51 protein-coding genes, 2 pseudogenes and 1 riboswitch (1 of these 54 running past the window's edge) are annotated in these 57551 nt (G+C 63.4%); of the genes and pseudogenes, 40 read left to right on the top strand and 13 right to left on the bottom strand.

Going from position 1 to position 57551, the window contains the following annotated elements:
* From M6689_RS10895 to M6689_RS10940, 10 genes are all read right to left on the bottom strand, one after another.
* The coding region (locus M6689_RS10895) for a DUF3880 domain-containing protein (protein WP_298271447.1) at positions 1–1342 on the bottom strand (1342 nt) is incomplete at its 3' end.
* A 120-nt stretch (positions 1343–1462) separates the two neighbouring features.
* Positions 1463–7126 (bottom strand): glycosyltransferase, encoded by a 5664-nt coding sequence (locus M6689_RS10900; RefSeq protein WP_298271449.1) that lies wholly within the window; start codon positions 7124–7126, stop codon positions 1463–1465.
* 216 nt (positions 7127–7342) lie between these two features.
* On the bottom strand, positions 7343–9454 hold the full coding sequence (locus tag M6689_RS10905) for a glycosyltransferase (RefSeq protein ID WP_298271453.1): 2112 nt from the start codon (positions 9452–9454) through the stop codon (positions 7343–7345).
* A 30-nt stretch (positions 9455–9484) separates the two neighbouring features.
* Positions 9485–10699, bottom strand: coding sequence for a DegT/DnrJ/EryC1/StrS aminotransferase family protein (locus tag M6689_RS10910; RefSeq protein WP_298271456.1), 1215 nt, complete (start codon positions 10697–10699; stop codon positions 9485–9487).
* A gap of 27 nt (positions 10700–10726) precedes the next feature.
* Positions 10727–12205, bottom strand: a complete 1479-nt coding sequence (locus M6689_RS10915) for a radical SAM protein (protein WP_298271459.1) — start codon at positions 12203–12205, stop codon at positions 10727–10729.
* Positions 12202–13137, bottom strand: coding sequence for a transketolase C-terminal domain-containing protein (locus M6689_RS10920; protein WP_298271463.1), 936 nt, complete (start codon positions 13135–13137; stop codon positions 12202–12204). The genes M6689_RS10915 and M6689_RS10920 overlap by 4 nt, the downstream gene beginning before the upstream one ends.
* A gap of 17 nt (positions 13138–13154) precedes the next feature.
* Entirely contained in the window at positions 13155–13982 is an 828-nt protein-coding gene (locus M6689_RS10925; protein WP_298271465.1) for a transketolase, read from the bottom strand.
* Between the two features lie 3 nt (positions 13983–13985).
* Positions 13986–15119: a kinase gene (locus M6689_RS10930; RefSeq protein ID WP_298271467.1), complete on the bottom strand. Its 1134-nt coding sequence runs from the start codon at positions 15117–15119 to the stop codon at positions 13986–13988.
* Positions 15116–15865: a nucleotidyltransferase family protein gene (locus M6689_RS10935; RefSeq protein ID WP_298271469.1), complete on the bottom strand. Its 750-nt coding sequence runs from the start codon at positions 15863–15865 to the stop codon at positions 15116–15118. Before M6689_RS10935 ends, M6689_RS10930 begins: the two co-directional genes overlap by 4 nt.
* Positions 15866–15868: 3 nt before the next feature.
* Complete coding sequence (locus M6689_RS10940) at positions 15869–16810, bottom strand: NAD(P)-dependent oxidoreductase (RefSeq protein WP_298271471.1); 942 nt, start codon at positions 16808–16810, stop codon at positions 15869–15871.
* Between the two features lie 217 nt (positions 16811–17027).
* Between M6689_RS10940 and M6689_RS10945 the strand changes: the two genes are divergently transcribed.
* Positions 17028–17399 (top strand): flagellar protein FlaG, encoded by a 372-nt coding sequence (locus M6689_RS10945; RefSeq protein ID WP_298271473.1) that lies wholly within the window; start codon positions 17028–17030, stop codon positions 17397–17399.
* Between the two features lie 161 nt (positions 17400–17560).
* Here M6689_RS10945 and M6689_RS10950 read toward each other — a convergent pair whose 3' ends face one another.
* Positions 17561–18415 carry an HDOD domain-containing protein gene (locus tag M6689_RS10950; RefSeq protein WP_298271475.1) on the bottom strand — a complete coding sequence of 285 codons (855 nt, stop codon included), beginning with the start codon at positions 18413–18415 and terminating at the stop codon, positions 17561–17563.
* A 139-nt stretch (positions 18416–18554) separates the two neighbouring features.
* On the opposite strand from M6689_RS10950, the gene yihA reads away from it, so the two are divergent.
* The 24 genes and pseudogenes from yihA to cobD all read left to right on the top strand — a co-directional run bounded on the left by yihA (position 18555) and on the right by cobD (position 40888).
* A complete protein-coding gene (gene yihA, locus M6689_RS10955) occupies positions 18555–19154 on the top strand; it encodes a ribosome biogenesis GTP-binding protein YihA/YsxC (protein WP_298271477.1) in 600 nt (199 codons plus the stop codon).
* Positions 19155–19259: 105 nt separating this feature from the next.
* Positions 19260–19494: riboswitch (cobalamin riboswitch) on the top strand.
* Between the two features lie 91 nt (positions 19495–19585).
* On the top strand, positions 19586–20104 hold the full coding sequence (gene cobU / locus M6689_RS10960; protein ID WP_298271479.1) for a bifunctional adenosylcobinamide kinase/adenosylcobinamide-phosphate guanylyltransferase: 519 nt from the start codon (positions 19586–19588) through the stop codon (positions 20102–20104).
* Positions 20105–20191: 87 nt separating this feature from the next.
* A complete protein-coding gene (gene cobT, locus M6689_RS10965; protein ID WP_298271481.1) occupies positions 20192–21250 on the top strand; it encodes a nicotinate-nucleotide--dimethylbenzimidazole phosphoribosyltransferase in 1059 nt (352 codons plus the stop codon).
* Between the two features lie 84 nt (positions 21251–21334).
* The gene (cobS, locus tag M6689_RS10970; RefSeq protein ID WP_298271483.1) at positions 21335–22084 is read left to right on the top strand and encodes an adenosylcobinamide-GDP ribazoletransferase; all 750 of its coding nucleotides are present in this window, start codon (positions 21335–21337) and stop codon (positions 22082–22084) included.
* Entirely contained in the window at positions 22081–22689 is a 609-nt protein-coding gene (gene cobC, locus M6689_RS10975) for an alpha-ribazole phosphatase (RefSeq protein ID WP_298271485.1), read from the top strand. Before cobS ends, cobC begins: the two co-directional genes overlap by 4 nt.
* A 4-nt stretch (positions 22690–22693) precedes the next feature.
* The gene (locus tag M6689_RS10980) at positions 22694–24121 is read left to right on the top strand and encodes a cobyrinate a,c-diamide synthase (RefSeq protein WP_298271488.1); all 1428 of its coding nucleotides are present in this window, start codon (positions 22694–22696) and stop codon (positions 24119–24121) included.
* Positions 24118–25425 (top strand): phosphomethylpyrimidine synthase ThiC, encoded by a 1308-nt coding sequence (gene thiC / locus M6689_RS10985; protein ID WP_298271491.1) that lies wholly within the window; start codon positions 24118–24120, stop codon positions 25423–25425. Before M6689_RS10980 ends, thiC begins: the two co-directional genes overlap by 4 nt.
* 181 nt (positions 25426–25606) lie before the next feature.
* Positions 25607–26638 (top strand): energy-coupling factor ABC transporter permease, encoded by a 1032-nt coding sequence (locus tag M6689_RS10990; protein ID WP_298271493.1) that lies wholly within the window; start codon positions 25607–25609, stop codon positions 26636–26638.
* Between the two features lie 143 nt (positions 26639–26781).
* Entirely contained in the window at positions 26782–27306 is a 525-nt protein-coding gene (locus M6689_RS10995; protein ID WP_298271496.1) for a hypothetical protein, read from the top strand.
* A 24-nt stretch (positions 27307–27330) separates the two neighbouring features.
* On the top strand, positions 27331–28083 hold the full coding sequence (gene cbiQ, locus M6689_RS11000) for a cobalt ECF transporter T component CbiQ (protein ID WP_298271499.1): 753 nt from the start codon (positions 27331–27333) through the stop codon (positions 28081–28083).
* Positions 28083–28922: an ATP-binding cassette domain-containing protein gene (locus M6689_RS11005; RefSeq protein ID WP_298271631.1), complete on the top strand. Its 840-nt coding sequence runs from the start codon at positions 28083–28085 to the stop codon at positions 28920–28922. Before cbiQ ends, M6689_RS11005 begins: the two co-directional genes overlap by 1 nt.
* A 1-nt stretch (position 28923) precedes the next feature.
* Positions 28924–29307, top strand: a complete 384-nt coding sequence (locus M6689_RS11010; RefSeq protein ID WP_298271502.1) for a CbiX/SirB N-terminal domain-containing protein — start codon at positions 28924–28926, stop codon at positions 29305–29307.
* Complete coding sequence (locus M6689_RS11015) at positions 29307–29954, top strand: precorrin-8X methylmutase (RefSeq protein ID WP_298271505.1); 648 nt, start codon at positions 29307–29309, stop codon at positions 29952–29954. Before M6689_RS11010 ends, M6689_RS11015 begins: the two co-directional genes overlap by 1 nt.
* Positions 29951–30493 (top strand): pyridoxamine 5'-phosphate oxidase family protein, encoded by a 543-nt coding sequence (locus M6689_RS11020; RefSeq protein WP_298271508.1) that lies wholly within the window; start codon positions 29951–29953, stop codon positions 30491–30493. Before M6689_RS11015 ends, M6689_RS11020 begins: the two co-directional genes overlap by 4 nt.
* A gap of 2 nt (positions 30494–30495) precedes the next feature.
* Positions 30496–31608 carry a cobalt-precorrin-5B (C(1))-methyltransferase gene (locus M6689_RS11025; protein ID WP_298271510.1) on the top strand — a complete coding sequence of 371 codons (1113 nt, stop codon included), beginning with the start codon at positions 30496–30498 and terminating at the stop codon, positions 31606–31608.
* A 39-nt stretch (positions 31609–31647) separates the two neighbouring features.
* A complete protein-coding gene (gene cbiE, locus M6689_RS11030; protein WP_298271513.1) occupies positions 31648–32865 on the top strand; it encodes a precorrin-6y C5,15-methyltransferase (decarboxylating) subunit CbiE in 1218 nt (405 codons plus the stop codon).
* On the top strand, positions 32865–33566 hold the full coding sequence (cobI, locus tag M6689_RS11035) for a precorrin-2 C(20)-methyltransferase (protein ID WP_298271515.1): 702 nt from the start codon (positions 32865–32867) through the stop codon (positions 33564–33566). Before cbiE ends, cobI begins: the two co-directional genes overlap by 1 nt.
* A gap of 23 nt (positions 33567–33589) precedes the next feature.
* Positions 33590–33911: pseudogene (locus tag M6689_RS11040) on the top strand (BglII/BstYI family type II restriction endonuclease); the annotation flags it as partial.
* Entirely contained in the window at positions 33912–34577 is a 666-nt protein-coding gene (locus tag M6689_RS11045; protein ID WP_298271519.1) for an MT-A70 family methyltransferase, read from the top strand.
* 27 nt (positions 34578–34604) lie between these two features.
* Positions 34605–35426 (top strand): precorrin-4 C(11)-methyltransferase, encoded by an 822-nt coding sequence (gene cobM / locus M6689_RS11050; protein ID WP_298271522.1) that lies wholly within the window; start codon positions 34605–34607, stop codon positions 35424–35426.
* A gap of 36 nt (positions 35427–35462) precedes the next feature.
* Positions 35463–36518 carry a cobalt-precorrin 5A hydrolase gene (locus tag M6689_RS11055; RefSeq protein WP_298271525.1) on the top strand — a complete coding sequence of 352 codons (1056 nt, stop codon included), beginning with the start codon at positions 35463–35465 and terminating at the stop codon, positions 36516–36518.
* A 16-nt stretch (positions 36519–36534) separates the two neighbouring features.
* Entirely contained in the window at positions 36535–38859 is a 2325-nt protein-coding gene (locus M6689_RS11060) for a cobyric acid synthase (RefSeq protein ID WP_298271528.1), read from the top strand.
* Complete coding sequence (gene cbiB, locus M6689_RS11065) at positions 38856–39809, top strand: adenosylcobinamide-phosphate synthase CbiB (protein ID WP_298271531.1); 954 nt, start codon at positions 38856–38858, stop codon at positions 39807–39809. The genes M6689_RS11060 and cbiB overlap by 4 nt, the downstream gene beginning before the upstream one ends.
* Complete coding sequence (gene cobD / locus M6689_RS11070; protein WP_298271533.1) at positions 39806–40888, top strand: threonine-phosphate decarboxylase CobD; 1083 nt, start codon at positions 39806–39808, stop codon at positions 40886–40888. Before cbiB ends, cobD begins: the two co-directional genes overlap by 4 nt.
* A gap of 13 nt (positions 40889–40901) precedes the next feature.
* Here the strand turns inward: cobD and M6689_RS11075 are convergent, their stop codons facing one another.
* Positions 40902–42245 carry a hypothetical protein gene (locus M6689_RS11075; protein WP_298271537.1) on the bottom strand — a complete coding sequence of 448 codons (1344 nt, stop codon included), beginning with the start codon at positions 42243–42245 and terminating at the stop codon, positions 40902–40904.
* A gap of 206 nt (positions 42246–42451) precedes the next feature.
* Here M6689_RS11075 and M6689_RS11080 point away from each other — a divergent pair, with 206 nt between their 5' ends.
* The 4 genes from M6689_RS11080 to M6689_RS11095 all read left to right on the top strand — a co-directional run bounded on the left by M6689_RS11080 (position 42452) and on the right by M6689_RS11095 (position 45503).
* Positions 42452–42877, top strand: a complete 426-nt coding sequence (locus M6689_RS11080; protein WP_298271539.1) for a Fur family transcriptional regulator — start codon at positions 42452–42454, stop codon at positions 42875–42877.
* Complete coding sequence (locus M6689_RS11085; protein ID WP_298271542.1) at positions 42874–43809, top strand: metal ABC transporter substrate-binding protein; 936 nt, start codon at positions 42874–42876, stop codon at positions 43807–43809. Before M6689_RS11080 ends, M6689_RS11085 begins: the two co-directional genes overlap by 4 nt.
* On the top strand, positions 43800–44552 hold the full coding sequence (locus M6689_RS11090) for an ABC transporter ATP-binding protein (RefSeq protein WP_298271544.1): 753 nt from the start codon (positions 43800–43802) through the stop codon (positions 44550–44552). The genes M6689_RS11085 and M6689_RS11090 overlap by 10 nt, the downstream gene beginning before the upstream one ends.
* A gap of 132 nt (positions 44553–44684) precedes the next feature.
* Positions 44685–45503, top strand: coding sequence for a metal ABC transporter permease (locus M6689_RS11095; RefSeq protein WP_298271547.1), 819 nt, complete (start codon positions 44685–44687; stop codon positions 45501–45503).
* A 52-nt stretch (positions 45504–45555) separates the two neighbouring features.
* On the opposite strand, the gene M6689_RS11100 is transcribed toward M6689_RS11095, so the two are convergent.
* Entirely contained in the window at positions 45556–45978 is a 423-nt protein-coding gene (locus tag M6689_RS11100) for a glycine zipper 2TM domain-containing protein (RefSeq protein ID WP_298271549.1), read from the bottom strand.
* Between the two features lie 208 nt (positions 45979–46186).
* On the opposite strand from M6689_RS11100, the gene nikR reads away from it, so the two are divergent.
* The 11 genes and pseudogenes from nikR to M6689_RS11150 all read left to right on the top strand — a co-directional run.
* Positions 46187–46606: a nickel-responsive transcriptional regulator NikR gene (nikR, locus tag M6689_RS11105; protein WP_298271552.1), complete on the top strand. Its 420-nt coding sequence runs from the start codon at positions 46187–46189 to the stop codon at positions 46604–46606.
* 40 nt (positions 46607–46646) lie between these two features.
* Positions 46647–47135, top strand: coding sequence for a 2-amino-4-hydroxy-6-hydroxymethyldihydropteridine diphosphokinase (folK, locus tag M6689_RS11110; RefSeq protein WP_298271555.1), 489 nt, complete (start codon positions 46647–46649; stop codon positions 47133–47135).
* Between the two features lie 9 nt (positions 47136–47144).
* Positions 47145–47396 carry a transcriptional regulator gene (locus tag M6689_RS11115; RefSeq protein ID WP_298271557.1) on the top strand — a complete coding sequence of 84 codons (252 nt, stop codon included), beginning with the start codon at positions 47145–47147 and terminating at the stop codon, positions 47394–47396.
* 54 nt (positions 47397–47450) lie between these two features.
* On the top strand, positions 47451–48095 hold the full coding sequence (gene fsa, locus M6689_RS11120) for a fructose-6-phosphate aldolase (protein ID WP_298271559.1): 645 nt from the start codon (positions 47451–47453) through the stop codon (positions 48093–48095).
* Positions 48096–48244: 149 nt separating this feature from the next.
* Positions 48245–50779 (top strand): DEAD/DEAH box helicase family protein, encoded by a 2535-nt coding sequence (locus tag M6689_RS11125; protein ID WP_298271561.1) that lies wholly within the window; start codon positions 48245–48247, stop codon positions 50777–50779.
* A 121-nt stretch (positions 50780–50900) separates the two neighbouring features.
* Positions 50901–51569 (top strand): four helix bundle suffix domain-containing protein, encoded by a 669-nt coding sequence (locus M6689_RS11130; RefSeq protein ID WP_298271564.1) that lies wholly within the window; start codon positions 50901–50903, stop codon positions 51567–51569.
* A gap of 8 nt (positions 51570–51577) precedes the next feature.
* Positions 51578–54097: pseudogene (locus M6689_RS11135) on the top strand (N-6 DNA methylase).
* Positions 54094–54996 (top strand): ABC-three component system protein, encoded by a 903-nt coding sequence (locus M6689_RS11140; protein ID WP_298271570.1) that lies wholly within the window; start codon positions 54094–54096, stop codon positions 54994–54996. Before M6689_RS11135 ends, M6689_RS11140 begins: the two are co-directional and overlap by 4 nt.
* Positions 54993–55241 (top strand): ABC-three component system middle component 6, encoded by a 249-nt coding sequence (locus M6689_RS16305; protein WP_366949745.1) that lies wholly within the window; start codon positions 54993–54995, stop codon positions 55239–55241. Before M6689_RS11140 ends, M6689_RS16305 begins: the two co-directional genes overlap by 4 nt.
* On the top strand, positions 55238–56959 hold the full coding sequence (locus M6689_RS11145; RefSeq protein ID WP_298271573.1) for an ABC-three component system protein: 1722 nt from the start codon (positions 55238–55240) through the stop codon (positions 56957–56959). The genes M6689_RS16305 and M6689_RS11145 overlap by 4 nt, the downstream gene beginning before the upstream one ends.
* Positions 56960–57130: 171 nt before the next feature.
* A protein-coding gene (locus M6689_RS11150; RefSeq protein ID WP_298271575.1) for an AAA family ATPase crosses the window boundary here: on the top strand, positions 57131–57551 show its start. 1292 nt of this gene lie beyond the right edge of the window; only the first 421 of its 1713 coding nucleotides appear in the window; its start codon is at positions 57131–57133; the stop codon falls past the right edge of the window.

Below are 57551 nucleotides of genomic sequence, written 5' to 3' on the forward strand. Positions count from 1 at the left end.
AGGCGCCGCAGGCGGCGATCTCGAAGGCGCGGGGGTTGACGAAGTCGCCGTCCGGGACCACCCCGTCGCAGGTGGTGGAGGAATGGAGGTTCAGGTTTACCGGCGAGGCGTTGAAGATTTTGACGCAGGTCTCGGTGTCGATCCGGGCCCCCCGCCGCTGGAGCCAGGGAGTGAGCGGCGAGACGAGGGGCCAGTCGCTCCCCCAGATCTTGAACGGATAGTCGGTGAGACCCTTGAAGAAGACCTGCCGGTTGAAGTAGCCGGCGCCGACGAAGGAGAGGGCGCTGCCGAACTCCTCCCGTTCGGCTTTCGAGAGCTCCAGCGGCCGGTGGACGTCGGGGGCGGCGCAGGTGGGAAGGTAGGAGTAACGGGTGACGCCGATCTTCGCCAGCTCGGCGGCGAAGTTTTCCTTCTGGATCCCGAAGAACCACGAAGAGGCCGGCGCCGACTCGCGCCAGTACGGGAGGACCCGGTAATCCTCCACGAACCAGAAGGCGGTGGGGATGCCGCGGGCTTCCAGCCGCTGCATCGTCTCCGGCATGATCGGCGCCTGGGCCAGAGCCAGGACCATGTCGGGCCGCACTTCCCGCGCCCTGATCTCCACCGCCTGGGAGAGGAGGTTGGCAAGGCCGGTGTTGAAGGCCCGGCGGCTCTGGTTGTAGCGGAACCCCTTGGCGAACTCCATCCCCGGGGCGAGGGCCTCGCTGGCGAAGGGGATCACCTCGTGCCCCAGGGCCCGGAGCGCCCGGGCGCAGTGGTGGGCCGCCGGGAGCGAGCCGCCGTAGATCGGATTCACCAGGAGGATGCGGAGCCCCCCCCGGGCAGCGAGCCCCAGCCCTTCGGCGTACCGTCCGAGGCGCCCGAGGGAGTCGGTCACCCGCGCCGCCCCGGGATGGACCGCCACGTTTCCCTTGAGGAGCCGGTCGTGCCGGCGGCGGAGCACATCCTCCGGAACGCCGGCCATGAACGAAAACCGCTCGATCGTCGGGGTGAGGTCGGAGTGGCTGAAGGCCGCGCGGATCATCGCCGGATCGTCCTCGATGACCGTGCCGCCAAACCCCTGTGCCGCCAGGGCCGCCAGGTGGTGCCCCAGGCCGAAGCCCACCACGGTGAGGGGCTCCGCGGGGGCGAACCGCTCCGCCTGTTGCCGTGCCCATTCCCCGGCCTCGCGGGCCGGGTTATAGGGAGAATGGATGCAGATATCCCCGACCCGTGCGGTCACACCCCCCTGGCGGGCCGGCTCCACCACGATGCGGTCGCCGGGCTCCGCCGCCTCCACCAGGGCGGCGAGGTCGGGATCGCGGCGACGGAGGGCCGCTATGTTGCGTTCAAAATTGGTCATGGGGGTTCTGTCGCTTTTGTGTCCCCTCACCCCCGTCCCCTCTCCCGGAGGGCGAGGGGGGGATAAACCCTCTCTTTGGGGAGAGGGTGGCCGTCAGGCCGGGTGAGGGAGATTAGGTTCTCATGCCGCCATGGATTCCTGTATCCGTTCGCTGAGTTCTCTCCCTCCCTCGTAGCCGGGGGCGAAGAGAAGCACCTTCTCGATGCTCTCCAGGGCCTCGTCGTGCCGGCCTGCCTTGAACTGGACGCCGGCGAGGGTGTAGAGCATGTCGAGGTCGGCCGGGTGGTACATAAGGTAACCGGCAAGGCGCGGCAGTGCCTCTTCGAACCTCTCCGTGGCATAGGCGAGTTTCACGAGCTCGTGGAGGGCCGTGAGGTTCTCCCGGTCGGCGTCCAGGGCGCGGGCGAAACAGCTGAATGCGTCTACCGGCTTGCCCTGCATGTTCCGGACCATGCCGAGGCCGCAGAAGGCACGGGCATTGTCCGGATCGGCCTTGAGCGCCCGGTTGAACCACGTGACCGCCTTTACCTGTTTCCCCTGCATGAGGCTCACCACGCCGAGACCGACCAGGGCCTTGGGGTCACCTTCGTCTTCCCGCAGGGCGTCCTGGTAAGAGGCAGCCGCCTCGTCGAGCCGGCCCAGGTTTGCCAGGCAATCACCCATATCGGCCAACACGGAGCGCTCCCCTTCAGATACCATGCGGGAGAAGGCCGCCAGCGCTTCCTCGTACTTCCCCTCTTCCTTGAGCCCCTGGGGGTCACTCACCGGTTGGTGCTTTCCCGTTCCCGAGTCCCGAGTCCCGAGTCCCGTTTTCCCCAGCTTCGTCAGAAGTTCGGGCGCCCCTTCGTACCGGGGCGAAAGTGCCAGAAGGCGCTCCACCGCATCGCGGGCCTTCGCCGGCTCGTTCGCCATGTAGAGGAGGCCGGCGTATGAGAAGAGGATGTCGGTGTCCCCCGGATGGTACATGAGATAGGTCTCCAGGTGCCCCGCCGCCTCCTGGAAGCGGTTCAGGGCGTAGGCGAGCTTCACCATCTCGTGGAGGGCAGTGAGGTTCTCCGAGTCGGCATCGAGGGCTCGGGTGAAGAGGTCGAACGCCTCCCCGGGGCGCTCCTGTCCGCCGCGTACGAGGCCGAGGCCACAGAGCGCCTTCGGGTTCGCCGGTTCCTCCCGGAGCGCCCGGGTGAAGGCGGCCGCGGCTTCGGGGAGTTTTCCGGTCAATAATCTGACAATTCCGATCCCCAGATGGGCACGGGCGTCGCCCGGGGCGTGGGCCAGCGCCTCCCCGTAGAGCGCGATGGCGTCGTCGTGCTTTTCCATGGCCGCCAGGCAGTCTCCCGCCTCCACGAGAACGGAGCGGTCCCCGCGAGCCAGAATTTTGGACAGTATTTCCAGCGCCTCGGCGAAACGCCCCTCCCCCTTGAGGGCAAGGACGGCCTCCCGCTCGGGGGGCGGTACGCATGACGCGGGGGGCGGCTGCACCGGCGCGGCGGGGCGGGACGGTTCCGGCGCCATCTGCAGCGGGAAGATCCGGAGCCGGCCGTCGGCCGTCCGCTCGGTCCCGAACCCTTCGGCCCGGTAGAGGTCGGCATCGTCGCGCCGCATCTTCCCCTCCCAGCGGGCGAGAAAGCGGCGGATGTTCGGTTCGTCGTGACTTTTCCGCCCCTCACTCGTCTCCTCGAAGTGGATCAGGACGCTCTCGGGGGTGTAGAGGACGCGCCGCCCCCGCTCCCCGGCCCGCAGGCAGAAATCCACGTCCTCGAAGCCGTTCACGTACCCCTCGTCGAAGCCGCCGAGCTCGGCGAAGAGCTCCCGCTTCACCAGCAGGCAGGCGGCGGTGACGCACTGCATGAACCGCTTTCTGCTGACCGCCGGCGCCGTGGTCGGGAAGCCGTTGAAGATGTGGTAGCCGATGGAGTGCTCGTTGAAGGCGACCCCGGCGTGCTGGATGCGGCCGTTGGGGTAGAGGAGTTTCGCCCCCACGATGTCGGCGCCGTCCTCCTCGACGCCGCGGATCAGCGCATCGAGCCATCCCGGGTGGGGGATGGTGTCGTTGTTCAAAAAGACCAGGTAACGTCCCCGGGCAATCCGCCCTCCCTGGTTGCACCCCTTGGCGAAACCGAGGTTTCTCAGGTTGGTGACGATGGTCACCTCCCCCGAGAGGGTCCGGAGGTACGCGGCGGTTCCGTCCGAGGAGGCGTTGTCCACGAGGATCACCTCGTAATTCAGGGACTGCTCGGTGTTGAGCGCCAGCGCCTCCAGGCACTGCCTCGTGTACTCCACCTTGTTATAGAGGGGGATGATGATGGAGACCCGGGGCGCAGCCTCAGTCGGCGCGGCGCACGGGGCGAACGGTTGCGGTGAGATGGTCATCTCCTGCTCCTTGGCGGTAGTTTCGGTGCGGCCGGCCACCCGGCGCCAGACGTCGAGGAAGAGGCGGCCGCGGCTCTTCAGGGTGTAGTTGCCGAGGACCTCGGTGCGGGCCGCCGTGGCGATGGCGTGGCGGCGGTCGGGATCGTCGATCAGGCTTTCCAGGGCGGCCACCCAGGCGTCTGCGTCGTAGCCGGCGACCAGCAGTCCCGTCTCTCCCTCCCGCACGCAGGAACGGTAGGGAGGGAGGGAGGCGAAGATGCCGGCAATGCCGCAGGCCGAGTATTCCAGCCACTTGATGTTGCTCTTGCAGCGGTTGAAGCGGTTGTCGGCCAGGGGGACGAGGCCGATGTCGATCCCGGCCTTCCGGACCGCCCGGGCGTAGTTTTCGTACCCCGGCTCGAAGGTGATGGCGGAAAAGCCGGGGAGCCCCTTGATCCGTTCCGTGTCGCACCCCATGAAGCGGAAGGCGACCCGGCTGCCGTACTTCGCCGCGATCCGCTCCAGCACCTCCTCCATGAGCGCCAGGTCGGCCCGGTGGTCGGGGGTGCCGGCGTAACCGATCACCACCGGCGCGCCGGCGGGCTTTGCGGGGAGCGGCGCCGTCCAGAGCCGGTCGTCCAGGAGGTTGGGGAGGACGTGGAGCTGCCGGTGGTGCGGGGCGAAGGCCCGCTTCATCTCCTCGGTGGAGACGGTGACGGCGGCGCTCTTCGAGATCAGGTCGAAGATGAACGGCCGGGCGGCGTCGGCCCCCCGCTGGTGGGGGTTGGTGGCGGGAACCTCCACGAGGAGGTCGTCGGTTTCGTAGATGACCGGTTTCCCTGCGGCCAGGATCCGTTCGAGGAGCGGGGCGGTGTTCGCCATGGGGAAGAAGCGCTGGACGACGATCAGGTCGGCCCAGGCGGCGAGGGTGATGTTGACCCCCGCCTGGTCGCTCCCCAGGTCGACCCCCCACCTGAGCTCGACGGAATCGGCAAGGGTTTCGCCGGGAGCGATGACCCTGATGCGGGCGCAGGCGTGCTCCGGGTGATCGAGGGAGTAGACGGCCACCCGGAGTCGGTCCCCTGCAGCGGTGCCGGGGGCGGGGGCCGGGAGTGCCGCCAGCGCCCCGGCAGCGGCTTTGTTCTCCGGTTCCACCGCCAGCACCTGCTCGTAGCGCTTCCGTGCCTCAGTTACGTCGTTTCGCTCCGCGGCCAGTTCGGCTAAAGCGATGAGCGTCGGGACCTCGCTCTCGTTTTGTTCGACGATTCCCAGACAGGCGCGGGCCGCATCGGCGCTTCGGCCGGTCTTGCGGTAGACGGCGGCCAGGTTGTGGCTGGCGATGGGGTTCATCGGATCTGCGGCCACCGCCCGCTCGAACTGGGTCACCGCATCGGCCACGGCGCCGCTTTTCAGATACGCGAGGGCGAGCTGGTCCGCCAGGGCCGATTCCCGCTGCGCCTCCGTTGCCCCGGTGGCGGCCAGTTCCGCGAGGCGCGCCTCCCCCTCGGCCCGGCGCCCGCCGGTGAAAAGCGGGACCAGGGGCTCCACGCGTCCCTCCAGGAAGGCGTAGAGGTGCCGCATGAACTCCCACGTGTCGGCCCGCTGGCGGCGTCGAACGTCAAGGGAGGTAAGGTCCCGGTACTTGGCGTAGATGGCACTCCTGGTGACGAGGAACATCGGCACCGTGCCGGTGGTCATGCCGCTGCCGTCCACCCGGCAGGAGAACTCGCAGGTCACCCGCGGGATGTGGGCGAAGCGGAACCTGCGCGACATCCGGATCCAGAGGTCCCAGTCCTCGTGGCGGCGGAGGCTCTCGTCGAAACAGCCGCTCTCCGCGATGCAGCTTTTCTCGTGCATGAAGCAGAGGACCGGCACGAAGTTGTCCACCAGGATCCGGTCGTAGTCGAAGTCGATGCCGTGGGCGACCTCGCGCCGGACCACTTCGTAGCGCCCGCTCGCCTGGCTCTGGAACGCCCGGTAGGAGTTGGTGTAGGCGACCCTGAAATCGCTTCCCTCCAGAAACGTCACCAGGGTCTCGACGTGCTCGGGATAGAAGAGATCGTCGTCGTCCAGGTAGGCGATGTACTTTCCCGTGGCGCGGCGGATGCCGGTGTTTCGCGCCCCGGCAAGCCCCTTGTTCCGCTCGTGGCGGAGGTAGACAGCGCCGGGAGCCACCTCCTTCACGAGCCGCTCCACATCCTCTCCGGCGTCGTTCACCACCACGATCTCGATGTGCGGGTAGGTCTGGGCGAGGATGCTCCGCAGGGTGTCGGGGAGCATGTCGGGGCGGTTGTAAGTCGGGACGATGACCGAGACGAGGGGCCGTGAGGCGCCGCTCTTCGCCGCCGGTCTTTCCTCCTCGAACCCGTCCCATTCCATGAGGTGGGAGCGGATGTCGTCGTGCTGCATCAGGTTCGCGCAGAAGCGGCACTCCACGATGGGGCTCTCTGCCCCCCGGCGGCAGGAAATCCGGAGTCTGCGGTAGGTGTCGTTGTTCCAGAACTCCTCGATCCGCTGGGTGAGGGCGTTGCCGAACCGGTAGACCCCCGACTCCACCTTCTTCTTGAAGTGGACCTCCCCGCCGCCGCAGGGATAGACCTCGCCGTCGAAACCGACCAGGAGCTCCGTCTCGGTCCAGACGCACTTCTTGGGCGCTCCCTTTTCCCGGAAGAGGGGTTCGTGGGCCATGAAGATGCCGTAGCGCTCGGCCAGGGCCCTTGCTTCCAGCACTTTGCGGTCCGAGAGCTCCTGGTGGAAAAAGAGCGATTCCCCGTCTTCCAGGAGGTACTCGTTCGACTCGATGTTCAGGTGCCGGATCGACTTCGGGTAGAAGCGGCAGTAGAAGATGTTCAGGTGCCGCACCCCGAGCCGGTGAGCAAGCTCCACCAGGGTCGGCAGTTCCTCGATGTTGAGCCGGCTGATGGCGCAGGAGAACTGGAATAGGGTCTGTCCGCAGGCCTTTTCCCGTTCCCGGACAAACGTCGCGGCGTTGGCGCAGACCTGCTCGAACTGGTCCACCTGCATGAGCCGCTTGTAGGTGGCGCGCGTCGCCGCGTTGATGGAGATGTTCACCAGCGATACCTTCGCCCTCATCATCTCCGCCGAGAGCTCCGGCTTCAGGGCGATGCCGTTAGTGGTGACGGTGATGTCGATGTTCGGGTAGCGCTCGTTGGTGTAGCGGACGATCGGCATGAAGTCAGGATCGAGGAGCGGGTCGCCGGCCCCGGCGAGGCAGATATTGCGGAAGTGCTCCAGGTGGAGGTTTTCGGCCATCCGCGCGAACTTGTCGAGGGTGATGACCTTGCCGCTCTTGCTCCGGTAGTAGTCGCCGCCGCAGAAGACGCACTTGGCGTTGCACTTGTCGTTCAGGAGGAAGTGGACGGTGTGGGGGAGAATGCGGGATATGCCGTTCTGGACATCCGTGTCTTGTGTCATTGGTACGCTCGCTGGGTCAGATTGATGACGTTACCGGCCGTCCATCGCAGAAACGGCATATCCACGTTCAGCGTGTTGAGCCCGAACGGGTTGTGGGCTGCCCCGCCTATCTCCAGGCCGGTGCCGCGGCAGTACCTGTGAGCAAGTGCGGACTCTCGGAAGAAAAGAGATGGATGGTCGTTCATCGAATGTGCCTATTGGTGTACATGAAAGTTGTCAAAATTTGTTGAAACCCCAGACTTGGTAGAGGGCGACCACACCTTCTCTGGTTTCTTCATCCGGAGATGGCCTCAGGATGTAGCGTTTGCCAAGCATGTCGTAATATATCCGTTCAAAATGGATGGTCCTGAACCCCATCTCTTTGAACAATTCTTCCAGTTCGTTTTCGGGTAACCAGTCATCAATAGGTTGTCGGCTGAAGTTCGTGTATTCCATCCATTGGTCGTATGCTTCCGCTCGCGGGGAGGTAATAATGGCATGCCCTCCCTTCTTAACGAGCATTGACAGATTTTTGACGAACTCTTTCTGCTCTTCCCGCGGGACATGTTCGATAACTTCCGAATTGAGAACGATATCGTAGGGCTGAAAATTCGATCTCTTCAGCAAGGTCTCCGCTGTCCCGTGAGAGAATGTCAGATGGGGAAATAGTTTGCCGGCTACGGCGGCAACTTCCTCGACTGGCTCAATCCCTTCTGCTCTGCCAAACGACGACGCCAGGTTGGTCAGCCACCCCCTGCCGCTGCCGAGATCCAGTATCCGGAGGGGGGTGGCACCACTTTGGGAGTTGGCAATCATCTGAAGGATTTGGGAAATGCAGACCCACCGTGCCTGTTCATCATCATTAGGGTGGGGATTTGACCACGCTGGGTGCTCAAGAAAGAGTTTGGTGTAGTAAGGGTCATCCCGCTGTGTTTGGGCCTCTTCCTTCTGAATCGAGCGCAGGGTTTGCAGGATCTCCTGAACGTCAACCTCGCCGGGAAAGTTCCGATCAGTTTCTTCCAGCAGGGCGATGGCTCGCTCGATGTCATTGCACGAGATCGCCTCGTTCGCCAGCGTGAGGCGTACCGCCAACTCCTTTTGCCTTGCGGTGTCACGGTTGTTCTTTTCCGGGCTGTTGGCGGCGGGAAATAATCCCCGGCCGGAAAAGAGTTCTGAAAAACACTGCAGCGAGCAATCAAGGGATTCCGAAGGACAATCCTCCGCGTAAGTTGGCTCCACCCCGGTTTCAATCCAGCTCATTATCTGCCGAACACGCTTCTCAACGGTATGATGCCGCCACAATTTACTGCGGGCGGCAGAGGCGATCCGGTTGGCAAGGGCCGGGTCCCGCTGAAGGCGCCGTATCTGCTCCGCCAAGGCTTCGGGGGAATCTCCGGGAAAAAGAAGAATTTCTGCATCATCGGCAAAAAGTGCATTCGTACGCGGACGGTTGGGGATCTCCCAGGTTATGACGGGCCTTCCCGCCGCCATCCCCTCAAACACTCTCCCCGCGTAGCCCTGGAAAAAGCTCGGGAGGTTGACGACAGCGACCCCGTCCCGCAATCCTTTGATCCATAAACCGAAAATTTCCTGACGAATCCGGCGCAGGGGAGACATGAACGCCGTAAGGTGTCTCGTATCGATGGGGGCGCCGCTTGTGAGATATGTACCGGCGACGCGGTGAAGTTCCTCGAAAAGGGCGGGATAGGGAGTGCCCTCTTCGGGAGAGATCTGCTTGGCCAGAATGGATCGGAGCGCGGGATGTTCCAGCCACGAGGCACGTTTGCCGTAGAGGGCGCCGCAGAAGGTAGCGGCGTCCAAGCGGGGAGGTTCCGGGCATTCGCCGATAAATCGCTCGGGAACGGCACTGACCCACCAGAGCGCTTTGACTACTCCCCGTGAGCTGAGGTCCTCGGCATCCGCCTCGTCCACGGTGAGGGCGTGGGTCATGTGTCGGAGCCGTTTTTCTACCTGCATGCGCCGCTCCCTCAGATGGGGCGCCTCCAGGTATGCCTCGGGCTGGTACTGGAGAGATTCTCCCACCAGACCAACCCGCACTGGCGCAACCGTTTCGAGCCATTCAAGAAATGGCTCGTCGGGGTTGGTGTGCACGACTTCAATCCATACCTGATCGAATCTTTTCTCTTCGCAGAGCTGCCTTGCCCGCGAGAGCCAGGATTTCGCCTCGGCTTTGGTTACATCCGCATGGGCCGGGATGGTGAGACAATCGATCCCGTTTGCGGCGAACCCCTCTTCCAGGCCGAGGTGGGCCGTATACGACCAGCTTTTGGCGGACTGCCACGAGCTAAATTCAAGTGAGATGAAGAGGATGCGGCGTCTGTTCTGCATAGCTGCTCCCTGAAGCTAGGTTAATTCGCGTCATTTCTGGTTATGCTCTAAGAATTCTGCCAGAACGTTCAAGACATAGTCCATTTCCTCAATCCCCACATCCTGATGTACCCCTATATGGATTCCATTGTGCCCCATGAACTCGGCGACCGGGAAATCGCCCGTTTTGTGACCCAGATAGGCAAAACCGGGACATTGGGTCGGCATCGACGCAAACAGGGTGCGTGTTTCGATCCCGTTTTCCTCCAGATAGCCTGTGAGCTGAGCCCGGGTGAAGGAGGCTTCTTCGTTGATGATGATCGGTATGGCGTGGGGGCCGATCTGTTCATGGGGTTCTTCCTTTATGGTGGAGAGGTACGGTGAAAAGCGGTCGAACCGGTCGAGTACGTACTTGAGATTGTCGTGCCGTTTTTTGAGGATTTCGTGGTACACCTCCATCGCGCCGATGCCGATGGCCGCTTCAAGCTCGTTCATTTTGCAGGAGTAGCCGATGCGGTTGAAGGTGAAACGGATATCTTCTCCCCCGTCGCCACGGAATCGTTTGGCGCAGTATCCCGAGGTGAGATTGAGCGCGCATTGTTTGCAGGCACAGGTGCGGCCGTGGGAGCGAAGCGAACGGAGAATTTCGGCGTACTCCTCGTTGTTGGTCGTGACGATGCCACCTTCGCCGGTAGTTATGATGTGGGCGACGTAAACGCTGAAGGCTGCCAGGTCTGCCAGGGTCCCTGCCGGCTTCCCCTTGTAAAGGGCACCGTGGGCTTCGGCAGCGTCCTCGATGACGATGAGCCCGTGCCGTTTCGCGATGGCATTGATTTCGTCCATCGCTGCCGGCTTGCCCATTAAGTGAACCGGCATGATGGCACGGGTTCGCTCGGTGATTGCCGCTTCGATCTTGGTCGGATCAATGTTGAGTGTTTCCCGCTCAATGTCGACGAATACCGGGGTGAACCCGGCGTGGAGAACGGCGTTGCCCGTAGCGACAAAAGAGAGCGCGGGAACGATGATTTCGTCGCCCCGCTGTGCCCCATAGTCATGGAGTATCGCCATGGCGAGGATATCGGCGTCGGTTCCGCTGCTGACCGCCACGGCTTCCTTTGCCCCCAGCAGGTGAGCGAAACGGTCCTCGAATTCACGCACGTATTTGCCACTGGAGATACGTTTGGTTTCAAGGGCTTCGTTGATGAGTTTCCTGGCCGTGTCGGTGATGGTGATGGTGCCGAACGGCACCCGCTTGGCTGTAGCCATTGACGGTCCTCTCTTTGCTATTTCGTATTAGTCGCCGATCAGCTTGCGGCGCAGTCGGGATGCACTCATCGCCTCAATGTGGCTGCGTACGCGCAAGCCGAACTCGGTTTCAACCATCTCGAGATAGGTGGGGTTTGCGAAGTAACGGTGGAATGCATCATCCCGAAATTTGAGTATGTCTGCGGCTGCAAGGTGATTGGACGGGAGTGGCCGGCAATCGTAGGCATGCTGGGAATAGCCGCTCCAGCTTTCCGGAAGTTGCCAGCCGTGGGCAAGGGCTATTTCGTAAAGCTTCGAACCAGGATATGCCATGGCGCAGTAAAAATTGGCGAACTCGCAGTTGAGTTCAGTTGCCATGTCGAGAGTTTCCTGCATAGTTTCAAGCGTGTCATCGGGCAGACCGAAGATGTAGTTGCCGATTACCCGTATGCCGGCGGCCTGAATGGTTCTTACGGTGCGAGTGATATCGGTGACCCGCATTTTTTTTGCTGCACCGTCCCGCACCGCAGGGTTGGCCGACTCGATGCCGAGAGCCAGCCAGTTGATGCCGGCGCGCTTCATCCGTTCCAGGTGGGCGGGGTTCACGGTGTCCACCCGGGCGTATGCCCAGATGTTCAGCCCGTAACCGCGCTGGATGAGCAGATCGGTAATGGTCAGGTAATGGCGTTCGTCGAGGACGAACAACTCGTCGACGATCTTAAGGTTTTTCACGCCGTAACGGTTGACGAGGATGTCGACCTCTTCAAGAACACGCTGGGGGCTTCTGTACCTAATGCCCGGCTTGCCAAACGGAGCGTTGATGCAACAGAAGACACAGTTGAACGGGCACCCGAGACTGGTGTAAATGGCACCATAAGGAGAGCGGTGTTCGATATCGTCGAAACAGTGCCAGTTGTGGGCTCGATATTTTTCCATCGGAAGCAGGTCCCAGGCAGCGGTCGGCAGCATGGTGTCGAGGTCGTTTATAAGGGGGGCGGGGAGGGTATGATGGACGCTTTCGTCGCTGCCGCGATACCAAAGCCCCGGAACGGACGCGAGGTCGGGAGCGGGACTTTTCAGCACGCGGAGCAGGGAAGAAAGGGTCAGGGGACCTTCCCCTTCGATGACGTAATCGGCGTCTGTGGTAAGGATTGTATGTTCGGGCAGGGCCGACGGGTGAAGGCCGCCAATGGCGACTCGTGCCGTGGTCCCGTCTTTGATGGCGGTGCAGATCCGTTCCGCAGCCGGCATGTTTTGAGTTGAGGCGGAAGGTTGGGAGCCGTACACGATAATCGCCGCAAGTAACGGCGCCAGCGAGCTAACCCGTTCCGCCACCTCGGAAGGAGCAATGTTTTCAGCGTTGGCGTCGATCAGCGCCACTGTAAAACCGGCATTACGGAGGTAGGAGGCAATGACCGCCACCCAGAAGGGGGGTTCGACTGCCGCCAACTCCGCACCCAATCCCTGGTAAACCTGTTTCCGGTCTCCTGGATTAATGAGGACGATATCTACGTTGGAATGGCTCATGGTTTGCCGTGGCCGAGTCTGCGGGTAATCGCCGCCGTTATGGCGGCTTCGTCCATGCCGTTGCGGGCGTGCAGTTGGTCGCGCGTTCCCAGTTCGAAGACATAGCGGTCGTTGAACCCGATGTGGTCGAGGGTGACGGAGTGACGATCTTCGTTCAGGATCTGGGCGACAAGGGAGTCGAGTCCACCGTTGCCAACGAATCCTTCTTCGACAGTAACGATGTGTCGATATTTGAGAAGGGTCTGACGAAGCTCCTCGGTGTTTGCCGGTTTCAGCAGGAACAGGTCCACCACTCCTACTGCTCCGTGGCTTCGAGCTGCGTTGAGTGCCCGTTGTGTCATAAAGCCTGTTGAAACGATGCAGGCTTCCGTTCCGGCAACGAGTTCGCAGAACCCGGCCGCTACGGTTTCCGGCGTGACGGTGTCGTAGATGGCCGGAATCGGTTTGCCATCGAAACGGAGATACTTGGGGGTGCAGTTCGATACGGTGTAGTCGACAAAGGCGGCGGCCAATCGCCAGTCACTGGGTGAAAAGACGGCCATGTTCGGCAAGAGCCGCATGATGGCGAGGTCTTCGAGGCAGTGATGTGTTGGTCCGGATACCTGATAACTGACTCCGCCACCGACGCCGATCAGGTTAACGTTGACCGGGCGGACCTGGGACGAAATCGAGAGGTTCACCCGGATCTGCTCATAGGCGCGCATGGAGATGAACGGTGCGATGGCATAGGCGTAGACGATCCCTCCTTCAAGGGCAAGTCCCGTCGCCACGTTTATGAGATTCTGTTCTGCGATGCCGACGTTGATGAAGCGTTCGGGAAAATCCGCTCTGAGCCGGTCGAGAGCGGGAGACCCCAGGTCGGCGGCCAGGAAGAAAATGCGCTCATCTCCTGCCATCCGATCGTAGAGGGCTTCGATGAAGGCATCCCTCATTGCGCGTGCCGGTTGCGTCATTGCAGTTCCTCGAGAGCGGCGGCGATTTCCGCCCGGCTCAGTGATTTGATGTGACAAAGGGTATCGTTTTCGAGAGAGAGAACCCCTTTGCCTTTGACCGTATTGGCTATCACGACCTTCGGCCTGCCTTGGTCCTGCTTCATGCCGGTGAGGGATTGCATGACCGCCTCGATGTCGTGGCCGTCGATTGAGTCGACATGCCAGTTGAAGGCGCTGAATTTTTGTTCGAGCGGCTGCAGATCGATAATCCGGCTGCAGAGGTCGAGCATGCATATCTTGTTGTTGTCGATGATTGCCGTCAGGTTGCCGAGGTTGTGGTGGGCGGCAAACATCACGGCCTCCCAGACGGACCCTTCATAGAGTTCCCCATCTCCGACAAGCACGAAAACGTGGGCGTCCGATCCCTGTTTGCGTAACGCCAGGGCCATGCCGCAGGCGACACCGAGTCCGTGACCCAGCGAACCGTTGATGGTCTCGTATCCGGGGATCATGGTGTCCGGGATCCCGCCCAGTATTGAGCCTTCCTGGCATACCCGCTCCAGTTCGCTCCGGTCGAAGTATCCGAGGTCGGCCAGGATCGGGTAGAGGGATATGGAACCGTGGCCTTTGCTGATGATGAGCCGGTCCCGGCCCGGCCAGAGAGGGTTTGACGGCTTAAACCGCAGGATGTTTCCATAGTAGAGGGCGACGAAGATTTCCACGTCGGACAGCGACGAGGCCACTCGGGTTTCAGGGGCGATCCCGTGAATTTTGAGCGTCTCTCGCCGCACCCATTGGGCTCGTTCCCTAAGATGCTCCATTGTTACGTCGGATATTTTCTCCATGCCTCAAATCCTCTCTTCAAGAGAGTTGGCAGCCATCTTGGAGATTCTCTGTTTTTTCCGTTCCACTTGCTGGGAGCTCTTGAGGGAACTCAGCTCCTGGAAGGGGATGACGTTTTGGCCCGCCCGCTCTTGCTCTTGCTCGGAGTAATCTTCCTCATGCTGGAAGTAGATGATCTGGCTTCCGGCGAAATCAAATCGAAACGGAACATGAATCAGGCTGCTGAGAGCTTCCTTGACCGTTTTGTGACGATCGGGGGGGACGAACAAAAGCATGAAACCGCCACCTCCGGCGCCGGTTATTTTGCCGCCGATGGCGCCGGCGGCCATGGCCTTGGCGAAGAGCTCATCCACATGCCCGTTGGAGACGGATGCGCTCAGACTCCGTTTCGCCTGCCACGCCTCGTGCATCAGCTCCCCGAAGGCGCAGATGTCCTGGTTGCCATTGAGAATGGAGATGCTTTCCTCCACCAGGTCCTTCATGATCCGGAGTTGGCGACGCTTGGCTTCCAGGTCGTTCACGTAGCTTGCTGCAACGTTTGAGGCTGTCCGCTTGATGCCGGTATAGAAGAGCATCAGGTGTGAGTTGAGCTCCTGGAGCCGATCCTGGGTGAGGATCACCGGGTGAACAGTTATTTCTCCGTTGGGATGGAAAGTGACGTGATTGAATCCCCCATGCGCAGCCAATACCTGGTCTTGAGATCCGACCGTTTCTTTGATCATCTCCTGTTCGACATGGATACTTTCCCGGGCAAGCTGCTGTTTGGTGGGCATATACCCTTTCAGTGCATACAATGCGTTGAGCAGGCCGACGGTAAAGGACGAACTGGAGCCCATACCGCTGCGGGCGGGGAGGTCGCCATCGTGGTGGATTTCAACCCCGCGTTCGATGTTCAGGTAACGGAGAACCTCCCTCACCGAGGGGTGCCTGACCTCATCAATGGTCTGGCAGCTTTCGATCTGCGAGTAGACGACCCTGGTGCGATGCTCGAAGAAAGGCGGAAGATAGCGGCAGGTCAGATAGCAGTATTTGTCGATCGCAGTGCCGAGCACGCTGCCGCCATGTTTGAGGTACCACTCCGGGTAGTCGGTGCCGCCGCCGAAAAAAGATATGCGGTAAGGCGTTCTGCTAATGATCATGGTCTCTCCTCCGCAGGGAATCTGCTCAAGCGAGTGCGTAAGCCCGTAAAGAACTGCTCCGCCTCCCGATAAGACTCGGGGGTGCCGATGTCGATGAACCGGCCCGTGCTCGAAAATCCGAAAAATTTGTCTCCGATGAGTGCGGGAAGAATCTCCCGCTCCAGCGATACCTCTCTGTGGGGCGGTATCCTGTCGATGACGTGGCGTTCGAAGAGATAGATGCCCGCATTGATCGTGCCCGGCCCTCGTCCTTCTCCTTTTTCGATGAAGTGCCGAACCGACAGGTTCTCGTCCAGTTCGACCCTTCCGTAGCGTGTGGTGTCGGGAACGTGGACCAGCGCCATGGAGCACGTGGCGTCTTTCTCCCCGTGAAGGTCCGCAAAGGTGGGAAGGTCGGTTTCGAAGTAAGAGTCACCATTCATGACGATCAGCCGGTTGTCCTGAAGCAAGGGGATGGCGTTCCTCAGTGCCCCTGCCGTGCCGAGGGGGGAAGTCTCCCGCGAATAGCTCAATTCCATGCCTCTGTAAGCGGCTCCCAGTTCCGCTTCTACTTGCTCCCCCCGGTAGCCGGTACAGAGGATGACCCGTTTCACTCCCGCAAGGGCCAAATCGTCGAGAAGGTACGAGATGAACGGGCGACCGTTTACCACGGCCAGAACCTTTGATTTGTCCGACACAACGGAACGGAGGCGGGTTCCGAACCCCCCGGCGAGTATGGCGGCGGTTATGTTTGAAAGATCAGCCATGGCTCAGATGTTCTTGTGGGGGGTGCGGCCAAGCAGAGCGTATCCTTTGAGAAGTTCCCGGATGCCGTCATCGAGGGTCCTTTTCGCTTCAAAGCCGGCCTCCCGCAGTCGTTGGTTCGACACGATGTAATTGCGCTTGTCGGGATCGCTGCCGACCTCGGCAAAGTGGATGAAGAAACCGGGCACATATTCCTTGATTTTCAGTGCCAGTTCCTCCTTGGAGAGATTGGCGGCGTCCAGCCCGACATTGTAGGGACGGCCGATCATTGCAGGCGCGTTTTCGATGCAGTGGATGAAGCAGTCGGCGACGTCTCTGATATGGATATAGTTGCGCTTGAAATCCTTTTCGAAGATGACCAGATACCGGTCGCTCACGGCTGCATACACGAAGTGGTTGACGAGGAGGTCCATCCTCATCCGGGGGGAGAGACCAAACACCGTTGCCAGCCTCAGGGTAATGGTGTTCGGGGCTGAGAGCACCGCCGCTTCTGCTTCCGTCTTGGTCTGGCCGTACAGGGATATCGGTTCCAGGGGGGTTTCCTCGGTGCAGTAGACATCGCCCGACTTGGTGCCGTAGCCGCTGTTCGTGGTTGGATAGACGACCAGTTGAGAGGGGGTGCGAAGTTTTAAGACTAGTTGGACCGCATCGAGATTGACCGTGCGAGCCATGAGGGGGTCCCGGTCGCATGCCGGGGCACCAACTATGGCTGCAAGCGGAATGATGACGTCGGCGGTGGAGACTAGTTTTCTCATCACGCTTTCATCGCGCGCATCGCCAGGGACAAAATCAAAGTCGGGATTTGCACACAGATGAAAGAGATTCTGCTCGCCGTACATCAGATTGTCGACGACAGTCACCTTGTGCTTCTTGTCGAGCAGATGCTCGCAGAGAATGGAGCCCAGGTAGCCTGCCCCACCTGTAATAAGAACCCTGAGAGAAGACATTGAATTCCTCCGTCGTCGGTGGTTGTTTCCTCGGCGCGCAAGCTAACTCAGCCGCTCCGAAGGTTTTTTTCGGATTCGAGCGATTTGTGCAACTGATATGCCAGAGGGATGGTAGGTCAGAAAAACACTATGCAGGTCAGATTTTTCCTAAAGCTATCTTTTCCTCTGCCGAAAAGTGACATATGGGGGAACTTAATCAACGGAAGAGGGTGCGGGAATGAGCGTCGAGGTCATCGGTGGCAATGGGGGAACGCAGGTGGTCGTTTCTCCGTCGACGGATGGAAAAGTGTCACAGCCGGAGAAGAAGAACGAGGTCGCAAAAGCTGAACTTCCCAAAGAGGCGGTGAAGCATCCTCCGGCTGAGGAAGAAAAGGCCCTCAAAGAGGCGGCGGCGAAGATTAACGAGTTCATCGAGTCGATGACCACGGATCTGCGGTTCTCCTTCGACAGGGATGCCGAACGGATGGTGGTGAAGGTTCTGTCGCGCAAGGACGGCGAGGTGATCAGACAGATCCCTTCCAAAGAGGCCCTTGAGATCGCGAAGGCGCTCGATACCCTCAAGGGATTGATCATCCGCAAAAAAGCCTGACCGTTTTCCCGGGATTGGGGGCACTGTGCCTCTGGCGTCAGCCCATATGCCAGCGGAGGTGGAGTGGCTCGCCCTGAGCAGATATCGTTGACCTCATAAAAGCTTTGCGCTCGAAAAAAACCGCCGGGGAGGCGGTTTTTTTGTGGCGTGCCGGCGTCGCGTCAGTCGTTCAGAAAGAAGCTCTTGTTCTCCTCGAACGTCTGCCGGAAGGTTTCCAGGGCGGTTTCGACCGTTTCGGGGGTGTAGCCCAGCAGCTTCGCCTCGGGGGTGTTGGCCAGGTCGAGGCCGTCTTCGGCCTGCCGGTCGCCGATGCCGAGTTTCTTGCAGAACTTGTCGGCGAGGCTCGTGGTGGCGGTGAGAAAGAGCTCGTACTGGTCGGTGAGGGGCGCCGTGGCGAAGTGGTGGTGGTGCATGACCGCCGTGGAGAGGGCCTCGGGGAAGTTCCACTTCCTGATGACGAGGGCGCCGACGTCGGCATGGGTGAAGGGGTAGAGGCTCCGCTCGGCCTCCTCGAAGGGGATGCCGTCGTTGTAACAGCGCATCATCACTTGCTGGAAGGTGTGGGGGTCCTGGTCGTTCATGATGGTCTTGCCGATGTCGTGGAAGAGCCCCGCCAGGAAGCCTGTCTCCTCGTTGATGAACCTGCCGCTGGAGGCGATGATGCGGGCGGCCAGGGCCGCGCCGACGGCGTGTTCCCAGAGCATCTTCTCGGTGAGGCCGAACCGCTTGCAGATCTGCTTGAGGGAGGCCGCCACCACGAGGCTCTTCAGGGTCTTGAACCCCAGCAGCATGATGGCGGCCGACAGCGTGTTGATCTGCCGCTGGCAGCCGTAATAGGCGGAGTTGGAGAGCTTGAGGATGCGGGCCGCCACGGCCGGGTCTGCGGAGACCGTCTTGGCGATCTTTTCGATGGTGACGTCTTCCTGCTCCATCATCTCGATGACCTTGGTGGCCACCAGTGGGATCGTCGGAAGGTCAACGGCGGACATGATGAGAGTTTCGAGTTCCTTGTTCATGGTGGCGTCCTGTCCCGGTTATGGTTCTCCGAGAGTCATGCAAGTTTCTCGCCCGTGGAGTGGAGGCTTTCGTTGCCAAGGGGAGGGGGAAGGTGGTATTACTGACATCAAGTATCGTCTGTCAGCGGGGATTTGAACAATGCATGTCACCAGCACGGAATTTGTCAAAAGCGCAACGAAGCCGGCCAATTATCCGCCGGAGGAGTTTCCGGAGGTCGCCTTCGCCGGCCGCTCCAATGTCGGAAAATCGTCACTGATCAACGTCCTCGTCAATCGCAAGGGGCTGGTCCGGACCAGCTCCACGCCGGGGAGGACCCAACTGATCAACTTCTTCCTCGTGAACGGGGGGCTGATGCTCGTGGACCTGCCGGGGTACGGCTTCGCCAAGGTGCCGCTGGAGGTGAAGAAGCAGTGGGGTCCCATGATGGAGACCTACCTCTCCACCCGCCGCACCCTCGGCTGCGTGGTGCTCATCCTCGACATCCGGCGGGTGCCGACGGAGGAGGACCGCCAGATGCTCCAGTGGCTGCGGGCCTACGGCATCCCGACCCTGGTGGTGGTGACCAAGTGCGACAAGGTGTCGAAGAACGAACGGGCCCGGCAGGCAGCCGTCATCGCCCGGGAGACGGGACTCTCCCGCGACGAGATGCTCTTCTTCTCGGCCCTTTCCCGCGAGGGGAAGGAGGCGGTCTGGGGGCGGATCGGCGAGTTGCTGGCGACGGAGAGGGAGCTCGATTGACCCTCTCCCGCTGGGAGAGGGTGGCCGAAGGCCGGGTAAGGGTGAGATCACAGAACTTCTTCGTTGACTTTCACCGGTCGCTCTGTTTAGATAGGACCGCACAATCGAATAGTTAAACGTTCAGGTGCTTCTGCCGCACGGCAGGAGGTAAAAGGGAAAAGGGTGCGAAACCCTTGCTGTCCCGCAACTGTGAACGGTGATGAAAGCCGCAACGATGCCACTGATCTGGTTTCGACGGCGGAAACGGCGAGTCCGTCGTTTCCGCGCGTAAACCCCGGGAAGGCGCGGCGAGTAAAGCGATCCGTGAGCCAGGAAACCTGCCTGAATGTCCGCTTTACAGGACCTCCGCGGAAGAGGCTCCGAGGCCCGGCGCATATTCAGGATCACCGGTTTTCGACCCCGCTTCTTCCCAGGAGGCGGGGTTTTCGTTTATGGCGCGGGTGATTTTCATAACGGGCGGTGCCCGCAGCGGCAAGAGCCGCCTGGCCGAGGAGCTGGCCCTCGGGTTCGGGGCACCCCTGGCGTATGTCGCCACCGGAGGCGCCGGCGACGGCGAGATGGCGGAGCGGATCGCCCGGCACCGGGCGCGGCGCGGCGATCACTGGACCACCGTGGAGGAGCCCCGCGACCTTGCCGGGGCCCTTGCCGGAGTCGACGGCCGGTTCAACGCGACGCTCGTCGACTGCGTCACCCTCTGGCTGAGCAACCTCCTCTTTGCGGGGAACGATTCGCCCCAGATTCTGGAGTCTGTCGGAAAATTGACGAAACTCTTCCCGCTCTTGACAACCCCCCTGGTCATCGTCTCCAACGAGGTGGGGCTAGGAATCGTCCCCGACAACCGTCTCGCCCGCCAGTTCCGGGACCTGGCCGGTGAGGCGAACGAGCGGATCGCCGCGGCGGCCGACGAGGTCTACGTCACCTTCAGCGGGCTGCCGCTGAAACTGAAGTAGGGGCGAATCTTGTATTCGCCAAGTGCCAGAAAATGGGCGATCACAAGGATCGCCCCTACGGATAAATCTTAACGATGAGGTAATGCCATGTCCCTTCTGAACGAAGCCTTGTCAAAAATCCAGCCGCTCGACCCGGCGCTCATCGCCCAGACCCAGGCGAAGCTCGACAACAAGACCAAGCCCCTCGGGTCGCTGGGGAGGCTCGAGGAGTTCGCCTGCCGCTACGCCGCCATCTCCGGCAGTCTGGAACCCCCCACCTGGAAGAAGGTGATCTTCACCTTCGCCGCTGATCACGGGGTGGTGGCGGAAGGTGTTTCCGCCTTCCCCAAGGAGGTGACGGTCCAGATGGTGTACAACTTCCTCGCCGGCGGCGCGGGGGTGAACGTCCTGGCCAAGCACGTGCGGGCCGAGGTGCTGGTGGTCGACATCGGCGTCGACCACGACTTCGGCGACACCCCCGGCCTCATCGGCCGCAAGATCGCCCGCGGCACCCGCAACCTGGCCCAGGGGCCCGCCATGGCCCGCGAGGAGGCGATCGCCGCCCTGGAGGTGGGGATCGAGCTGGCCAACGGCTGCAAGAGCGAGGGGATTGCCATGGTGGGAACCGGCGAGATGGGGATCGGCAACACCACCCCCTCCTCGGCGATCATCGCCGCCTTCACCGGCCGCCCCGTTGCCGGGCTGACCCATCGGGGGACCGGGATCAACGACGCTTCGCTGGCCCACAAGGTCCGGGTCATCGAGCAGGCCCTCGCCGTGAACCGCCCCGATCCTGCCGATCCCATCGACGTTCTGGCCAAGGTGGGGGGGCTGGAGATCGCCGGCATCGCAGGTCTGGTCCTCGGCTGCGCCGCCAACCGGATCCCGGTGGTGGTGGACGGCTTCATCTCCACCGCCGGGGCCCTGGTGGCCAGTGAACTCTGCCCCACCGTGAAGGAGTATCTCTTCGCCGCCCACCGCTCGGTGGAGATCGGCCACGCGGTGATGCTGGAGCGGCTCGGCGCCGAGCCGATCCTCGACCTCCAGATGCGCCTCGGCGAGGGGACCGGCGCGGCCCTGGCCATGGGGCTCATCGAGGCGGGGGTCAAGATTCTGAAAGAGATGGCCACCTTCGAAGAGGCCGGGGTGGCGGAAGGGGAATACTGAAAGGCAGGGGCTCGGGACTGGGGGCTTGGGACTAGCGAAAAGCTTTTTCCAGCCCCGAGTCCCCAGCCCCGAGCCCCTGTGTTTATGCGTCTTTATCTCATCGCCCTCCAGTTTTTGACCGTCATCCCGCTGCCGCTGCGGCTCCGCTGGGAAGAGAACGACCTGGGGCGCTCCATGGCCCTCTTCCCCCTGGTGGGGCTCACCATCGGGGGGCTTCTGGCCGGGGCCGATCTCCTGCTGGCCCCCTATCTCCCCCGGCCGGTGGCGGACCTCCTCCTTGTGGTGCTCCTGGCGGGGGTAACCGGCGCGCTCCACCACGACGGCCTGGCCGACGTCTGCGACGGTCTGGCGGCCCGGGGGGCGAAGGAGCGGTTCCTGGCGGTGATGAAGGATTCCCGGATCGGGGCCGTCGGCGTGGTGGGGCTTGTGCTCGGGCTGCTTCTCAAGTACGAGGCGCTCCTCGCGCTGGCGCCGGAGGTGAAGGGGCGGGCGCTCCTCCTTTTCCCGACCGTGGCCCGCTTCGCCCAGGTGCAGATGACCGTCGGCTCCCGGCGGGCGCGGAGCGACGGCCTCGGCGCCGCCTGCATCGCCGGCGCGGGGATCCCCCAGTTCGTCGCCGCCTACGCCACGACCCTGGCCGCTGCGTACCTGCTGCTGGGGACCCGGGGGCTCGCCTGCTGCCTCGTCCTCTACCTCGTCACCTGGGGGATCAGGCGCTGGTCCCACCGCCGCCTCGATGGGGTTACGGGGGACGTCATCGGCTGCGCCAGCGAGCTGAACGAGATCATCTGTCTCCTCGTCATCGTGGGGATGTTTCACGGAGTAACCGTATGACACCGAAGACACGCATCTATCTCATCCGCCACGGCGAGGTCGAAGGGGGGGGGACCGGCGTCCGCCGCTACAACGGCCAGACCGACGTGGCGCTCTCGGAGCGGGGGAAGGCGATGTACCACTCCCTCACGGAGCGCCTCGCCGGCACCCGGATCGCGGCCTGCTACACGAGCGACCTCACCCGCTGCGCCTGGGGGGCGGAGCTGCTCGGCGCCCACCTGGGGGTGAGGCCGGTGCCGCATCCGGAGCTGCGGGAGCTGAACATGGGGACGTGGGAGGGGAAGAGTTGGGACGAGCTCAAGGCCCAGCACCCCGACGAGTGGCGGGCGCGGTTTGCCGATATCGTCAACTACCGGGTCCCCGGGGGGGAGAATGTGGTCGATGTCCACCGGCGGGTGATGCCGGTCATCGACGGGATCGTGGAGCGCCACCGGGGGGAGGAAGTCCTGGTGGTGGCCCACGGCGGGGTGAACCGGGTCATCCTCCTCAGCGCCATCGGCGCGCCGCTTGCCAGCCTCTTTGCCATCGAGCAGACCTACTGCTGCCTGAACATCATCGACTACTTCGCCGACGGCCATGCGGTGGTAAAGCTTCTGAACGGGTGACTTCATGAAATCGATCATCATCGCCGCCCCCCACAGCGGTTCGGGGAAGACCACCATCACCATCGGCATCATGGAGTGCCTCCGGCGCCGCGGGCTGACCGTGGCCCCCTTCAAGGTGGGGCCCGATTTCATCGACCCCGGCTATCACCGCCTCGTCTGCGGCCGCCCCTCCGTCAATCTGGACGGCTGGATGTGCGGTCCCGATTTCGTGCGGGAGACCTTCGTCCTCCACAGCCGGGGGAGCGACATCGCCGTCATTGAGGGAGTGATGGGGCTTTTCGACGGGATCGGCGGCGTCTCCGACGAGGGGAGCACCGCCCAGGTTGCCCGGCTCACCGGCGCGCCGGTGGTGCTGGTGGTGGACGCCAAGGGGCTCGCCCGGAGCGCGGCGGCCATCGTGAAGGGGTTTGCCGGGTTCGATCCCGGGGTGCGGCTCGCCGGGGTGATTTTCAACGGCGTGGCGAGCGAAAACCACGGCCGGATCCTCCGGGAGGCGGTGGAGAGCGCCGCGCCGGAAGTGCGGGTGCTCGGCTGCATCCCCCGGGACGAGCGGCTCCATATCCCCTCCCGGCACCTGGGGCTCGTGACCGCCGAGGAAAACCCGCTGCCGGCCGAATTTCTCGACCACCTGGTGGAGGTGGTGCGGGAGTCGGTGGACCTCGGGATGCTGTGGGGGGTGGCCATTCCCCAGGGTGCCCCCGATGCGCCGCAACCGGCAGCGGCGAAGAAACGGCCGACGCCGCCGCTCCGGATCGCCGTGGCGCGGGACGCCGCCTTCTGCTTCGTCTACGGGGACAACCTCCGGCTCCTGGAAGAAGCGGGAGCGGAGCTGGTGCCGTTCTCCCCCCTGGCCGACGGGGCGCTGCCGCCCGCCATCGCCGGCATCTACCTCCCCGGCGGCTACCCCGAGCTCTTCGCCGACGCCCTGGCGGCCAACGGCGCCATGAAGGACGAGATGCGGCGGGCGATCGAGGAGGAAATGCCGGTCTACGCCGAGTGCGGCGGGTTCATCTACCTCACCCGCGGGGTGGAATCCCCTTACCCCCACTCCCTCTCCCCAGGGGAGAGGGGTGCCGAAGGCGGGGCGAGGGGGCACGAATTCGTCGGCATCTTCCCGGTCGCCACCCGGATGCTCCCGCGCCGCAAGGCCCTCGGCTACCGGGAGGTGGCGCTTGCGGCAGACGGCCTCCTCGGCCCCGCCGGTGCGATCGCCCGGGGCCATGAGTTCCACTACTCGGAGATGGAGGAGATGCCTCCGGAGGTGGAGCGGACCTTCCGGCTCCACCGGGGGGGTGTCGACCTAGGGCGTGAAGGATACCGCTACCGAAACTGCCTCGCCTCCTACGTCCATCTCCACTTCGGCAGCAATCCGGGGCTGGCGGAGGCGTTTGTGGCAAATTGCAGAGAATACTTTCAAAGGAGCATGCCGTGAAAACCCAGATCGAACTGGCCCGCGAAGGAAACATAACCCCCCAGATGACCGCCGTGGCCGCCGCCGAGCAGGTATCCCCCGATTACGTCCGCCGGATGGTGGCGGAGGGGAAGATCGTCATCCCCTGGAACCACAACCGAAAACCGAAGGCCGTCGGCATCGGCAAGGGGCTTCGCACCAAGGTGAACGCCTCCATCGGCACCTCTTCCGACATCATCGACTACGACGCCGAGGTCCGCAAGGCCCGGGCCGCCCGGGAGGCCGGGGCCGACACCCTGATGGAGCTCTCCGTGGGGGGTGACCTGGACCGGGTGCGGCGGGAGGTGATCGCCGCCGTGGATCTTCCGGTGGGGAACGTCCCCCTCTACCAGGCGTTCTGCGAGGCGGCCCGCAAGTACGGTAACCCCAACCGGCTCGACCCGGAAATGCTCTTCGACCTTATCGAGCGCCAGTGCGAGGATGGCATGGCCTTCATGGCGGTCCACTGCGGCATCAACCTCTACACCATCGAGCGCCTGAAGCGCCAGGGATACCGCTACGGCGGCCTCGTCTCCAAGGGGGGGGTGAGCATGGTGGCCTGGATGATGGCCAACGGCCGCGAAAACCCCCTCTACGAGCAGTTCGACCGGGTGACCTCGATCCTCAAGAAGTACGACACGGTCCTCTCGCTCGGAAACGGCCTGCGGGCCGGCGCCATCCACGACTCCTCCGACCGGGCCCAGATCCAGGAGCTCCTCATCAACTGCGAGCTGGCGGAGCTTGGGCGCGACATGGGGTGCCAGATGCTCGTTGAAGGGCCGGGGCACGTCCCCCTGGACGAGGTGGAGGGGAACATCCAGCTCCAGAAGCGGATGAGCGGCGGCGCCCCCTACTACATGCTCGGCCCCATCTCCACCGACGTGGCGCCGGGGTTCGACCACATCACCGCGGCCATCGGCGCGGCCCAGTCTTCCCGCTACGGCGCCGATCTCATCTGCTACATCACTCCTGCCGAGCACCTGGCGCTCCCCAACGAGGAGGATGTCCGCCAGGGGGTGAAGGCGGCCAGAATCGCCGCCTACATCGGCGACATGAACAAGTACCCGGAGCGGGGCCGGGAGCGGGACAAGGAGATGAGCAAGGCGCGCCGGGACCTCGACTGGCAGAAGCAGTTCGAACTCGCCCTCTTCCCGGAGGATGCGAAGGCGATCCGCGCCAGCCGCACCCCCGAGGACGAGGCGACCTGCACCATGTGCGGCGACTTCTGCGCCTCCCGGGGGGCGGGAAAACTCTTCGCGGCCGACCTGCGGGGGGATAAGATTTAAGGAGCGAATAACACGGAGAAACGGAGAGCACGGAGAAAAGAACCATGCACAGTGAATCTTCCAAGGTGAAACCTGCAATGCTTTGCATGTCGTTCTCGTTCGTTGAATTTTTTGTGGCGCCGCCTTCAGTTCTCTCCGTGTTCTCCGTTTCTCCGTGTTGAAAGAAGGTTTTGAGGTTGTCATGAAAACGGTGCTTATTATAGAGTGCTTGCTCCTTCTGCTGGCCACCCCAGCCCATGCCATGCACATCTCCGAGGGGATCCTCCCCTTCGGCTGGGCCGCCGTCTGGTTTGCCGTGGCGGCGCCCTTCGTGGCGATGGGGGTGCGGCGGATGAACGACCTCTCGAAGGACGACCTCTCGGTGAAGCCGCTGGTGGGGCTCATGGCGGCGGTGGTCTTCATCATCTCCTGCATGCCGATCCCGGTCCCCTCCGCCGGCACCTGCTCCCACCCATGCGGTACGGGGATCTCGGCGATCCTCGTCGGGCCCTTCGTCTCGGTGGTAATCAGCGCCGTGGCGCTCCTGATCCAGGCGCTTTTCCTCGCCCACGGCGGTCTGTCGACCCTCGGGGCCAACATCGTTTCCATGGGAGTGGTGGGCTCCTGCGCCGGGTGGTTAGTCTTCCGTGGGCTCCGTGCGATGGGGGCGAACCTGGCGGTGGCCGGCTTTGCGGCAGGGATCGTCGCCGACTGGGGGACCTACCTCGCCACCTCGGCGGAGCTTACCGCCGGCATTCGGGGGAGCGAGCCGTTCTGGCCACTTTTCAGCAAGATATTCGTCGCCTTCATCCCGACCCAGCTCCCCCTCGGCATCCTGGAGGGGGCCATGACCGCCGGAATGGTGGTGCTCCTCCACCGCAAGCGCCCTGATCTCCTCGTGAAGATGCGGGTAATCCCGGCAGGGACCGGGGACCGGCGACCGGCGACCGGTGCAGTCGCCTTGCTGCTCGCTGTGTTTCTGGGAGGGTTGCTCCTCACGCCTCACCTCTCCCGCGCCGCCGAGAAGTGGAGCGGCGTGGACGAGACAGTGGTGGAGAAGGTTGCCAAAGAACACGGCCGGGAGGCGCGGGAGCCCCTCATCAACACCGACCGGGGGGACCTCCTCCTCTTCGTCTTCCTTCTGGCCGGGGCGACGGGGGGGTTCGCGGCAGGGTACTGGTGGCGGGCACTCGTGGCGGAAAAGCGGGACCGTCGGGGCGACGACGCGGGGTAAGTGCAGGGGGAGGGATGCCCCGGTGATACATCAATTTTGAATTTTCTTGTCCCGCCAACTGCGGTAAGCTGTGGGCCACGAACGGGACGGAAGACGGCGGTACCGGCCGCCGCCCCGACACTGCCCGACAGGGGGAGGTCTTGATGGCGGACTTTGGTGTGATCTACGGAAATGGAGCCAATGGCTGGGTGGATGCGGTACTGGAGAGCTTCATCAACGAGGCGGTTTCCCTGGAGATGAACGTTTCACGGCTCTATGCCCTGTTCCAGGATTATTTCCCCGAGGACGGGGAGCTCTGGCAGACCCTTTCCATCGAGGAGGAAAACCACGCCCTCCTCCTGCGGCTCGCCAGAAAGCATTTCGTGTCGGCCGGGATCTTTCCGCGGGAGATCCTTCCCGAGTCGGTGGACTCCCTGAAGGAAATGAACCGGGAGCTGGAGCGTCTCATCGAAGCGTTCGAGCTGGAGCCCCCGGAGCGGGTCGAAGCCTTCCGGCTGGCCGTCACCATTGAGGAGTCGGCGGGGGAGATCCACCTTCAGCGCGCCATGGCGGCGGCGCAGGGTTCGGAGGCCATCAGGATCCTGCAGACCCTGAACAACGACGACCGGGACCACGCCGACCGGCTCAGAAGATACATGGAGGAGCGGGGAATCGGCGGAGCGCCGTGACCCGCCGGAACGGCCACTGACCCTATGCATCAGATCGTCAATCCCATACCGAATACCCATTTCCTCGCGGGGGTCGACCCGCGGGTGAAGCTCGTCTCGGCCCTGGCGCTCCTCGTCCTGGTCATGAGCAGCAGGGGGGGCGCCTTTCCGCTCACGGTGGCCGGGCTTTCGCTCGGGCTCTGCCTCTGGATGGGGGTACCGCCGCGGCTCTTCTTCGTCCGCTTTGCCGAGCCGATCTTCATCGCAGCCATGGTGATAGTGCTGAAGCTTCTCTTCAGCGGCCACGAGGCGCTCTTCGCCTTTTCCTGCTTCGGCCTGGAGATAGTCGGCCACCGCGACGGCCTCGCCGCGGGGGTCGCCATCGCCTCCCGGATCGCCGGCGCGGTGTCGGTGGTGGCGGCGGTGGGGTTTGCCACGCCGTTCACCGATCTCATGGCCGCCCTCTCGTGGCTTCGCGTCCCCCGCGGCTTCATCGAGGTCGCCCTCTTTGCCTGGCGCTACCTCTTCGTCCTCTTCGACGACGCCCAGGTGGTCTACGCCGCCCAAAAGAACCGCCTCGGCTATGCCGGCCTCCGGAGGGGGCTGCGCTCCTTCGGGACCCTGGCCGGGGCACTGGTCATCAAGGCCTTCGACAACAGCCAGACCGTCACCACCGCCATGGTCCAGCGGGGGTATGACGGCACCCTCCCCCTTTTGCGGCACCGCCCCCTGCGGGCCGGCGAGGTGGCGGGGTCGGTGGCGCTCGTGGCCGTCATGGGGCTCCTATGGCGGATGTAGTGCGGTTCGCGGTCGACATTCGCGCCTTCGCCTATCCCGACGGGACGAGGGCCCTCTCCGACATCCGCCTGGAGGTGGCGCGGGGGGAGTTCTGCGGCATCCTCGGCTCCAACGGCTCGGGGAAGACGACCCTGCTGCGGATCATGGACGGGCTCATCAAGGAGTACGACGGAGCGGTGCTCCTCGACGGCCGCGACGTCCGCCGGCTCCACCCCCGCGACATCTACCGGACCGTGGGGCTCGTCTTCCAGAACCCCGACGACCAGCTCTTCGCCCACACCGTCTTCGAGGACGTCGCCTTCGGGCCGCGCAACATGGGGTTCGGCGAGGCGGAGGTGAAGGCGCGGGTCGAGGCGGCCCTCGCCGCCGTGGAACTGGCGGAGCTGGCCGCCAAGAGCATCCACGCCCTGAGCTACGGCCAGAAGAAGCGGGCCTGCATCGCCGGGCTCCTCGCCATGGGGCACGAGGTGCTCCTCCTGGACGAGCCGACCGCCGGCCTCGACCCGATGGGGGAGTACCGGATGATGGAGCTTCTCACTCGCCTGAACCGCGACCAGGGGGTCACCGTCGTCATGGCGACCCACTCGGTGGACCTCGTGCCGCTCTTCCTCCACCGGCTCCACATCCTGAGCCGGGGAAGGCTCGTGCGGGGAGGTACGCCGGAAGAGGTCTTCACCGCCCCGGCGGAGCTGGAGAGCGTGAAGCTGCGGCTTCCCCACATCGCCGAGCTGATCCACCGGCTGAAGCATGAGGACGGCCTCCCGTTCCACCGCCTTCCCCTCACCATCGGCGAGGCGCGGCGGGAGATCGTGGAGATGATGGAATCGAAAAGGAGCTGACATGAAAACCGCAATACTGCTCATGGCCCACGGCAGCCGCATCCCCGAGGCGAACGACGCCGTGCGGGAGATCGCCGCCATGGTGAAGGAGATGACCGGCCATGAAATCGTCGAGGTCTCGTTCCGCGAGCAGCACCTCCCCAACATCCAGGAGGGGGTCGACGCCTGCGTGGCCAGGGGGGCGGAGCGGGTGCTGCTGATGCCCTATTTCCTCTTCGTCGGCGCCCACGTCCAGGAGGACCTCCCCGAGGAGATGGCCGAGGCGCGGCGGCGCTACCCCACCGTCGAGTTCGCCATGGGGGGGCACCTGGGGGTGCACCGCAAGCTGGCCGAGGTGGCGGTGGACCGCATCGCCGAGGCCCTCACCGCCACGGGGTGGCACTGATGTCGGTCCACCTGCGCCCCGAGGAGATCGAGGCCGAATCGTTCCGGATGATCGATGCCGAGGTGGGCCCCCACCCCTGGTCGCCGGCCCAGTGGCCGGTGGTGCGCCGCGTGATCCACACCAGCGCCGACTTCGACTATGCCCGCACCATGGTATTCTCCCGCGATGCGGTGGCGCGCGGCGTGGCGGCGTTGCGGGGAGGGCGGGGAATCGTCACCGACACCACCATGGCTCTCTCGGGGATCAGCCGGCCACGGCTGGACGCCTTCGGCATCCGGGGAAGCTGCCTCGTGGCCGATCCCCTGGTGGCGAAGACCGCGCAGAAACTCGGGGTGACCCGGTCGCTCCTGGCCATGCGCACCGCCGCCGCCAACCCGGAGAACGGCATCTTCGTCATCGGCAATGCCCCCACGGCCCTCTTCGAGCTCCTCCGCCTCATCCGGGAGGAGGGGGTGCGCCCCGACCTGATCGTGGGGCTGCCGGTGGGGTTCGTGGGGGCCGCCGAGAGCAAGGAGGCGCTCCTTGACCTGGAGCGCGATTTCCCGGAGATTCCCTTTATCACCAACCGCGGCCGCAAGGGGGGATCCAACGTGGCGGCGGCGGTGGTGAACGCGCTGCTGATCCTGGCGGGGGAGGGGATGTCATGAGGAAGGCCAACAAGCGGATCACCGAGTTTTCCCTCCTCGTGGAGCTCCTGCACCGCTGCCACGTGGGACGCCTCGGCACCGTGGGGCGCGACGGCTGGCCCATGGTGAAGCCGCTCAACTTCGCCTGGCACGAGGGGCGGATCTACTTCCACTGCGCCCCGGAGGGGGAGAAGCTCGACGAGATCCGGCACGAGGAGCGGGTCTGCTTCGAGGCGGACCTCCCCATCGCCTACGTCAAGGGGGCGCCCGACAACCCCTGCCGCGCCGAGTACCTCTACCGCAGCGTCATCATCCGGGGGCGGGCGCGGCTCGTGACGGAGGCGGCGGAGAAGGTCCTGGCGCTGGACGCCCTCATGAAGAAATACGAGCCCGGCGCCTCCTTTGCCCCCTACCGCGAGGAGAAGCTCGCCATCACCGGCATCGTCCGGATCGACGTGGAGGAGATGGTCGGCAAGGAGGAGCTCGGAAAGGGGGAGATCCGGGAGAAGACCCTGGCTCTCCTGGCGGGCGGCGGGCCGCTGCCGGTGGTGCTGGAGTAACCGTGACCACCCGACAGCTTCGCCACGGCTACACCACCGGCGCCTGCGCGGCGGCGGCGGCCAAGGGGGCGGCCCGGATGCTCCGGGAGCAGCGGCCCCTGGAGGAGATCGAGATCGTCCTTCCGCTGGGCGATCGGGCAACGTTTCGCCTCCGGGGGCAGGAGTTCGACGCGCGGAGCGCCTCCTGCTTCGTGGTGAAGGATGCCGGCGACGACCCGGACGTGACCAACGGCGCCGAGATCCACGCCACGGTCCGGCGCGAGCCGCTGAACCGCCCGGGGGCGAAGACGATGGTCTTCGTCACTGGCGGCCGGGGGGTGGGGAAGGTGACCAAGCCGGGACTCGCCGTGGCGGTGGGGGAGCCGGCCATCAACCCGGTGCCACTGCGGATGATCACCGAGGGGGTCCGGGAGGAGTTCCCGGTGGTCTGCCTGCCGCAGGTTCTTACCGTCACCATCTCCATCCCCAACGGCGAGGAACTGGCGAAGAAGACCCTCAACACCCGCCTCGGCATAGTCGGCGGGCTCTCCATTCTCGGGACCACCGGCATCGTGAAGCCGATCTCCGCCAAGGCCTGGACCGACACCCTCGACGCCGCCCTCGACGTGGCCCTTGCCTGCGGCAGCGACACGGTGGTCCTTTCCACCGGGAGGACGAGCGAGGTGGCGGCGCAGGAATTCTTCGGGGCTCGGGGCTCGGGACTCGGGACTGACCGGAAGCTTCCCGAGGAGGCGTTCGTCATGATGGGGGACCACGTGGGGTACGCGCTTCGGGCCTGCGCCCGCAAGGGGGTGCGGCGGGTGATCCTTGCCGGCCAGTTCGCCAAGCTCCTCAAGATCGCCTGCGGCCACGAGCAGACCCACGTCTCCTCCTCGGAACTCGACCTGAAGGTGTTGGCGGAATGGCTTCGTGAAACCGGACTCGAGTCCCGAGTCCCGAGTCCCGGCCTTTCACCCAACACCGCCCGGCAGGTGCTGGAGGAGTCGGGGAACGACCCCCTCCTCATGGAACTCGTCTGCTCCCGGGCGCGGGAGGCGGCGAGGCGGTTTGCCCCAGGCCTCGATATCGAGGTTTTGCTGGCGGGGTATGCTGCAACGGTGCTATATTTCGGCTAAAATTTCTGTCGTGCGATTCGTGCATTCTGGAGGTATCCCATGCCGCAGCAGAAAATCTATCTCGTCGGTGCCGGCATCGAGGGGTGGGAGGGGTTCGGCGCCAAGGCCCTGGAGGTGATCAATGAGGCGGAGATCCTCATTGGTCACCGGCGTCACCTCGACATCTTCCCCGACTTCCGGGGGAAGAAGCGGGAGCTGGGCGACCTCTCCATCCTCCTGGAGGAACTCAAAGGCACCGACAAGAAGACCGTGCTCCTCGGCTCCGGAGATCCCAATTTCTTCGGCATCGCCCGGTTCCTCCTCCGCAACCTCCCCAAGGAGCGGATCGAGATCTTCCCCAACGTTACGAGCGTCCAGTATGCCTTTGCCCGGATCAAGGAGCCGTGGGACGACGCCATCTTCGTCTCGGTCCACGGCCGGGGGCTGAAGCCCGCCGTCGACCGGATCGTCGCCGCCGAGAAGGTGGCGGTACTCACCGACAAGGTCAACACCCCGGCGGCCATCGCCCGGGAACTGATCCACCGCGGCGCCGAGGGGTACGAGGCGTGGCTCTGCGAAGACCTGGGGCTGCCGGAGGAGAAATTCACCAGGACCGACGTGAAGGGGCTCCTGGAACTCCCAGCCTCGGAGCTCAACATCCTGATCCTCATCAAGGCGTGGGAGCCCCAGCTCGCCCAGTATCCGGTGATCGGCATCGAGGACGACGAGTTCGCCACCGCCAAAAAACTGATCACCAAGCAGGAGGTGCGGGCGGTGACGCTGGCCAAGCTCCGGCTGCAGGACGATCTCGTCATGTGGGACATCGGCGCCGGAAGCGGCTCGGTCTCCATCGAGGCGTCGAACCTCGTCCCCAATGGGAGGATCTTCGCCCTGGAGAAGAACCCCCAGTACCTCACCTTCATCCGTGGCAACCTGAAGAAGTTCGTCGCCCGCAACGTGATGCTGATCGAGGCCTTCGCCCCCGAGGGGCTCGACGACCTCCCCGACCCCGACCGGGTCTTCATCGGCGGCTCCGGCGGGATGCTGGAGGAGATCATCGACGTCGTGGACCGGCGCCTCAGGCCCGAGGGGGTCATCGTCCTGAACGCCGTCACCCTGGACACCCTCACCAAGGCGGTGGAGTTCCTGGAGGACCACGGCTACACCGTGGAGGTGGCCTGCATCAACGTGGCAAAGACCCGGGGGCTCACCGAGTACAAGATGTTCGAGGCGCTGAATCCGGTCTACATCATCACCGCCCGGAAAGGTGAGGAATAGTGGCGAAGATCTACGCCGTCGGCGTCGGCCCCGGGGACCCGGAGCTGTTGACCCGCAAGGCCGAGCGGATCATCCGCCAGGCGCCCGTCATCTGCGCCCCCACCGGCGCGGCCGACGCCGCCAGCTACGCCCTCTCCATCGTGGAGCCGTTCCTCGACCGGAGCCGCCAGCGGATCATCAGCCAGGTCTTCCCCATGAAGAAGGAGCAGGCGGGGCTCGACGGGTTCTGGGATAAGGCCGCCGCCGAGGTGGCGGAGGAAGTCCGGCAGGGGAGGGACGTCGCCTTCATCACCATCGGCGACCCGTTCCTCTACTCCACCTTCCTCTACCTCTACCGGATCTTCCGGGAGCGCCATCCGGAGATCGCCATCGAGATCGTCCCGGGGATCTCCAGCATCAACGCCGCCGCGGCCGCCGCCGGCGTCCCCCTCGGGATGGCGGCCGAGCGGATTGCCATCCTTCCCACCACCTACGAGGATGACGAACTGCGCCAGACCTTCGCCGATTTCGACACCGTGATCCTCATGAAAGTGAACCGGGTCTTCGACCGGGTCCACGCCCTGCTGAAGGAGCTGGGGCTGGCGCGGAGCGCCGTCTTCATCCGCCGGGTCGGGTCAAGCGAGGAAGAGGTGGTCTTCGACCTGGAGCGGCTCGTGGGGGAGAAGCTCGATTACCTGTCGCTGCTGATCGTCAGGAAGTAGAAGTCACAGTCGATGAAAAAGTTATGGACTCTCCGACCCACAAAATCGATTGTTATAAAAACAGGATTGCTTTGGAAATTGAATGGAACAAAAGATTCATTCTTCGATAGAGATCTCAATAACTTCCGCCTGCTTTTCGATCTCAGAGCCATTAGTGTTGGCGTAATTATTACACGTTGTGATGAGTTGCAGGAAATCTTCGATGATCTGGGCAGGGGAAGTTCTTATGGTTCATCGACCACGCACATGAGTAAGCTGTTACCTCGTATCGAAGGCGGTGGAGGTGCTGGCTGCCCCATTCTGATCTTTGGAATTCGCAGAACCCTTTATGAAGAGGATATTTAAATGAAAAAGCAGCTTTCTGCTTCAGAGGACTTACTCAAGAGAGTCAAAGGCCACTATGGGACCATACTTGCAGACCCGCCATGGCGCTTCTCAAACAGAACTGGGAAAATGGCGCCAGAACATCAGCGTCTTCTCCGGTATCCGACTATGGAATTGGAAGAAATCATGGAGTTGCCGGTGCCAATGTTGGCCGCACCACAAAGCCATCTTTATCTTTGGGTTCCAAATGCGTTACTGGCCGAGGGTTTGGAAGTAATGAGGCGTTGGGGATTTATTTATAAGACAAACTTGATTTGGTACAAAACACGAAAAGATGGTGGACCAGATGGTAGAGGGGTTGGTTTCTACTTCCGAAATGTTACCGAAATTATTCTTTTTGGAGTCAGAGGTAGCTTAAGAACTCTTGACCCTGGGAGGACCCAGGTAAACATTATTTCGTCTAACAAACGAGAACATTCGCGGAAGCCGGACGAACAGTACAATATTATTGAGTCTTGTAGCCCAGGACCCTATTTAGAGCTTTTTGCTCGACACCCCCATCCCGGTTGGGCGTGCTGGGGGAATGAGGTTGATGACGAAGGACTGGTGTATCACGGCAAGAAGATCATAGAATTTCCACAGCCACGACTTTTTGAGAAGAAAGCAAAGTACTCGCCTGATCGTTAATTTTCTTCCGATTTTTCCTGTTTAACTATGCTTAGTTCGGAGAGGTTTTCCCCTGTGTCCTCTGTGGTTGAAAACAACATCGTCCACTTCATCGGCGCCGGCCCCGGCGATGTCGAGTTGATCACGGTCAAGGGGGCGCGCCTGCTGCGGGAGGCCGATGTCGTCGTCTATGCCGGAAGCCTCGTGGACCGCGAGCTGGTCCGCACCTACGCCCCCGACGCCGCGGTGTACGACTCCGCCGCCATGACCCTGGAGGAGACGACACAGGTGCTGGCCCAAGCGGTGGCCGACGGCAAGCGGGCGGTGCGGCTCCATACCGGCGACCCCTCCATCTACGGCGCCATCCAGGAGCAGATGGCGGAGCTGGACCGGCTCGGGATCGCCTACGCGGTGGTGCCGGGGGTGACCAGCGCCTTCGCCGCGGCGGCCACCCTGAAGCAGGAGCTGACCCTCCCCGAGGTCTCCCAGACGGTCATCATCACCCGCTTGGCGGGACGGACCCCGGTGCCGGAGCGGGAAAGCCTTGCCGGGATCGCGAAGATCGGCGCGACGCTCGTGATCTATCTCTCGGTCTCCATGATCGAACGGGTGGTGGCGGAGCTGCTGCAGGGGGCCTATACGCCGGCAACGCCGGCGGCGGTGGTGGCCAGGGCCTCCTGGCCCGACGAGGAGGTGGTGGAGGGGACCCTGGCCGACATCGCCACGAAGGTGAAAGAAGCCGGCATCGGCAAGCAGGCCCTGATTCTCGTCGGCGACGTGCTTCGGGCGCGACGGGAAGGGGTGAAGGCGAAGTCGCTCCTCTACGACCGGGAGTTTTCCCACGAGTTCCGCAAAGGTGTCATCACGTAGCAATTCCTTGCTGCACGTCGCTGTCCAGGGGCTTCCATGCGCATCGCCATCATCGCCATAACCCGCAACGGCGCCCGCCTCGGCACCCAGCTGCGGGACGGCCTGGGGAGCGCGCAGCTCCATGTGCTGCAGAAGTTCGCGGGGCAGGCGGGGAAGGGGGCGGTGCCGTTTTCAGGGGAACTGAAGGGGCTCGTGGCCCGGCTCTGGCCCGAGTACGATGGTTTCGTCTTCATCATGGCGGCGGGGATCGTGGTCCGGATGATCGCGCCGCACCTGGCGGGGAAGGATCGGGACCCGGCGGTGGTGGTGATGGACGACGCCGGCAGGTTCGCCATCTCGCTCCTCTCGGGGCACCTCGGGGGGGCCAACGAGCTCGCCGGCCGCTGCGCCTTCGTCACCGGCGCCCGGGAGGTGATCACCACCGCCACCGACGCCAATGACCTGCCTTCCTTCGATATGCTCGCCAAGGAGGGAGGGTGGGCCATCGACGACCTCAGCCGGGTGAAGAGCCTGAACGCCATGCTCCTGGAGGGGGAGGAGATCGCCGTGGTGGATCCCTCCGACCGGGTCCGGATCTGGTTCCATGGCCGGGGACGGCTCACCTTCCACAGTACCTTCGTGGAGGCGCTCCAGAGCGGCGCCCGCGGCTTCGTCTTCGTCACCAACCGGCGGCTCCCCCCCCAGTCCCAGGCGGAGAACCTTCTCGTCCTGCGGCCGCGGAACCTGGCCATCGGCATCGGCTGCAACAGCGGCACCCCTGCCGAGGAGATCGAAGAGGTGGTGGTGAGTCACCTGAAGCGTCTCTTCCTCTCCCTCAAGAGCGTTGCCTGCATCGGGAGTGCCGCCGCCAAGCGGGTCGAGGCGGGGCTCCTCGCCTTCGCGGAGAAGCATCACCTGCCGCTTCGGTTCTTCGAGAGCGCGGAGCTGAACGGTGTCCCCGTGCCGTCCCCCCCTTCCGCCCACGCCTTCGGGGCCATCGGCGCCACCGGCGTCGCCGAGCCGGCCGCGGTCCTCGCTTCGGGGGGGGGGAAGCTGATCCTCAAGAAGATCAAGAGCGGCAACGTGACCCTGGCCATCGCGGAAATCCCCTGAACTCATGAGGTGTTTGATGTCCAAGCTTTACGTCGTCGGCATCGGTCCCGGCGATCTCGACCATATGACCTTCCAGGCCAACGAGGCCCTCGACGCGGCCCAGGTGGTGGTCGGCTACAGGACCTACCTGGAGCTGATACAGCCGCTCATCGCCGGGAAGGAGATCGTCTCCTCCGGGATGATGAGGGAGGTGGAGCGCTGCCGCGAGGCCCTCGACATCGCCGCGTCGGGAAAGACCGTGGCCCTTGTCTCCAGCGGCGATGCCGGCATCTACGGCATGGCGGGGCTCGCCCTGGAGCTGGCGGCGGAGATGGCCGCCCCCCCGGAGGTGGTCGTCGTCCCCGGCGTCTCGGCGGTCCAGGCGGCGGCCTCCGTCCTCGGCGCCCCCCTCATGCACGACTTCGCCGTCATCTCCCTCTCCGACCTCCTCACCCCCTGGGACCTGATCGAACGGCGCTTGGTGGCGGCCGCCGCGGCCGATTTCGTGGTGGCCCTCTACAACCCCCGGAGCAAGGGACGGGTGACCCAGATCGAGGAGGCGCGTTCGATCTTCCTCGCCGCCCGCCCGTCGGAGACCCCGGTGGGGATCGTCCGCAACGCCCTCCGTGAGGGGGAGGAGCGCTTCGTCACCACCCTCGGGCGGATGCTCGAAACCCCCATCGACATGTTCTCCCTGGTCATCGTCGGCAACTCCTCCACCTTTGTCGACCGGGAGGGACGGATGGTGACGCCGCGCGGCTACGCCGGGGCTCGGGGCTCGGGACTCGGGGCCCGGAAGGAGAGTAAACCCCCAGCCCCCAGCCCCCAGCCCCCAGCCCCGAATCCCGGCAAAGCCGTGATGATCTGCGGCACCGCCTCCGACGTGGGGAAATCGGTCCTCACCGCCGGCATCTGCCGCCTCCTGAAGAACCGGGGGGTGCGGGTGGCGCCGTTCAAGTCCCAGAACATGGCCCTCAACTCGGCCGTGACCCCGGAGGGGGGGGAGATCGGCCGCGCCCAGGCGGTGCAGGCGGCGGCGTGCGGCATCCCTCCCCACACCGACATGAACCCCATCCTCCTGAAGCCCTCCTCCGACACCGGCAGCCAGGTCATCGTCCAGGGGACGGTGGTCGGGAACATGGCGGTGCAGGAGTACCACGTCTACAAGCCGACCGCCTTCGAGCGGGTGCGGGAGAGCTACGGGCGGCTGGCGGCGGCCCACGACTTCGTCGTCATCGAGGGGGCCGGGAGCATCGCCGAGATCAACCTGAAGGCCCATGACATCGCCAACCTCCGGGTGGCGGAGATGGCCGGCGCCCCGGCGATCCTCGTGGCCGACATCGACCGCGGCGGGGTCTTCGCCCAGATCGTCGGTACCCTGGAGCTCCTGGAGCCGGCGGAGCGGGAGCGGATCGCCGGGGTGGTCATCAACAAGTTCCGGGGGGACGCCTCGCTCCTCGGGCCGGGGATCGACTTCGTGCAGCGGCGGACCGGGGTGCCGGTCCTGGGCGTGGTGCCGTACTTCACCGGGTTCCGCATCCCCGAGGAGGACAGCGTCGCGCTGGAGAAGCGGGGACTCGGGACTCGGGACTCGGGACTCGGGGGAGAAAAACTGAACATCGGCGTGGTGAAGCTGTCGAGGATCTCCAACTACACCGACTTCGACGCGCTGGAGGGGGAGCCGGACGTGCACCTCACCTACGTGGAGGGGGAGGAGCAGCTCCGGGGGCTCGACCTCCTCATCATCCCCGGAAGCAAGGCGACCACCGTCGACCTCCTCTTCCTGACGGAGCGGGGACTCTTCGACGCGATCCGGGCCTTCCGCGGGGCCATCGTCGGCATCTGCGGCGGGTACCAGATGCTCGGCAAGCGGGTTTCGGACCCCCATGCCGTGGAGTCGTCGATCCGGGAGGCCGAGGGGCTCGGGCTCCTCGACGTGGTGACGGTGATGCTGGAACGCAAGACCACCCACCAGGCTTCAGCCCAGCTCCTCCCCGCCGGCTTCCAGGTGGCCCCCCGCTGCCGGGGGGAGCTGGCGGGATATGAGATCCACCTGGGGGAGACGATCCTCGGGGGCTCCGTCCGCCCCTTCGCCCGGGTGATGGCGCGTTCGGGGAAGCCGGTGGAGGTCCTGGACGGCGCCGTCTCCTGCGACGGGCGGGTCTTCGGCACTTACCTCCACGGGATCTTCGACAACGCCAGCTTCCGGACCTCGTTCCTCAACCGCCTTCGCCGGGGCAAGGGGCTGGAGGAGCGCCCGGCCGCGGAGCAGGAGGCCGACCCCTTCGACCAGCTTGCCGCGCACCTCGAACGGCACCTGGACCTGGAGCGGCTCTTCGCCCTCTGCGGACTCCCCCGGTGACGGGAGCCGCAGTTGCGATCATCGGCGCCGTGGCCCTCGACCTCCTCCTCGGCGACCCGCGGTGGCTCCCCCATCCGGTTGTCCTCATCGGAAGGCTCATCTCCCTGCTCGAAAAGCTCCTTCGCCGCATCGTGGCGGAGGAGCGGGCGGCGGGGGTGTTCCTCCTCGTCCTGACCGTCGGTGCCACCTTCGGCATTGCGTGGGGGCTCGTGCGGGGGGCGGAGCTCCTCCACCCCGCCGCCGGGGTCGCCGTTTCGGCCCTCTTGGGGTGGACCTGCCTGGCGGCCCGCTCCCTCCACGGGGAGTCGCGGCTCGTGGCCGACGCCCTGGTCCGGGGCGACCTGCCGGAGGCGCGGCGCTTCCTCTCCCGCATCGTCGGCCGCGACACGGCGGATCTTGACGAGTCGGAGATCTGGCGGGGCGTCGTGGAGACGGTGGCGGAGAACACCTCCGACGGGGTGATCGCGCCGCTCCTCTTTCTCATGATCGGCGGGGCGCCCCTGGCCCTGGCCTACAAGGCGGTCAACACCCTCGACTCCATGGTCGGGTACCGGAACGAGCGCTACCGGCGCTTCGGCTGGGCCTCGGCCCGCTTCGACGACCTGGCGAATCTCGTCCCCGCCCGCCTCACCGGGGTGCTGATCTGTCTCGCGGCGCCGCTGGTCGGGCTTTCGGGGCGTAACGCCCTGCGGATGATGCAGCGCGACGGCCGCAACCACTCCTCCCCCAACAGCGGCATCCCCGAGGCGGCGGCCGCTGGCGCGCTGGGGGTGCGGCTCGGCGGGACGAACCGCTACTTCGGAAAGCCGGTGGAGAAACCGACCATCGGCGACCCGCTCCGCCCCCTCGACGCGGGGGGCTGGCGCGGGGCCGTGCGCCTCATGTACGGCGCCGAGGGGGTGCTGGCGGCGTTCTGGCTGATTCATTCCATCGTCACGGAGAGCCTGTGAAGAACACCTTCGACCATGGCGGCACCGTCTTCGCCGTAGCCCGCTACCTCGGAGTCCCGCCCGAGGAGATCCTGGACTTCTCCGCCAGCATCAATCCCCTGGGTCCGGTGCCGGGGGTGCGGGAGGCGCTGGCCGCCGCCTTCGACCGGCTCGTCCACTATCCCGACAGCGACGCCGCCGAGCTGCGCGACGCCCTGGCCCGCCGCCACGGCCTCGCGCCGGAGTGCTTCTGCGTCGCCAACGGCTCCACGGAGCTGATCTACCTCGTCCCCAGCCTGGCGGCGGCGGGGCGCGGTCTCATCGTCGCCCCCCCCTTCTCCGAATACGCCAAGAGCCTCGCCCGGGGCGGCCGGGAGGTCGACTACCTTGACCTCTCCCCTGCAGACGGCTTCACGCTTTCGCCATCCTCCCTCAATGAGCGGCTTGGGGCCGGGGGGCACTCCCTCCTCTTTCTCTGCAACCCCGGCAACCCCACCGGCAGGCTCATCCCCCGCGCCGGGGTGGCGGAGGTTCTCGACATCTGCCACCGCCGCGGCACGTTCCTCGTTCTGGACGAGGCGTTCATCGACTTCTGCGAGGAGGAGTCGGCCGTAGCCCTGGCGGCGGAGCGGGAGGGGGTGGTGGTGCTCCGCTCCATGACCAAGTTCTTCGCCATCCCGGGGGTGCGGCTGGGCTCCGCCGTCGGCCACCCGAGGACCATCGCCCGGCTCGCCCCCCTGCGGGAGCCGTGGAGCGTCAATACCCTTGCCCAGGTGGCGGGGATCGCCTCCCTCGCCGACCCCTCCTATCCGCGCCGCACCCGGGATCTCGTGGCGGCGGAGCGGGAGCGGCTGGCGGCGGGGCTTACCCGCCTGCCGGGCCTTTCCCCCTTTCCGTCGACGGCGAACTACATCCTGGTGGAGATCACGGCGGGGCCGGATGCCCCGGCGCTCTGCCGGCGACTGCGGGAGGAGCGGATCCTCGTGCGCGATTGCTCCACCTTCCGGGGGCTCGACGGGCGGTTTTTCCGCGTGGCGGTGCGGGGCGGGGAGGAGAACGATCTGCTGCTGGCGGCCCTGGGGCGGGCGCTGGCGGGGTGAGGGGTGCGGGGAGCTAGCGGCGCCCGCTCTGGAGAGTTACCACCCGGCAGGAGGGGAGGGCGAGCCGGAGACGGTTGACCCCCGCATCGGTGACGGGGGCGTTGCAGAGGGTGACGGAGCGGAGGCGGGGGAGGTGCCTCAGGCAGACGAGTCCGGCGTCGCTCACCCGGGTATCGTAGAGGTAGATCCGCTCCAGCCGTTTCAGCTCCAGGAGGTGGAGAAGCCCCTCGCCGGTGATGCCGTCCCCCGCAAGATAGAGCTCCTCCAGTCCCGTGAGCCGCAGGATGTGGGTCAGGTCGTTGTCGCTGGCGCCGTAGAGGAAGCAGGCCTGGAGGTCGTCAGGGGCCAGGGTGGCAAGGAGGTCGATCCCGGCGGCTTCTTCTTCCCGGATATCTAGACGCAGGGACTTCCCCGCCGGCACCGCCACGTCGCCGAGGGCCTCCCCGAGCCTCTTCCAGTCGAGGAAGTTCCCGGAGCTCCGCTCCCGGACGAAGAGGGTGCCGAGGGGGCGGTCGGGGGGGAAGCGGACGGTGCGGTATGCCACGTCGGCGGGGGGGGCGGCGGGGAGTTCCGGTTCGGCTACCCGGCGCGGGCGGTTGAATCGGTTCAGCATCCTGCAGACGGCGAGGATCTCATTGTCGAGATTCGCCGCCATCTCGGCGATGATGTCGCGGCCCCGCCACTTCGCCTCCTCCACCCGCTGGACGAGCCGATAGATCTCCGAGTTCCGCAGCCGCGCGATCTCCCGTTCCACCGACCTGAGACATTCCTCCAGCCGGGCTGTCCGGCGGGTGAGCAGCGCCAGCTCCCCGGCGGTGCCGACGACCACGGCGGCCTCTGGCGAGAGCTCCCACTCCTCCAGGATCGCCTGAAGGGTCACCCGGTCCTCCTCGGCGTAGGCGCGGTTCGCCTCGGCCATCAGCTTCTGGCGCCGCTTTCGCTCATCCTCGCTGCCGGCCAGGTCGGGGTGGATCGCCTTGGCCACCTTCCGGTAGAGAACCCTGATGCTCTCGTTCTGCGCCGTCCCGACGCTCCCCGTCTGCACCTGGGGGATCTCCTCCCGTGCCGGTTTCTCGTCCCGCAGGCCGGAGCGGCAACGCGGACGGGGCTTCTCTCCATCGCCGCTGCCGGCCGCCTCGGCCCGGGCCAGTTCCTGTTTCAGCTGGTCCAGCTCCCTGAGCCGTGCGGCCATCTTCTCGGCGTAGATCTTTTCGAACTCGCCAATCTCCTCCCGCAGGTCGTCCAGTTCGTGTTCCAGCTTCGCAAGGCGCCGCTCCAGGAGATGGAACTCCCTGCGCTTGCGTTCAAGCTCCAGCTCTTCCGGGGATGGTGTCCGCCTGCCGTATCCTGCTTTCATGGGATCCTGGACCGAGGGGAATGGTGTTCCTTGCGGGGTGAAAAGCGCCCGCCTGATGTGGGTGGATAGAGGCTGGTGGCCTTGCGGACCGGGTCACTGTAGCCCATCTGTCGGAGGGAGTCAACGGCGGGCGTTTCCCGTCTTGACAAACGGTCGGGAGAAGGTATTTTAAATGGAAATGATTTCCGTTTGTACGGGACGATGCCATGACCTGCCACTTTGACGTGCTGCTCCGCGACCTCAACCTGAAGATCACCCCGAAGCGCCGGGCCATCCTCGATCTGCTGGCGGAGGAGAAAGGGTACGCGAGTCCCGAGGAGCTCTGGCGGAAGCTGAAGCTGCGGTTCAGCCGGATCGGACTCCCGACGGTCTACCGCAACCTCGACGAACTGGCCGCCGGCGGCGTCGTCACCACGATCCTCCATCCGGACCGGAAGCTCTACTACTATTACTGCGGCAACCGGAGCCATCACCACCACTTCGTCTGCCTGTCGTGCCGGCGGGTGGAGGACCTGGAGTTCTGCAGCCTCGCGGGGGTCGAACAGCGGGTGGGGGGGAGGGTGGTCTCCCATCTCCTGCAGTTGAACGGATACTGCCGCGATTGCGCAGCGGCGGGGGAGGGGGCGCAATGAGACGGTGGCTGCTCTTGTTACTCGGACTGCTCGTCGTTGTTTCCGGCGCCCCGGGGTGTACGAACAAGGGGGAAAAGGCCGGCACGGGCGGAAAGCTCCGGGTCGTGGCGACGATCTTCCCGGTCTACGACTTCGCCCGGAACGTGGCGGGGGACCGGGCCGAGGTGACGATGCTCCTCCCCCCCGGGATGGAGCCCCACAGCTTCGAGCCCCGTCCCGAGGACATCGTCCGGCTCCACAAGGCCGACCTCTTCATCTACACCAATCCCGCCATGGAGCCGTGGGCCGCCGGCCTCGTGAAGGGGGCCGGCGCCGCGAACCTCACCGTGGTGGATGCCAGCAGGGGGGCGCGCCTGCTGAAGACGGCCGGGGGGGACGATCACGACGGGGATCACCACGGGGGAATCGATCCCCACCTCTGGCTCGATTTCGCCAACGCCCGGGTGATGGTCGCCAACATCGCGGCGGCCCTGGAGGCCCGGGACCCGGCCAACCGGGGGTACTACCGGGCCAACGCCGCCGCCTACGAAGCGAAGCTTGCCGACCTGGACGAACGGTACCGGCAGGGGCTCGCCACGTGCGCCAAACGGACTTTTCTCCACGGCGGCCACTACGCCTTCGGCTACCTGGCCAACCGCTACGGGCTGCACTATGAGTCGGCCTACGCCGCCGGCGCCGATGCCGAACCGACCCCGGCCAGACTGGCGGAGCTCGTGAAGAAGATCCGGCAGGAGGGGCTGAAGGTGATCTATACCGAGGAACTGCTCGACCCGCGCACCGCGGAGACCATCGCGCGGGAGACCGGCGCCACGGTCCTGATGCTGAACGGCGCCCACACCATCGGCCGGGACGACCTGGCGCGGGGGGTCACCTTCCTCTCCCTCATGGAGCGGAACCTCGAAAACCTCCGGGTGGGGCTCCAATGCCGGTAGAGGTCGTGGCGGTAAACGGGGTCTCCCTCGCCTACCACGGCGCCGAGGCGCTGCGGGACGTCACCTTCGAGGTGACGGCGGGGGATTACGTCGGCGTCGGCGGTCCCAACGGCTCTGGGAAAAGCACGCTGATCCGCTGCATCCTCGGGCTTGCCCGACCCGACCGGGGAACGGTCACCCTCTTCGGGACCGGGCTTTCCCGCTTCGACGCGTGGCAACGGGTCGGCTATCTTCCCCAGGGGCTCCAGCACTTCAACCCCCACTTCCCGGCCACCGTCGCCGAGGTGGTGGCCCTGGGGCTCCTGGCGGGACGGCGGTTCCCCCGGCGCGTGGCCCGCAGCGATGCCGGCGCCGTGGAGCGAGTGCTGACCCTCATGGGGATCGGGGCGATCCGCGACCGGCTCGTGGGGGAGCTCTCGGGGGGGCTCAGGCAACGGGTGCTCCTGGCCCGGGCGTTGGTGAACGAGCCGGAGCTCCTGGTGCTCGACGAGCCGACCACGGCCCTCGACCCGGAGACCCGGGAGAGCTTCTACGAGATCATCCGGGACCTGAACAGGAGCCGGGGGACGACGGTGATCCTTGTCACCCACGACAGCGGCTCCATCGGCCGCTACGCCTCGCGGCTCCTCTACCTCGACAAGCGGGTGGTCTTCTACGGCGGCTTCGACTCCTTCTGCGACTCGCCGGAGATGTCGGACTTCTTCGGTATCCACTCGCAGCATCTGATCTGCCACCGGCATTAGCCCGCTGCGCTTTCACCCCCATGCCGGCGTTGGTTCGTCGGCGACTCCTCGACGTACTTCAAGTACGCCTGTGTCGCCCCCTCCTCGCCGCCTTGGTCTGGGGGCGAAATCGCAGCGGGCGGGAGAATATGGGTGACCTTCCTCGAAATCTTCCAGTACGGCTTTCTGCTGCGGGCCCTCGTGGCCGGCTCGCTCATCGCGGGCCTCTGCGCGGTCCTCGGGGTGTTCCTCGTGCTGCGCCGCCTCTCGCTCATCGGCGACGGGCTCGCCCACGTCACCTTCGGGAGTGTCGCCATCGCCCTCCTGCTCCGCTTCCAGTCGATTTACGTCTCCATCGCTGCCATCCCCTGCGTGCTCCTCTCCGCCCTCGGGATCCTGAAGCTCGCCGAGCGGGCCCGGATCTACGGCGACGCCGCCATCGGCATCGTCTCGTCGCTGGGGATTGCCACCGGCATCATGCTTGCGAGCATGGCGGGGGGGTTCAACATCGACCTCTTCAGCTACCTCTTCGGCAACATCCTCTCCATCAGTCCCTTCGAGCTGGGACAGACCGCCGTCCTCTTCGTGGTGGTCTGCGCGACGGTGGTTCTCTTCTACCACGACCTCCTCGCCATCACCTTCGACGAGGAGCTGGCCCGCACCTCCGGCATCGGGGTCGACCGGATCAACGCGGTCCTCGTTCTCCTCACCGCCCTCACCGTGGTGCTCGCCATGAAGGTGGTGGGGATCATGCTCATCTCGGCGCTCCTCATCCTGCCGGCGGTGACTTCGCTCCAGTTCGCCCGCGGTTTCCGGACCGCCATCCTCCTGGCGGCCGCCATCGGGGTCACGACGGTGGCGGCGGGGATCATCGTCTCATTTCTCGGCAATCTCCCCACCGGGGCGACGATCATCTTCCTGAACTTTTCCCTCTTCCTTGCCGCCTTTGCCCTTCGTCACCTCCGGCGGTAACGGACAAAAAAGAACCCGGCCGTTGGAGCCGGGTTCCCTTGTGGCGGCCGGGTCAGTACCGCTCTTCGTATTTCTCCCCTTCGCAGACTTCCTTGATGTGATCCCTGATGAGGCGGTCGTTTTCATAGATCCGCTCGCGCACCTTCCGGCACCTGGTGTGGCGCCGGGGCTCCAGCGGCTCGGCCCGGTAGTAGCCGCGGCCGTCATCGGTGCGGTACTCCACCGGTCTTCCCGTTTCGGCCGCCTCTCCGGCACCGCGGACCGAGATCTCGGAGATGGTTGCGCCGGCGATGGAGCCGAGAACCGCCCCGACTACTCCGCCGCGCCACGGGTTCCTGCGGTCGAGAATGGCCCCGGCGATCCCTCCCATGGCCCCGCCGGTCATTCCCCCCTGGGCCTGGTAGGTGGTGCAGCCGGCGGTGACGGTGAGGGAGGCGAGCAGCAGAATCGTTACGCCATTACGTTTGACGGACATGGTCTTATCCTCCTGAACTGAATGGTTGTCCCTAATTATTAGCACAAGTCGTACCTACTGCAACTTTCCCCGGGAACGGCTTTTCTTCGCCGCGTCAGCGGGCGGTTTTCGGGGGAGTCGCCGCACTTTTTTTCGTTTATCTCTCCGGGAAAGTATTCTATCATCACACCCGTTTTACGTCATAAGCCACCGCAAACGGGAGAAGGCAATGGGCGAAACCGTCAGATTCGGCATCTCCATCGACGACATGCTCCTGGAGAGCTTCGACCGGCTCATCGAGCAGAAGGGATACATGAACCGCTCCGAGGCGATCCGCGACCTGATCCGCGGGGCGCTGGTGGAGCTGAAATGGGAAGGGGGGGACGAGGAGACCATCGGCACCGTCACCCTGGTCTACGATCATCACGTCCGGGACCTCTCCGACAAGCTGACCGAGCAGCAGCACGCCCACCACAACGAGATCATCTCCGCCCTCCACGTCCACCTTGACGCCCACAACTGCCTGGAGGTACTCGTTGTGCGGGGGAAGGCCCGGGAGGTGAAGAAGATCGCCGACGAGCTGATCGGCACCAAGGGGGTCAAGCACGGCAAGCTCGTCATGACCACGACGGGGGAAGAGCTGAGGTGAGTCCCTTGTCAAATGCTCTCCATTGTGCTCTAATCGTGCGGTGGAACCGAACGTCTTCATAGCCCTCGGCTCGAACCGGGGAGACCGGGAACTGAACCTGCTGCGGGCGGTGGCCGAGATCGGCAAGCTCCCCGGGACACGGATCACCGCCCTCTCGGGGTTCTACGACACCGAGCCGGTGGGGCCGGTCCCCCAGGAAAACTTCCTCAATGCGGTCCTGCGGGCCGAGACCTCCCTCACCCCCCATCAGCTTCTCGCCGCCCTCCAAAGGATCGAAACCGACGTCTTCCGGCGCCGCCGGGAGATCCCGTGGGGGCCCCGCACCATGGACCTGGACATCCTCCTCTACGGCGACCTGATCCTCGACGGGGACGACCTCGTCATTCCCCATCCCCGGCTCCACGAGCGCCGTTTCGTTCTCGTCCCCCTGGCGGAAATCGCCCCCGACGTCATCCACCCCTGCCTCGGCCGCCGGGTGGAGGAGCTGCTGCGCGATCTCCCGGAAGGGGAGCGGGTGACCAGGGTTTAGGAGTTCGCAATGGCACGAATGCTGATCTGGTTCCTCCTCATCTACGTGGGATACCGGGTGGTGAAGGGGATGGGGCAGAAGAAGGAGGGGAGCTCCCCCACGGTTGCCGGCCCGGTGAAGGAAGAGACCTTCCGGGACCCGGTCTGCGGGGTCTACGTGACTGAGGAGGACGCCGTCATCGGCCGGCTGGAGGGGGAGCGGATCCATTTCTGCTCCATGGCCTGTCTGGAGAAGTACCGCGAGAAGATCGAAAGCAGGTGAGCCGCCCGCGCGGTTCGTCCACCGATGCCATAACACACCCATGGAGGTAGCAGTATGAAGTTTTTCATCGACACCGCTGACGTCAACGAGATCCGCGAGGCCCACGAGCTCGGCCTCGTCGACGGCGTCACCACCAATCCGTCCCTCATCGCCAAGTCCGGGCGCAAGTTCGAGGACGTCATCAAGGAGATCGTCGGCATCGTCGACGGTCCCATCTCCGCCGAGGTGGTTTCCCTGGACCACGACGGGATGATCCGCGAGGCCGAGGCCCTGGCGAAAATCCACGATAATATCGTCATCAAGCTCCCCATGACCCCGGAAGGGCTCAAGGCGTGCACCACCCTCACCAGGGAGGGGATCAAGACCAACGTCACCCTGATCTTCACCCCGATGCAGGCCCTTCTCGCCGCCAAGGCCGGCGCCACCTACGTCTCTCCCTTCGTCGGGCGGCTTGACGACATCTCCCAGGACGGCATGGGGATCATCGACGAGATCAAGACCATCTTCGACAACTACGGCTACACCGCCGAGATCATCGTCGCCAGCGTCCGCAACCCCGTCCACGTCCTGAACGCCGCCCTCATCGGCGCCGACATCGCCACCATCCCCTTCTCGGTCATGTTGCAGTTGGCCAAGCATCCTCTCACCGACGCCGGCATCGAGCGCTTTCTGAAGGACTGGGAGAAGGTGCCGAGGTAGGGGCGGAAGCAAACATTGTTTCTTTGAAGCAAGACCCCCGGTTGTAAGTATGCCGGGGGTCTTGTTTTTTTGTGACAACTGTGGGCTAAGTATGCTAAAAGATGTTAATTTTTGATTGAATTGCGATTGCCGAGCATAGAGGGAATGCGGTGTCAGATAAAGAGGCGACAGCCCGGATCAAGATCAACAGGCTGCTGGAAACGGCTGGCTGGCGTTTCTTCACCGAAGGAAATGTCCCCGCCAACATCCGGCTCGAACCCAGCGTGACGATCAAGTCATCCGACCTCGAAGCTCTCGGAGACAACTTCGAGAAGATCGGCAAGGGCTTCATCGACTTTCTCCTACTCGACGCCAAAGGCTTCCCGCTCATCGTCCTGGAGGCCAAGTCGGAGGACAAGAACCCACTGGTCGGCAAGGAACAGGCCCGCAAGTATGCCAGGTCACTGAATTGTCGCTTTGCCATCCTCTCCAACGGTAATCTTCACTACTTCTGGGATCTGGAGCGCGGCAACCCCTACGCCATTACCTCCTTCCCGACCCCCGTTTCAGTCGCCGGCTACCAGAAGGTCACGCCCAATCCGCAGCGCCTCATCGAAGAGCAGGTCGGCGACGACTACATCGTCCTAACGCAACGCCCGAACTACCAGTCCGAGGCTGCGTGGAAGAATGAGGCGGAACGCCCCGAGTATATACGGGTCAATAAGCTCAGCTTTCTGCGGCCATATCAGTTGAAGGCTATCCACGCCCTGCAACGGGCGGTGCAGGACGGCAAAGACCGCTTCCTCTTCGAGATGGCTACCGGCACCGGCAAGACCCTGACCGCCGCAGCCGTCATCAAGCTCTTTCTGCGCTCCGGCAACGCCCGGCGCGTCCTCTTTCTGGTGGATCGGCTCGAACTGGAGGATCAGGCCAGGAAAGCCTTTGCCGCGCTGCTCTCCGCCGATTTCCAGACGGTGATCTACAAGGAGAACCGCGACGACTGGCGGCGAGCGGAGATCGTGGTTACGACGGTGCAGTCGCTGCTCTTCAACAACAAGTATCAGCGCCTTTTCTCGCCGACTGACTTCGACCTTGTCATCTCCGACGAAGCGCACCGCTCCATCGGTGGCAACGCCCGCGCCGTGTTCGACTACTTCATCGGCTACAAGCTCGGCCTTACCGCCACCCCCCGCGACTACCTCAAGCGGTTCGACAAGGCAAATCCCACCACCCGCGACCCGCGCGAGTTCGAGCGACGGCTGCTGCTCGACACCTACCGCACCTTCGGCTGCGAAAGTGGGCTGCCCACCTTCCGCTATTCGCTCCTCGACGGCGTGAAGGATGGCTACCTGATCAATCCCACGGTGGTGGACGCCCGCACCGAGATCACCACCGAGCTGCTTTCCGAAGAGGGCTTCATCGCCACCTTTACCGACGACGCCGGCGAGGATCAGCAGGAGGCCTTCAAACAGCGGGAGTTCGAGAAGCGCTTTTTTTCTGATGCCACCAACCAGCTCTTCTGCAAGACCTTTCTGGAGAATGCGTTGCGCGATCCGGTCAGCGGCGAGCTTGGCAAGTCCATCGTCTTTGCCGTCAGCCAGAACCACGCCGCCAAGCTGGCGCAGATCCTCAACCAGATGGCCGACCGCATGTTCCCCGGCAGGTATCAGTCGGACTTCGCCGTGCAGGTCACGTCGCAGATTCCCGACGCCCAGCAGTTCACCGTCAACTTCACCAACAACAACCTGCTCGGCTCGGGCAACTTCCTTCCGGCATACAAGACCGGCAAGGCCCGCGTCTGCGTCACCGTCGGCATGATGACCACCGGCTACGACTGCCCGGACATCCTCAATCTGGGCCTGTTCCGCCCGATCTTCTCGCCCACCGACTTCATCCAGATCAAGGGCCGCGGCACGCGCAAGCACAACTTTCTCGAACAGCTCTTTGACGACGGCCTCAGGGACGGCGTGGCGCGGCCGGAGAAGACCTCCTTCAAGCTCTTCGACTTCTTTGCCAACTGCGAGTACTTCGAGGAGCAGTTCAACTACGACGAGGTGCTGCACCTGCCTCGTCACGCCCAGTCCACCGCGTCCACACCGTCCACATCGTCCACCTCTGCCGGCACCTACGAGCACCTCGGCGCCGACATCATCGCATCGATCCGGGAAGAGGCCATCGACTACGAAGGGATGAAGATCGACCGGATGTTCTTCGAAAAGTTCGAGGACACCGTGCGCGGAAACGACACTATCGCGACGGCCGTCGAAGCCGGACAGTGGGATCGCGTCATCGACTACGTCAACCGCGAGGTTTTCGACCGGCCCGAGGAATACTACACCCTCGACAAGCTGCGCAAGGCCGCCGCCGTGGACCGCCGCATCACCCTGCGCGAGATACTGGAAAGGATCTTCGGCCTCATTCCGCGCTTCAAATCGAAGGACGAACTGCTGGAAGAGGAGTTCGCCAAGTTCGTCGCCGACTGCAAGCCGGAAGAAGCCGAGGCAATCCCGGCCATGAAGACCTACTTCAAGGCCTACGTCACCAGCGACCAGGTGCGCCACATCATCGAGAGCCGCCACTTCACCGATCTGGCCACCAATCCGCTCTTCTCAACCCGCGACTTCAAGGCCGTACCGCCGAAGTACCGCACCCTGATTCCAGAGTACGTCAAGGATTACGTCTCCTTGAACCAGTTTGCCGCTTAGGAGTGTCCATGAGCAAGCCCGGTAAAACGACCATCGAAGTGCAAGGGACCGCGATCATTTTAAACCCCTCGAATTCGAGGGGGTTAGAAAACAGGCCGAGATCAACCAGGGGCTGGATGACATGACCGTCTACGAACCGCTAATTCCGAAGCATGGCGGCTACCGGAAGCTCAAGAGCTTTCAGGTGGCGCAACTGATTTATGACATCACGGTGCGCTTTTGCGACCGCTACATTGACAAGCGCAGCCGCACCCACGACCAGATGGTGCAGGCGGCGCGGTCGGGCGTGCAGAATATCGCTGAGGGAAGCCAGGCTTCGGGAACTTCGAAAAAGTCCGAGATCAAGCTCACTAATGTGGCGCGGGCCAGTCTGGAAGAGCTGCGGCTCGACTACGAGGATTTCTTGCGCCAGCGTGGCCTGCCGGTCTGGGATCGTGATGATGCCCGCAGGCAAAGCCTCATCGACCGCAGATGCACCACCGCTGACGCAGTGGCGCAATGGGTGAAAGAACAACATTGTGGACGGAGTGGACAAAACAATGGACTCGGTGGACTGAAAACCATGTCCACAACGTCCACGCCGTTGTCCACTTCGTCCACTTTCCCCGAGCTTGCCGCCAATGCCGCATTGGTACTGCTGGCGGTCGCCTGCAGCCTGCTCGACCGCCAACTTGCCGCCCAGGCAACCGCCTTCGAAACCGAAGGCGGTTTCACCGAGCGCCTCTACCGGGTGCGCTCTCAGAAACGGTCCACCTCGTCTACCAAGTCCACTAAGTCCACCAAGGATTGAAAAAACCCATGCTCGACACCGACACCAAACGCCGCATAGACACCGCCCGCGACATCCTCGTCGGCAAGGTGCCCGACCCGAAATCCCAGGTCGAACAGATCACCATCGCGCTCATCTAAAAATTCATGGACGACATGGACGCCGAGAGCGAGGAGTTCTGCGGCCGGCGCAAGTTCTTCGCCGGAGAGTTCGCCCGCTACGGCTGGGCCAAGCTCATGCGCTCAGGTCTCGGGGGCCACGAGACCCTGAACCTCTACGCCGAGGCCATCGCCAAGATGCCGGAGAACCCCGGCATCCCGCTTCTTTTCCGCGACATCTTCAAGAACGCCTATCTCCCCTACCGCGACCCCGAGACCCTGCGCGCCTTCCTCAAGGTGATCGACGAGTTCGAGTATGACCACAGCGAGCGCCTCGGCGACGCCTTCGAGTACCTCCTCTCCGTGCTCGGCTCCCAGGGCGACGCCGGGCAGTTCCGCACTCCGCGGCACATCATCGACTTCATCGTTGCGCTTCTCGACCCGAAGAAGAACGAGACTGTGCTCGACCCGGCCTGCGGCACCGCCGGGTTTCTGATCTCCTCCTACAAACACATCCTCAAGGCCAACACCGACGCCAGGGGCCACAGCACCCTGACTCCCGACGACAAGGGGCGCCTGGCGCGGAACTTCAAGGGGTACGACATCTCACCCGACATGGTGCGCCTGTCGCTGGTAAACCTGTACCTGCACGGCTTCACCGACCCGCACATCTACGAGTACGACAGCCTCACCAGCCAGGAGCGCTGGAACGAGTACGCCGACGTGATCCTCGCCAACCCGCCCTTCATGTCGCCGAAGGGGGGGATCAAGCCCCACAACCGCTTCTCGGTGCAGTCCAAGCGTTCCGAGGTGCTGTTCGTCGATTACATGGCCGAGCACCTCACCCCTACCGGCCGCGCCGGCATCATCGTTCCCGAGGGGGTCATCTTCCAGAGCCAGACTGCGTACAAGCAGTTGCGCAAGATGCTGGTGGAGGAGCATCTCGTCGCCGTGGTTTCGCTGCCGGCGGGGGTGTTCCAGCCCTATTCCGGCGTCAAGACCTCGATCCTGGTTCTCGACAAGTCACTGGCCAGGAAGACCGACCGCATCGCCTTCTTCAAGATCGAGAACGACGGCTTCGGCCTCGGCGCCCAGCGGCGGCCGATTGACAGGGACGACCTGCCGCAGGCGCAGTCCGAGATCGGCGAATACTTGCGCCGCTTGCGGGCGGGGGAGTCGGTTGAGGAGTTCCAGCCTTCGCTGGGGCTGATTGTTGAGAAGGAGAAGGTTGCGGCGAATGGGGAGTACAACCTGAGTGGGGAGCGGTACCGGGAGGGAGTCATTGCCAATGCCGCATGGCCGATGGTTCCACTGGGGAACATTACAAGACGTGTGAGTGGAGGAACGCCATCGAAAGAAAACAGTGCCTTTTGGAGCGGCCCAGTTCCCTGGGTGTCGCCGAAAGACATGAAGGAGGACTTGCTCCGCGACACTGAGGATCACATCTCTGAGGCAGCAATACAGGGGAGCTCGACGAGCCTCGTACCCGCCGGAACCCTTCTTTGCGTTGTGAGGTCGGGCATTCTCAAACACACATTTCCCCTGGCAATTACCGGAAGTGAGATGTGTTTCAATCAGGACATCATTGCCCTTATTCCGACCGACGGAAGACTTGATGTGCACTTCCTCTTCTGGATGCTGAAAGCACGAAGCCAGGAGATTCTTGAAAAGGGCATCAAGCCCGGTGTCACAGTTCAAAGCTTTCATGCAGGATTCTTCAACCAACTTGAAATCCCCCTGCCGCCGCTGGGGGTGCAAAAGGAGATCGTCGCGGAGATCGAGGGTTACCAGAAAGTCATCGACGGGGCCCGAGCCGTCCTCGACAACTACCGCCCCCACATCTCCATCCACCCCGACTGGTCGATGGTGGAGTTGGGGGAACTCTGCAAGCCAGAATACGGCTTCACTGAAAGGGCCGCAGAAAATGGAGACGCCCGCTTTATTCGTATTACTGACATCGCCGAAGACGGAACACTTCGCAAGGAAGACCCTAAATTCATTGCGTTGACCGACGATGCAAGGTCTTCCTTGCTAACGAAAGGAGACATCCTCGTCGCTCGAACTGGTGCAACTTATGGTAAGACCATGCTGTTTGAAGAGAACTACCCGGCGGTCTTTGCCTCTTTCCTAATCCGGCTCCGCTTCCCTGATGATCGCGTCCACCCTCGCTACTACTGGGTGTTTGCGCAAAGCGACGTGTATTGGAACCAGGCGAGAGCTCTGATGACTGGCGGAGGCCAGCCGCAGTTCAATGGGAATGCTTTGAAACAGGTCAAGCTGCCCCTCCCGCCGCTCACCACGCAGCAAGCCATCGTAGCCGAAATCGAAGCCGAACAGGAGCTGGTCGCTGCCAACCGTGAACTGATCGCCCGCTTCGACAAGAAGATTCAGTCCACCCTCGCGCGGGTGTGGGGCGAGGGTGACCCAGACGAAGAGGTATCTAAATCATGAACCTCCAGCAAGCTTACTACGAGTTGAGGTTTGAGAACGCCTTCCTTCGGGTGGATGGAGACGCTTTTCAGGATTTCTTCGAGAAACTGATGGGATTCGCCTACAAGGCGGATTTCATGGCATGCCGCCCTTGGGGCAACCGTGGAGACCGCAAGAACGATGGCTTCCTCAAATCCGAGCGGCGGCTTTTTCAGGTCTATGCACCGAACGAGATGACCGAGGCCAAAGCCGTCTCGAAAATTCAGGAGGATTTCGAAGGGGCCAAAGCGCACTGGGGGGGCCACTTCGACAAGTGGGTCTTTGCACACAATGCGGTTGACGGTTTGCCGCCCCATGTGCAGGCAGTGTTGCTTGATTTTGAGAAGTCAAATCCGGGTATCACATTGGAGCCATGGTGTTTGGAGGAGTTTCGGGTTGTTTTCCGCCGTCTATCCCCGGAGGACTTAGCCGTTTGGTTTGGTGTCGCACCCACAGCAGAGACAAAGGCCAAACTCGGCTTCAAGGACTTTCAGGTAGTTCTTGAACATTTGTCCGGCCAATCTGCAGTGCCCGGCCAACCAGTGAAAGATGTGCCGCGCGGCAAAATCGAGGCGAACGCCTTGTCAGACAGTGTGGCGACGCTGCTGAGAGAAGGTATGGTCAAGACGCCACTGGTGACCCGATTCTTTGAGCAGTGGCACGATCCCACGCTGGGCGAACGCATCGCCAAGTCGTTCCGGACCAAGTACGAGTCGCTTCGCGAGGAGCTCACTCCCAACCATATTTTCGCAGAGCTTCAGGCATGGGCTGGTGGGACGGATCGGGGAACGCCCGAGCATGAGTTGGCGATTCTGACCGTCATGGCCTACTACTTTGAACGTTGTGATATTTTCGAAGAACCACGGGAGGTAGCACTGTGATTCTCCCCTCTAAACACCTGTCTCAGGAGCGGGCATTGCTCACGGTAGGAGGGCGGATTTTGCAGCATTTACGCCAACCCAAGACGGTGTCTACACTTTGGGAGGAGTTAACTCTCCGAGTCGAAAACTCACCGAGATCGACTGCTTCCCTGAGCTATGATGGGTTTGTTCTCGCTCTGGATCTTCTTTACATGATCAGTGCTATTGAAATGGAGGACGGGCTTCTAGCCCGGAAAAGATCATGATTCATCGTATCTACAGCACCCTGCCAACTTTCAAGACGCTTGAGTTTCACCCTGGCCTGAACGTGCTAATGGCGCAGAAGGAAACTGGCGCAAGCGAAAAGCAGACCCGTAACCGGGCTGGAAAGACGAGTCTGATCGAGATCGTGCATTTCCTTACCGGAGCAGATTCCGGGAAGGACTCCCTTTTCCGTATGAATGAACTGGTCAACGAGACCTTTGGCATGGAGTTCGATCTGGGCGGCGAAATGCTATCCGTCGAACGATGCGGGAGGGAGAAGTCCAGGATTCATGTTGCCGGAGGCAGTTTTCTCAAAGGGAAATCCAAGCTCTCCAATTCCGAGTGGGTGGAACTTCTCGGTGAGGCAATGTTTGGCTTAAATGCAATTCCCGATGGTCCCGGGCGTACGCCGACCTTCCGGTCGCTCTTTGCCTACTTCGTACGCCGTCAACTCAGTGGAGCCTTCACCACTCCGGAGAAGCAGGCAAATATGCAGCAAGCCGGCGATTATCAGGTAGCCTTGCTGTTTCTACTTGGACTGGACTGGAAAATAACGAGTGATTGGCAACAAGTACGCGACCGTGAGAAGACATTGGCCGAGTTGAAAAAGGCCGCAGGGGCCGGAGCTTTCGGAAGCATTATAGGAAAAACGGCAGACCTGCGCACGCAACTTACCGTAGCCGAGGCTCGATTGAATGAATTCAGGGCTCAGATCAAGGGCTTTCGTGTGTTGCCGCAATATCGGGAATTGGAAGAGGAAGCAGACAAGATCACTCGGCAACTGAACGCCATCTCCAACGACAACACCATCGATGCCGCAACGATCCGAGACTTGGAGGCGGCGATGTATGCGGAAACTCCGCCTCCACTTGAGGCATTGGAAGCCGTCTATGCCGAAGCCGGCGTGGCGCTTCCGGGTGTTGCCATCAAACGCTATGACGAGGTGCGCAGTTTCCACGAGTCAGTGGTTCGCAATCGACGCGATTACCTGTCCGAGGAACTGCTGGCTGCCAGACAACGTGTCACCTCTCGCGAGCAAGAAAAGCAGCGTCTGGATCATCGCCGGGCAGAAATTATGGGAATTTTGCAGAGTCACGGCGCGCTGGACCAGTTTGCCAAACTGCAGGGTGAGGTCGGGAGATTAGAGGCAGAGGTAGAGTCGCTACGGCAACGTTTTGAGGCGGCCGAGCAGTTAGAGGGCACAAAGAATGAATTGGAGATTGAGCGCAACCGGCTGACTCTGAGGCTGCGGCGCGACTTCTCCGAACAAAATCAGCGGTTGTCGGAGGCCATTCTTGCCTTCGAGGAAACCTCCAGGCGACTTTACGAGTCGGCAGGTAGCATGACCGTGGAAGAGACCCCAAACGGTCCTGTCTTTCAGTTCCCGATGCAGGGTTCCCGTAGCAAAGGCATCAAGAACATGCAGATTTTCTGCTTTGACCTGATGCTCATGCGCCTATGCGCGAAGCGCGGAATCGGACCGGGTTTTCTGATCCATGACAGCCATCTCTTTGATGGAGTCGATGGCCGCCAAGTCATCAGTGCGTTGAAGGTTGGTGCTGAGATGGCCCGTGAACTTGGGTTCCAATACATCGTGACCATGAACGAGGACGATGCCTTCAAGGAGAAGACGGATGGGTTTGATCTGCGAGATTATGTCTTACCCGTCGTTCTGACCGACGCAAGAGAGGATGGCGGACTCTTCGGATTCCGTTTCTAAAGGACGGCCACGGAAGAAGCCGCCGAACCAGAAGGACATCGACATCTGCCTCGGCTATGATCTCGCCAACTTCGCCGGCTGCTCAGTGATTGAAGGGTTGAGGGGCAGTAAAGTCAGCCCTTGGCAGCTCCAAAGAAAAGCGTTAGTGCAAAATACTTACGGAGATTCCGCATGTTAACCAGAATCAGCATCCGCAATTTCAAAGGTCTCGAAGATGTCGATTTCGAGTTGGGGAAGTCGGTGGTTCTCATTGGCCCCAACAACAGTGGTAAGACAACAGCGCTGCAGGCTCTGGCGTTGTGGGACATCGGTCATCGGCTCTGGTCCGCCAAGCGGGGCGGAAAGAGTCAGGCTGAAAAGCGTCCCGGGGTTACGATCAACCGGAGGGACCTCATCGCCATTCCCGTTCCAATCGCGAATCTTCTCTGGCACGATCTGCATGTACGCAAAGGCGAGCGGCGCGACGGTAAGACCGTTACCCAAAACGTACTCATCGAAATCACGGTGGAGGGGGTGACGAACGGGGCTCCCTGGGTGTGCGGCCTTGAATTCGACTACGCCAACGAGGAATCGTTCTACTGCCGGCCGTTGC

Origin of the sequence: Geobacter sp. (assembly GCF_027327745.1) — a bacterium.
Lineage (GTDB): Bacteria > Desulfobacterota > Desulfuromonadia > Geobacterales > Geobacteraceae > Geobacter.

What these genes read in the sequence shown, in the direction of transcription:
- cobM (WP_298271522.1), top strand. Translation starts at nt 34,605, where the DNA reads ATGCTTAGTTCGGAGAGGTTTTCCCCTGTGTCCTCTGTGGTTGAAAAC.
- M6689_RS10980 (WP_298271488.1), top strand. Translation starts at nt 22,694, where the DNA reads ATGAAATCGATCATCATCGCCGCCCCCCACAGCGGTTCGGGGAAGACC.
- M6689_RS11080 (WP_298271539.1), top strand. Translation starts at nt 42,452, where the DNA reads ATGACCTGCCACTTTGACGTGCTGCTCCGCGACCTCAACCTGAAGATC.
- M6689_RS10920 (WP_298271463.1), bottom strand. Translation starts at nt 13,137, where the DNA reads ATGAGGGATGCCTTCATCGAAGCCCTCTACGATCGGATGGCAGGAGAT.
- M6689_RS11075 (WP_298271537.1), bottom strand. Translation starts at nt 42,245, where the DNA reads ATGAAAGCAGGATACGGCAGGCGGACACCATCCCCGGAAGAGCTGGAG.
- cobU (WP_298271479.1), top strand. Translation starts at nt 19,586, where the DNA reads ATGGCGCGGGTGATTTTCATAACGGGCGGTGCCCGCAGCGGCAAGAGC.
- M6689_RS10990 (WP_298271493.1), top strand. Translation starts at nt 25,607, where the DNA reads ATGAAAACGGTGCTTATTATAGAGTGCTTGCTCCTTCTGCTGGCCACC.
- M6689_RS10940 (WP_298271471.1), bottom strand. Translation starts at nt 16,810, where the DNA reads ATGTCTTCTCTCAGGGTTCTTATTACAGGTGGGGCAGGCTACCTGGGC.
- M6689_RS11045 (WP_298271519.1), top strand. Translation starts at nt 33,912, where the DNA reads ATGAAAAAGCAGCTTTCTGCTTCAGAGGACTTACTCAAGAGAGTCAAA.
- M6689_RS10910 (WP_298271456.1), bottom strand. Translation starts at nt 10,699, where the DNA reads ATGGCTACAGCCAAGCGGGTGCCGTTCGGCACCATCACCATCACCGAC.
- M6689_RS11060 (WP_298271528.1), top strand. Translation starts at nt 36,535, where the DNA reads ATGTCCAAGCTTTACGTCGTCGGCATCGGTCCCGGCGATCTCGACCAT.
- M6689_RS11015 (WP_298271505.1), top strand. Translation starts at nt 29,307, where the DNA reads ATGTCGGTCCACCTGCGCCCCGAGGAGATCGAGGCCGAATCGTTCCGG.
- M6689_RS11100 (WP_298271549.1), bottom strand. Translation starts at nt 45,978, where the DNA reads ATGTCCGTCAAACGTAATGGCGTAACGATTCTGCTGCTCGCCTCCCTC.
- M6689_RS11140 (WP_298271570.1), top strand. Translation starts at nt 54,094, where the DNA reads ATGAACCTCCAGCAAGCTTACTACGAGTTGAGGTTTGAGAACGCCTTC.
- cobT (WP_298271481.1), top strand. Translation starts at nt 20,192, where the DNA reads ATGTCCCTTCTGAACGAAGCCTTGTCAAAAATCCAGCCGCTCGACCCG.
- M6689_RS10935 (WP_298271469.1), bottom strand. Translation starts at nt 15,865, where the DNA reads ATGGCTGATCTTTCAAACATAACCGCCGCCATACTCGCCGGGGGGTTC.
- M6689_RS11085 (WP_298271542.1), top strand. Translation starts at nt 42,874, where the DNA reads ATGAGACGGTGGCTGCTCTTGTTACTCGGACTGCTCGTCGTTGTTTCC.
- M6689_RS11090 (WP_298271544.1), top strand. Translation starts at nt 43,800, where the DNA reads ATGCCGGTAGAGGTCGTGGCGGTAAACGGGGTCTCCCTCGCCTACCAC.
- fsa (WP_298271559.1), top strand. Translation starts at nt 47,451, where the DNA reads ATGAAGTTTTTCATCGACACCGCTGACGTCAACGAGATCCGCGAGGCC.
- M6689_RS10995 (WP_298271496.1), top strand. Translation starts at nt 26,782, where the DNA reads ATGGCGGACTTTGGTGTGATCTACGGAAATGGAGCCAATGGCTGGGTG.
- M6689_RS10950 (WP_298271475.1), bottom strand. Translation starts at nt 18,415, where the DNA reads ATGAACAAGGAACTCGAAACTCTCATCATGTCCGCCGTTGACCTTCCG.
- M6689_RS10900 (WP_298271449.1), bottom strand. Translation starts at nt 7,126, where the DNA reads ATGACACAAGACACGGATGTCCAGAACGGCATATCCCGCATTCTCCCC.
- M6689_RS11020 (WP_298271508.1), top strand. Translation starts at nt 29,951, where the DNA reads ATGAGGAAGGCCAACAAGCGGATCACCGAGTTTTCCCTCCTCGTGGAG.
- cobS (WP_298271483.1), top strand. Translation starts at nt 21,335, where the DNA reads ATGCGTCTTTATCTCATCGCCCTCCAGTTTTTGACCGTCATCCCGCTG.
- cbiE (WP_298271513.1), top strand. Translation starts at nt 31,648, where the DNA reads ATGCCGCAGCAGAAAATCTATCTCGTCGGTGCCGGCATCGAGGGGTGG.
- yihA (WP_298271477.1), top strand. Translation starts at nt 18,555, where the DNA reads ATGCATGTCACCAGCACGGAATTTGTCAAAAGCGCAACGAAGCCGGCC.
- M6689_RS10915 (WP_298271459.1), bottom strand. Translation starts at nt 12,205, where the DNA reads ATGAGCCATTCCAACGTAGATATCGTCCTCATTAATCCAGGAGACCGG.
- M6689_RS11130 (WP_298271564.1), top strand. Translation starts at nt 50,901, where the DNA reads ATGACCGTCTACGAACCGCTAATTCCGAAGCATGGCGGCTACCGGAAG.
- M6689_RS11145 (WP_298271573.1), top strand. Translation starts at nt 55,238, where the DNA reads ATGATTCATCGTATCTACAGCACCCTGCCAACTTTCAAGACGCTTGAG.
- M6689_RS11055 (WP_298271525.1), top strand. Translation starts at nt 35,463, where the DNA reads ATGCGCATCGCCATCATCGCCATAACCCGCAACGGCGCCCGCCTCGGC.
- M6689_RS10905 (WP_298271453.1), bottom strand. Translation starts at nt 9,454, where the DNA reads ATGCAGAACAGACGCCGCATCCTCTTCATCTCACTTGAATTTAGCTCG.
- M6689_RS10930 (WP_298271467.1), bottom strand. Translation starts at nt 15,119, where the DNA reads ATGATCATTAGCAGAACGCCTTACCGCATATCTTTTTTCGGCGGCGGC.
- M6689_RS11115 (WP_298271557.1), top strand. Translation starts at nt 47,145, where the DNA reads ATGGCACGAATGCTGATCTGGTTCCTCCTCATCTACGTGGGATACCGG.
- M6689_RS10925 (WP_298271465.1), bottom strand. Translation starts at nt 13,982, where the DNA reads ATGGAGAAAATATCCGACGTAACAATGGAGCATCTTAGGGAACGAGCC.
- cobC (WP_298271485.1), top strand. Translation starts at nt 22,081, where the DNA reads ATGACACCGAAGACACGCATCTATCTCATCCGCCACGGCGAGGTCGAA.
- M6689_RS10945 (WP_298271473.1), top strand. Translation starts at nt 17,028, where the DNA reads ATGAGCGTCGAGGTCATCGGTGGCAATGGGGGAACGCAGGTGGTCGTT.
- M6689_RS11010 (WP_298271502.1), top strand. Translation starts at nt 28,924, where the DNA reads ATGAAAACCGCAATACTGCTCATGGCCCACGGCAGCCGCATCCCCGAG.
- cbiQ (WP_298271499.1), top strand. Translation starts at nt 27,331, where the DNA reads ATGCATCAGATCGTCAATCCCATACCGAATACCCATTTCCTCGCGGGG.
- nikR (WP_298271552.1), top strand. Translation starts at nt 46,187, where the DNA reads ATGGGCGAAACCGTCAGATTCGGCATCTCCATCGACGACATGCTCCTG.